The 50,137-nt window shown below is 70.2% G+C and carries 39 protein-coding genes; 19 read left to right on the top strand and 20 right to left on the bottom strand.

From position 1 onward, the window contains the following. Positions 1–95 precede the first annotated feature (95 nt). Positions 96–992: a LysR family transcriptional regulator gene (locus ACGFU6_RS37465; RefSeq protein ID WP_393617032.1), complete on the bottom strand. Its 897-nt coding sequence runs from the start codon at positions 990–992 to the stop codon at positions 96–98. 131 nt (positions 993–1,123) lie between these two features. On the opposite strand from ACGFU6_RS37465, the gene ACGFU6_RS37460 reads away from it, so the two are divergent. Next, a complete protein-coding gene (locus tag ACGFU6_RS37460; RefSeq protein ID WP_393617031.1) occupies positions 1,124–1,333 on the top strand; it encodes an SRPBCC domain-containing protein in 210 nt (69 codons plus the stop codon). A 306-nt stretch (positions 1,334–1,639) separates the two neighbouring features. On the opposite strand, the gene ACGFU6_RS37455 is transcribed toward ACGFU6_RS37460, so the two are convergent. From ACGFU6_RS37455 to ACGFU6_RS37440, 4 genes are all read right to left on the bottom strand, one after another. After that, on the bottom strand, positions 1,640–2,530 hold the full coding sequence (locus tag ACGFU6_RS37455) for an LLM class F420-dependent oxidoreductase (protein WP_393617030.1): 891 nt from the start codon (positions 2,528–2,530) through the stop codon (positions 1,640–1,642). A 48-nt stretch (positions 2,531–2,578) separates the two neighbouring features. Then, positions 2,579–5,254, bottom strand: coding sequence for a discoidin domain-containing protein (locus ACGFU6_RS37450; protein ID WP_393617029.1), 2,676 nt, complete (start codon positions 5,252–5,254; stop codon positions 2,579–2,581). Between the two features lie 134 nt (positions 5,255–5,388). Next, positions 5,389–6,489, bottom strand: coding sequence for a pyridoxal-phosphate dependent enzyme (locus ACGFU6_RS37445; protein ID WP_393617028.1), 1,101 nt, complete (start codon positions 6,487–6,489; stop codon positions 5,389–5,391). A gap of 75 nt (positions 6,490–6,564) precedes the next feature. Next, complete coding sequence (locus ACGFU6_RS37440; protein WP_393617027.1) at positions 6,565–7,971, bottom strand: glycoside hydrolase family 18 protein; 1,407 nt, start codon at positions 7,969–7,971, stop codon at positions 6,565–6,567. Positions 7,972–8,265: 294 nt separating this feature from the next. Between ACGFU6_RS37440 and ACGFU6_RS37435 the strand changes: the two genes are divergently transcribed. From ACGFU6_RS37435 to ACGFU6_RS37410, 6 genes are all read left to right on the top strand, one after another. Next, positions 8,266–9,018 carry a GntR family transcriptional regulator gene (locus ACGFU6_RS37435; RefSeq protein WP_393617026.1) on the top strand — a complete coding sequence of 251 codons (753 nt, stop codon included), beginning with the start codon at positions 8,266–8,268 and terminating at the stop codon, positions 9,016–9,018. A 193-nt stretch (positions 9,019–9,211) separates the two neighbouring features. Then, positions 9,212–11,050, top strand: a complete 1,839-nt coding sequence (locus ACGFU6_RS37430) for a purine-cytosine permease family protein (protein ID WP_393617025.1) — start codon at positions 9,212–9,214, stop codon at positions 11,048–11,050. Between the two features lie 236 nt (positions 11,051–11,286). Next, positions 11,287–11,469, top strand: coding sequence for an SPOR domain-containing protein (locus ACGFU6_RS37425; protein ID WP_123523798.1), 183 nt, complete (start codon positions 11,287–11,289; stop codon positions 11,467–11,469). Between the two features lie 77 nt (positions 11,470–11,546). Further along, a complete protein-coding gene (locus ACGFU6_RS37420) occupies positions 11,547–11,951 on the top strand; it encodes a (deoxy)nucleoside triphosphate pyrophosphohydrolase (RefSeq protein WP_393617024.1) in 405 nt (134 codons plus the stop codon). Positions 11,952–12,142: 191 nt separating this feature from the next. Continuing rightward, a complete protein-coding gene (locus ACGFU6_RS37415; protein ID WP_393617023.1) occupies positions 12,143–12,571 on the top strand; it encodes an ATP-binding protein in 429 nt (142 codons plus the stop codon). A 192-nt stretch (positions 12,572–12,763) separates the two neighbouring features. Then, positions 12,764–15,364, top strand: coding sequence for a SpoIIE family protein phosphatase (locus tag ACGFU6_RS37410; RefSeq protein WP_393617036.1), 2,601 nt, complete (start codon positions 12,764–12,766; stop codon positions 15,362–15,364). Between the two features lie 18 nt (positions 15,365–15,382). Here the strand turns inward: ACGFU6_RS37410 and ACGFU6_RS37405 are convergent, their stop codons facing one another. Both ACGFU6_RS37405 and ACGFU6_RS37400 read right to left on the bottom strand, forming a co-directional pair. Continuing rightward, positions 15,383–16,096: a PspA/IM30 family protein gene (locus ACGFU6_RS37405; RefSeq protein WP_393617022.1), complete on the bottom strand. Its 714-nt coding sequence runs from the start codon at positions 16,094–16,096 to the stop codon at positions 15,383–15,385. Between the two features lie 114 nt (positions 16,097–16,210). Then, positions 16,211–18,328 carry a TPM domain-containing protein gene (locus ACGFU6_RS37400; RefSeq protein WP_393617035.1) on the bottom strand — a complete coding sequence of 706 codons (2,118 nt, stop codon included), beginning with the start codon at positions 18,326–18,328 and terminating at the stop codon, positions 16,211–16,213. Between the two features lie 233 nt (positions 18,329–18,561). Between ACGFU6_RS37400 and ACGFU6_RS37395 the strand changes: the two genes are divergently transcribed. Further along, on the top strand, positions 18,562–19,617 hold the full coding sequence (locus ACGFU6_RS37395; RefSeq protein ID WP_393617021.1) for a hypothetical protein: 1,056 nt from the start codon (positions 18,562–18,564) through the stop codon (positions 19,615–19,617). A 14-nt stretch (positions 19,618–19,631) separates the two neighbouring features. On the opposite strand, the gene ACGFU6_RS37390 is transcribed toward ACGFU6_RS37395, so the two are convergent. The 5 genes from ACGFU6_RS37390 to ACGFU6_RS37370 form a co-directional block, all read right to left on the bottom strand. Continuing rightward, complete coding sequence (locus tag ACGFU6_RS37390; protein ID WP_393617020.1) at positions 19,632–21,140, bottom strand: glucoamylase family protein; 1,509 nt, start codon at positions 21,138–21,140, stop codon at positions 19,632–19,634. Between the two features lie 250 nt (positions 21,141–21,390). After that, entirely contained in the window at positions 21,391–22,593 is a 1,203-nt protein-coding gene (locus ACGFU6_RS37385; RefSeq protein ID WP_393617019.1) for a glycoside hydrolase family 1 protein, read from the bottom strand. A gap of 113 nt (positions 22,594–22,706) precedes the next feature. Beyond that, entirely contained in the window at positions 22,707–23,630 is a 924-nt protein-coding gene (locus tag ACGFU6_RS37380) for a carbohydrate ABC transporter permease (protein WP_393617018.1), read from the bottom strand. After that, on the bottom strand, positions 23,627–24,619 hold the full coding sequence (locus ACGFU6_RS37375) for a carbohydrate ABC transporter permease (protein WP_393617017.1): 993 nt from the start codon (positions 24,617–24,619) through the stop codon (positions 23,627–23,629). The genes ACGFU6_RS37380 and ACGFU6_RS37375 overlap by 4 nt, the downstream gene beginning before the upstream one ends. Positions 24,620–24,624: 5 nt before the next feature. Further along, a complete protein-coding gene (locus ACGFU6_RS37370; protein ID WP_393617016.1) occupies positions 24,625–25,875 on the bottom strand; it encodes a sugar ABC transporter substrate-binding protein in 1,251 nt (416 codons plus the stop codon). Between the two features lie 302 nt (positions 25,876–26,177). On the opposite strand from ACGFU6_RS37370, the gene ACGFU6_RS37365 reads away from it, so the two are divergent. Next, complete coding sequence (locus ACGFU6_RS37365) at positions 26,178–27,158, top strand: acetylxylan esterase (RefSeq protein ID WP_393617015.1); 981 nt, start codon at positions 26,178–26,180, stop codon at positions 27,156–27,158. 154 nt (positions 27,159–27,312) lie between these two features. Here the strand turns inward: ACGFU6_RS37365 and ACGFU6_RS37360 are convergent, their stop codons facing one another. Continuing rightward, positions 27,313–28,368, bottom strand: a complete 1,056-nt coding sequence (locus tag ACGFU6_RS37360; protein WP_393617014.1) for a LacI family DNA-binding transcriptional regulator — start codon at positions 28,366–28,368, stop codon at positions 27,313–27,315. A 158-nt stretch (positions 28,369–28,526) separates the two neighbouring features. Here ACGFU6_RS37360 and ACGFU6_RS37355 point away from each other — a divergent pair, with 158 nt between their 5' ends. From ACGFU6_RS37355 to ACGFU6_RS37345, 3 genes are read left to right on the top strand one after another with little or no spacing between them, the layout of a single operon-like run. Continuing rightward, on the top strand, positions 28,527–28,982 hold the full coding sequence (locus ACGFU6_RS37355) for a MarR family winged helix-turn-helix transcriptional regulator (protein WP_393617013.1): 456 nt from the start codon (positions 28,527–28,529) through the stop codon (positions 28,980–28,982). A 26-nt stretch (positions 28,983–29,008) separates the two neighbouring features. Then, positions 29,009–30,436 (top strand): MFS transporter, encoded by a 1,428-nt coding sequence (locus ACGFU6_RS37350; protein ID WP_393617034.1) that lies wholly within the window; start codon positions 29,009–29,011, stop codon positions 30,434–30,436. A gap of 35 nt (positions 30,437–30,471) precedes the next feature. After that, complete coding sequence (locus ACGFU6_RS37345; RefSeq protein ID WP_393617012.1) at positions 30,472–31,023, top strand: isochorismatase family protein; 552 nt, start codon at positions 30,472–30,474, stop codon at positions 31,021–31,023. Positions 31,024–31,128: 105 nt separating this feature from the next. Here the strand turns inward: ACGFU6_RS37345 and ACGFU6_RS37340 are convergent, their stop codons facing one another. From ACGFU6_RS37340 to ACGFU6_RS37325, 4 genes are read right to left on the bottom strand one after another with little or no spacing between them, the layout of a single operon-like run. After that, positions 31,129–31,899 (bottom strand): succinate dehydrogenase/fumarate reductase iron-sulfur subunit, encoded by a 771-nt coding sequence (locus ACGFU6_RS37340; protein ID WP_393617011.1) that lies wholly within the window; start codon positions 31,897–31,899, stop codon positions 31,129–31,131. Further along, entirely contained in the window at positions 31,896–33,809 is a 1,914-nt protein-coding gene (locus ACGFU6_RS37335) for a fumarate reductase/succinate dehydrogenase flavoprotein subunit (RefSeq protein ID WP_393617010.1), read from the bottom strand. Before ACGFU6_RS37335 ends, ACGFU6_RS37340 begins: the two co-directional genes overlap by 4 nt. After that, on the bottom strand, positions 33,810–34,658 hold the full coding sequence (locus ACGFU6_RS37330; protein WP_393617009.1) for a hypothetical protein: 849 nt from the start codon (positions 34,656–34,658) through the stop codon (positions 33,810–33,812). Between the two features lie 60 nt (positions 34,659–34,718). Then, the gene (locus ACGFU6_RS37325; protein WP_123461427.1) at positions 34,719–34,967 is read right to left on the bottom strand and encodes a hypothetical protein; all 249 of its coding nucleotides are present in this window, start codon (positions 34,965–34,967) and stop codon (positions 34,719–34,721) included. Positions 34,968–35,294: 327 nt separating this feature from the next. On the opposite strand from ACGFU6_RS37325, the gene ACGFU6_RS37320 reads away from it, so the two are divergent. The 7 genes from ACGFU6_RS37320 (at position 35,295) to ACGFU6_RS37290 (ending at position 46,528) form a co-directional block, all read left to right on the top strand. After that, complete coding sequence (locus ACGFU6_RS37320) at positions 35,295–37,673, top strand: ABC transporter family substrate-binding protein (protein ID WP_393617008.1); 2,379 nt, start codon at positions 35,295–35,297, stop codon at positions 37,671–37,673. A gap of 481 nt (positions 37,674–38,154) precedes the next feature. Next, entirely contained in the window at positions 38,155–40,026 is a 1,872-nt protein-coding gene (gene typA / locus ACGFU6_RS37315) for a translational GTPase TypA (protein ID WP_393617007.1), read from the top strand. 605 nt (positions 40,027–40,631) lie between these two features. Continuing rightward, the gene (locus tag ACGFU6_RS37310) at positions 40,632–42,272 is read left to right on the top strand and encodes an ABC transporter substrate-binding protein (protein ID WP_393617006.1); all 1,641 of its coding nucleotides are present in this window, start codon (positions 40,632–40,634) and stop codon (positions 42,270–42,272) included. Positions 42,273–42,441: 169 nt separating this feature from the next. Continuing rightward, entirely contained in the window at positions 42,442–43,374 is a 933-nt protein-coding gene (locus ACGFU6_RS37305; RefSeq protein ID WP_393617033.1) for an ABC transporter permease, read from the top strand. Beyond that, a complete protein-coding gene (locus ACGFU6_RS37300; protein WP_393617005.1) occupies positions 43,367–44,317 on the top strand; it encodes an ABC transporter permease in 951 nt (316 codons plus the stop codon). The genes ACGFU6_RS37305 and ACGFU6_RS37300 overlap by 8 nt, the downstream gene beginning before the upstream one ends. Before the next feature lie 11 nt (positions 44,318–44,328). Continuing rightward, positions 44,329–45,387 (top strand): ABC transporter ATP-binding protein, encoded by a 1,059-nt coding sequence (locus ACGFU6_RS37295; RefSeq protein ID WP_393617004.1) that lies wholly within the window; start codon positions 44,329–44,331, stop codon positions 45,385–45,387. Next, positions 45,380–46,528, top strand: a complete 1,149-nt coding sequence (locus tag ACGFU6_RS37290; protein ID WP_393617003.1) for an ABC transporter ATP-binding protein — start codon at positions 45,380–45,382, stop codon at positions 46,526–46,528. The genes ACGFU6_RS37295 and ACGFU6_RS37290 overlap by 8 nt, the downstream gene beginning before the upstream one ends. Before the next feature lie 209 nt (positions 46,529–46,737). On the opposite strand, the gene ACGFU6_RS37285 is transcribed toward ACGFU6_RS37290, so the two are convergent. Genes ACGFU6_RS37285 through ACGFU6_RS37275 form a run of 3 tightly spaced genes read right to left on the bottom strand, consistent with a single transcriptional unit; the run spans position 46,738 to position 49,906 of the window. Further along, positions 46,738–47,862, bottom strand: coding sequence for an ABC transporter ATP-binding protein (locus ACGFU6_RS37285; protein ID WP_393617002.1), 1,125 nt, complete (start codon positions 47,860–47,862; stop codon positions 46,738–46,740). Positions 47,863–47,888: 26 nt separating this feature from the next. Then, the gene (locus ACGFU6_RS37280; protein ID WP_393617001.1) at positions 47,889–48,914 is read right to left on the bottom strand and encodes an ABC transporter ATP-binding protein; all 1,026 of its coding nucleotides are present in this window, start codon (positions 48,912–48,914) and stop codon (positions 47,889–47,891) included. An 11-nt stretch (positions 48,915–48,925) separates the two neighbouring features. Continuing rightward, positions 48,926–49,906 (bottom strand): ABC transporter permease, encoded by a 981-nt coding sequence (locus ACGFU6_RS37275; RefSeq protein ID WP_393617000.1) that lies wholly within the window; start codon positions 49,904–49,906, stop codon positions 48,926–48,928. Between the last annotated feature and the right edge of the window lie 231 nt (positions 49,907–50,137).

The raw sequence follows: 50,137 nt of genomic DNA, 5'->3' as shown, positions 1-50,137 counted from the left end.
GCACCGAACTCCATGACGCCTTCGTCTCAATCGCCTGCAGCCTCATCTGCTACCGCCGCCTCAAGAAGACCCGACCATGATCGTGTTACGAGCTCTCAGGGTGCCGGTGAAAGGGCGGTCGAATCGGACCAGGTCTCCTGACGCAGGAGGTCGAGCAGAGCCGTCTCGGCCGGGCCCGCGCCTTGCCTGACCACGGCGATGACCGGCTGGGACACGGCCGGGAACACCGGGCGGACGAGGTGTTCGTGGCCGTGGGGCACCGCGGAGGCGGGGACGAGCGTCGGACCCAGTCCCTGGGCGGCCCAGCGCACGGCCGTCGCCGTCTGCGACACACGGGCGGCCGTGACCGGGGGCAGGCCGTTCTCCCGCAGCACGTTCTGCAGCACGGCGTCGAGCGCGCTGTCGCGGTCGAACCGGACCCACGGCTCGCCCTCCAGCTCGCGCAGCTCGACCCGGTCCGCGGCGAGCTGCCGGTGCCCGGCGCCCAGCACCACGACGAACTCCTCCGCCCCGAGCAGGTGGGCGTCGGCGGGGCTCCGTTCGCACTCCGCCATCAGGGCCAGGTCCAGGACGCCCCGACGGCACAGCTGCTCCAGCTCGGCGGAGCTCGGCTCCTCGAAGACGGTGATCTCCAGTCGGGGGAAGCGGCGGCGCAGCGTGCCCAGCGCGCCGGGCAGCTGCCGCGTGCCGAAGCCCAGTTGCGCGGCGACCGTCAGCTCGCCGGCCAGCTCGTCGGCTCCGGCCCGCGCCGTCGCCCTCGCCCGCCGAGACGCGCTCACCGCGACCTCGGCCTCCCGCAGGAACGCGCGGCCGACCACGGTGGGCACGAGGCCGGTGGGCGTACGCGCGAACAGCTGCACGCCGAGTTCCCGCTCCAGGCCGCGGATCTGCTGGGACACCGACGGCTGGGCGACGCGCAGCAGCTCCGCCGCCGCCGTCACCGAGCCCTCCTCGGCAACGGCCAGGGCGTACTCGAACTGGCGAAGGCTCATCGGCTGCCGTTCCTCCCCGAGGCGGACCGGGGTCCGCCCCGTCGCTTTCGCTGTCGTCGTTGTCATCGTAGGCGAGCGCTTTCGGCGCCGGCCGGAACGGTGCTGGGCCGTCATCTGAGGGACGGGCCGTCATGAACAATTCCGCTGACGCCACGCTGAGCACGGGCGGCGACGGCCGGCCCGTGCTGCGCTTCGAACGCGTAGTGGCCAAGCCCCCCGAAGCGGTCTGGCGCGCGATCACCGACCGCGCGGAGCTCAGGGCCTGGTTTCCGTGCGAGGTCGTCACCGAGTCCCGGGCGCCCGGTGCCAGAATCAGCTTCCCGTTCCCGGGACCGACATGACCCTCACCGGCGTCGTCCTGGAAGCGGATGAGCCCCGCACTCTCGCCTACACCTGGGGAGAGGAGACCCTCCGCTTCCAACTCACGCCGGAGCCGGGCGGCCGCACCCGCCTGGTGTTCACCGACGAAACACCCCCGGGCATCGCCGCCCGCAACGCCGCCGGCCGGCAGATCTGCCTGGGCCACCTCGCCGGCGAACACATCGCGGCCGACGCCCGGAAGGGGCACTTCGACCGCTACGCCACCGCGTTCGCACCAGCACTCGGCCCGCAAGAGGGCCCTCGGGCGCGACGGTACCCGGGGGCGGCTACAGCTCCTCGCCGAAGGCCTCGGCGAGCTGCCGCCACTGAGCGCGCGGCAGACCGCCGCCGCCCTCGCCGGCCGTGAGCACCTGGAGGGCGACGTGGTCGGCGCCGGCGTCGAGGTACTGCTGTGTCCGCGCCTTCACCTGCTCGACGTCACCCAGGGCGAAGAGGGAGTCGAGCAGCCGGACGCTGCCACCGTCCGCGAAGTCGCTCTCCGCGAACCCCAGGCGCAGCAGGTTGTCGGTGTAGTTGGGGAGCTGGAGATACATGCCCAGCATGTTCCGGGCGGTGGTGCGGGCCCGGTCGAGGTCGGTGTCGAGCACGACGGACAGCTCCGGGGCGAGCAACGCGTCCGGGCCGAGCGCCTCGCGCGCCTCCGCCGTGTGCTCGGTGGTGACGAGGTAGGGGTGCGCGCCCAGCGCCCGGCCCGCCGCGAGCTTCAGCATCTTCGGGCCGAGCGCAGCCAGGAGGCGATGGCGGGAGTCCACGGGCGGGACGGCGGAGTCCAGCGCGTCGAGGTAGGCGACCATCGCGCTGTACGGCTTCGCGTACTGCGGCACCATCGGGCCGTGGCTGACGCCCAGGCCGAGGACGAACCGCCCGCGCGCGTCCGCGTCGATCGCCGCGATCCGGGCTGCCACGTCCTGCGCCTTGTGGTCCCAGATGCTCAGGATGCCGGTGGCCACGGTGGCATTGCGGGTGGCGGCGACGACCGCCGCGGCGTCGTCGGGCGAAGGGCTGCCGCCGATCCAGAGCGTCCCGTACCCGAGCTCATCGAGCTCGGCGACGGCCTCCGCGATCGCCCGCTTTCCCGCGTCGTCCACCCGCGACCCGTGCAGGGCGCCGCTCCAGATGCCGATCCGTCCGAATGCCTCGCGCGTCTCAGAAGTCATGCTGTGGCCAACATCGGCCCGCGCCCGCTATTCCCGGCGGGCCGGGATTCACCCATGTGCACGGCTGCCCGCACCTGTGCGACCGGCCGCCCGGTCGGCCTTCGGGGCGGTTGCCCAGGGCTGGGTGACCCTCAGCTCCCGTACGCCCGTGGGCTCGTCCGCATCCGCCGAGCGGACCGTGACCCGCACCTCGCGGGCGAGCGCCCCCGCCCGGTACGGCTCCCAGTGCTGTCCGTCCGCCGAGGTCTCCAGCCGGTGCGAGGCGGGGCGCACGTCCGTCCACTCGGCCGAGATGCCCGTCACCGCGCCGGTCCGGCCGAGGTCGACGGTCAGCGTGCCCGTCGCCCCGTCCGGGGACCAGGCCGTCGCGGTGCTGCCGTCCACCGCCGCCGCCGCGTACAGGCCGGGGGTCTCGGAGGTGGCCGTCGCCGGGCGGCAACGGGACGCGTCGCTGGTCGGGATGAGGTCGGGGCGGCGGGTGGGGAGCGTGAGCGTGGTGGACAGCGTGCGGGGCCCGGACGGGGTGTGGACGGTGAACGGGGCGCCCGAGGCCAGCCGGACCTCCGTGGTCCGGGGGCCGATCGCGATGTCGTACGTACGCCCCCGGTACCGCAGGCCCGTCAGCGTCACGCCCTCGTGCAGTTGCGGCGGCAGCATCGGGTCCAGCCGCACCCCGTCCTCGCGCAGCCGCAACCCCGTCAGCCCGTGCGTGAACACCTGGAGGAAGCCGCCCTTGCCGGTGAGGAAGTCCTCGGCGGGAAAGCCGGACAACGGGTCCTGCGCGCCCGACTTCGCGCCCCGCGCCTCGCTGAAGAGGGCGTACGGACCGCGCGTGAACGGGCGCACGGCACGCTGAAGGTAGGTGTACGTCGCACAGCCCGGCTCCCCGATCGCCGCCGCGTCGATCGCATGGACCGAATCCGTCATCGCCGGGCCGTCCGGATCGGTGCGGGCCGCGTAGTAGTCGAGCGTGGCGGCCGCCGCACCTGGCTCCATCGGCCACTCCAGCGGATAGATGAGCAGCACGGTGTCGGCCTGTTTGATCGTCGAGCCGTCGTAACCCGCGTACTGGAGGAACAGCTTGCGCTCCGGGTCGTACGGGATGCGCAGTCCGTCCGCGACCCTGTTCCACTCGGCCGGAGCGGGGTGGCCGAGGAGCTCGGCCGCGCGGGTGGCGTTGCGCAGGGCGGTGGCGGCCACGGCGTTGGTGAACACCCCGTCCGTGACGCCGTTGCTGTACTCGTCCGGGCCCGCCACCTCCTTCACGGAAGTGCTGCCGTCGGCGTTCGCGGTGGCGCGCGAGGCCCAGAAGTCGGCGATGCCCCGGAGCAGTTGCCAGCCGTGGCCGGCCAGCCAGTCGCGGTCGCCGGTGGCCAGGTAGTACTGCCAGACGGCCAGTGAGACATCGCCCTGGAGGTGGTTCTGCGTGACGCAGTGCGGTGGGTTCCAGCTCTGGCACTCGGACCGGAGCCGGCCCCTGCTCGCGCTCGTCCAGGGGTAGAACAGCCCCTTGAACCCCAGCTTCCCGGCGTTGGTACGGGCCTCGCCGCGCGTCCGGTAGCGGTACTCGACCACCGAACGGGCCAGCTCGGGACGGGTGGCGAGCAGCGCGGGGTACATCCAGGTCTCGGCGTCCCAGAACACCATGCCCGCGTAGTTGTCGCTGGTCAGCCCGGCCGGGGCGATGCTGTCGCGGGAACCGGTGCGGGTGGCGGCGAGAAGCCCGTACTGCGCGGAGCGCAGCCACTTCTGGAGGTCGGGACTGCCCGGCACGGACACGTCCGCCGACCGGTCCCGGCGCCAGACGGCGGCGTTCTCCGCGAGGACCGCGGACCAGCCGAGCCGAGCCGCACGCCGGGACGCCTCACGGGCGGTGGTGCGCGGCGAGGGTGAGGTCAGTGCGGTGTCGACCCCGACGTACTTCTCGAACGTGTAAGTGCGCCCGGCGCTCACCCGGGAGGGAGCCGCGTCGACAGGGCCCCGGCGCATCGTCTGCACGATCGCTCCGGGCGTTCCGGTGCCCCGCGTGCGGAACGTTCCGTCCTCCTCGAGTGCGATCCGGCGTGCGCCGCGCGGGTCGAGCCGGCCGGTGACCGTCGCCGTGCCGCTCCAGTGCGGGGTCATGCGCAGCCGGACCGCGCCGGTGTGCACGAAGGCGCGGTCGGCCAGCACCTCGTACGCCAGGTCGGTCGCGCGGCCGTCGGAGGCCGTCCAGCGCAGCGACGTACGCACCAGCCCGCAGCGCATGAACACCGTCTGGCGGTACCGGGAGATCCGGCCCGCCGGGGTGGCGGAGCCGTACGTCTCGTCGCCCACGCGCACGTCGAGGCCGGTCCAGCTCGGCAGCGCGGCGGCCACCTCACGGCCGGCGGCCAGATCCTGGTCGCGGCCGAACAGCCCGGAGACGAACGCCCCGTCGTAGCGCGGGGTGAACAGCGGCCAGCCGGTCTTCTCGCCCGGCTCCGCGTATCCGGCGCCGGCGGCGGGCACCCGGTGGCCCAGGTATCCGTTGCCCACGTAGGGGTCGTAGCCCTTGGCCTCGCCGAACGTGGTGGACGTCGGCGCCCAGGCGGGATCGGTGTCGCGACCGCAGGCCACGCCGGGCGCCGGGGCGACGGCCGGGGCGGGCGCGGGCCGGTCCGAGGCGTGGGCGCCGGGCGGCAGGGGCGCGATCAGGGCGCAGGCGACCAGCGACGTGAGGAGGGAGATACGCGAGAGGCTCACGGTACGAACGTAGGGAAACGGGCACGGCGCGGCGGCGCACGGCGCGCGGGTGAACGGCTGACGCGGACAGCGGGGGCGCGCAGGCGGAGGCCGCTGCGGCAACCGGCCGCGTTTCCCGTCCCGGCGCCCTCGTGTCAGGCCGCGAGCCCCGTCTTGAGGCCCGCGCCGCACAGCGGTACGACGACGCTGCGGTCCGTCCAGCCGCCGACCGCGGCCCAGCACGCGACCCCTGTCGTCTCCACGTAGAAGCCGCGGGCGGCCAGATCCAGCTGGGCGGCCCGGATCTGATCCTCGGTAACGGTCAGGAAGGTGCCGCCCGATTCGCGCACCGCCGCAAGGATCGCCCGTGCGCGCGGCGGCCGGGAGATGGCGATCCCTTCGGCGAGGGTGGGCGAGAGGGCGCCGGCCCGGCTGTCGAGGAGGTCGTCCGCGCCCGCGTGGAAGGCATCGGCCAGTGGGGAGACGGCCTCGGCCTGTACGGCGATCAGGGCCGGACGGGTGTCGATCAGCCCCTGGTCGCGGAGTTCCGCGACGGCCAGGGCCGCGCCGAGGAGCAGGGTGCCGTTGCCGACCGGTACGGCGATCGCGTCGGGGAGCCTGCCGCCGAGGTCCTCCCACAGCTCGTACACGTAGGTCTTCGTGCCGTGCAGGAAGTACGGGTTGAAGACGTGCGAGGCGTAGAAGGTGCCGGGTGCGTCGGCGGCGGCCCGGGCGGCCAGAGCGGTCGCCTCACGGTCCCCGGCGACGATTTCCAGCCGGGCTCCATGGGCCCGGATCTGTTCGGTCTTCTTCGGGGACGTGCCTTCGGGGACGTACACGGTGCAGGGGAGTGCCGCGCGGGCGCAGTAGGCCGCGACGGCCGTGCCCGCGTTGCCGCTGCTGTCCGCCACGACGCGCTCGGGCGAGAGCCGGCGGGCCAGTTCGGCGAGCATCACGGCGCCGCGGTCCTTGAAGGAGAGCGTCGGCATGAGGAAGTCGAGCTTGGCCGAGACGGTGCCGGTGAGCGGCACGAGCGGGGTGCGCCCCTCGCCGAGGGTGGTCGTGGGGGACGAGAGCGGCAGCACCTCCTCGTAACGCCACAGGGAGTTGACGCGTCCGGGCAGGGCGTCGGGACGCAGGGGGCCCGCGCTCTCGAAGTCGAGGTCCCAGGGGCCTCGGCAGACCGGACAGCACCAGGTCAGCGAAGTCGTCTCGGCGAGGGTCCCGTCCTGCGGGCAGCGGTATGCGGTGGCCATGCCGGCCAGCATGCCAGGAGGCGGAAGGAGCCCGGGGCGGCTGCGCCTTCGCAGTCGCCCCGGGCCCGGGAGCCGTTACCGACGGGAGAGCCCGCGGTCGACCGCGGCCATCAGCTCGCCGTCGTCGGTGTCCCCGTCCAGCGACCAGAACATCGCGCCGCCGAGCCGGTGGTCGCGGATGTAGGTGGTCTTGGTGCGCAGGACCTGCGGATCGTCGTACGTCCACAGGGTGGTGCCGTCGAACAGCCAGGCGCTGCCGTCCCGGACGTTGCGATGGACCTTGTACGTACCGGATTCGGCCAGCTTCTTGAGGGCCTTGTAGTCCTCGTAACCTGCCGCCCAGGTCGCGGGGGCGGGCGCCGCGGCCGGCTGCCCCAGACCGTCGCCGCCACCGGTCACCCCGGTCCAGCCCTGGCCGTAGAACGGCATTCCCAGCACCAGCTTGCGGGCCGGGGCGCCACGTTTCAGCCAGTCGCGCACCGTCCGGTCGCCGCTGAAGTCGTCCTTCGCGTACAGGGCGGACTGCTGGGCGGTGGTCGTCTCGCCCGAGACGTGGAAGTCGTAACCCTGGAGGTTCACGAAGTCGAAGTCCCGCATGATGCGCGGGACGTCGAAGCCAGCGTCGATCTTCTGCGGGGAGGCGGGGACGAACGCCGAGAGGTCGTAGTGCTTGGGCTTCGAGCCGTGGTTCCTGCCCTGCTGCCCCTTGTGGGACCAGGCGCTGCTCTTCGCGTAGGCGTCGAGCTGGGTGCGGAACTCGTGCACCAGGGCGGTGAAGTTCCGCTTGTCCTCCGGGCGGTACACCGTGTCGGTGTCACCGGCGGATCCCGGCCACTCCCAGTCGATGTCGATGCCGTCGAAGAGACCGGCCGCGGCGCCCTGGCCGCCCCGCGCCCCGTCCACCGGCAGGTTGCCCTTGATGTACAGGTCGATGCAGGAGGAGACGAGGGCCTTGCGGGAGGCCGCGGTGCGGGCCGCGTCCGAGAAGTGGGTGGACCAGCTCCAACCGCCCAGCGAGATCATCACCTTGAGGCCGGGGTGTGCGGCCTTGAGCTCGCGCAGCTGGTTGAAGTTGCCCGCGAGGGCCTGGGTGTCGGTGTCGGCCACGCCGTCCACCGAGCCCGCGGCGTCCAGCGGGCGGACATAGTCCGCCCAGGCGTCGGCCTCGCCGGGCACATTGCCGGTGAAGCACTTGCCGTCGGCGCTGACGTTGCCGAAGGAGTAGTTGACGTGGGTGAGCTTGGCCGCCGTGCCGCTCGTCTCCAGGTCCTTGACCTGGAAGTCGCGTCCGTAGACGCCCCACTGGGTGAAGTAGCCGACCCGCTTGTAGGCGGGAGCGGCGTCGTGGTGACTGCTTCCCCCGTGGCCGTTGCCCTGGTCCCTGCCGTGTCCGGCGGAGGCGTTGGCGGCGGGGGTGACGGCGGCTGCCAGCGAGAAGGCGCAGGCGGCAATGGCCAGTTTGGACAGGGTTCTTCGACGCATGAGGCCCGTTCCTGTGCGTGTGCTGAGAGGTGCGTGAGCCGTGCTGTGGAGAGGAAGTTATTGGTCTGGACCAAATGGGGTCAAGGGGTCCGGCGAATCCGGCCACGAGTCGCACCCCCGGAAAAGGCGGACGGGCCGCGGCGGGCGAGCGAAGTGCTCGCGGCGGCCCGGGGTGCGGGTATGCGCACGCCGACTGCGAATCATCACTTCGAGTGAATCTCTGGCCTGTGCTTGCGGTCCGGAACCGACGGTTGCCACGCTGTTGCAGTCTGTCAACCTCTTGGGGAGTGGCCTGTGACTTTCGGTGAGCAGCCCGCCTATCTGCGCGTTGCGAGCGATCTGAGAGAGAAGATCGTCAACGGCGCGCTGCCGCCGCATACGCGCCTGCCGTCGCAGGCGCGTATCCGCGAGGAGTACGGGGTCTCGGACACCGTCGCGCTGGAGGCGCGCAAGGTGCTGATGGCCGAGGGGCTGGTCGAGGGCCGCTCCGGCTCCGGCACGTATGTGCGCGAGCGCCCGGTGCCGCGCCGGATCGCCCGTTCCGGCTTCCGGTCGGAGACCGGTGCCAGCCCGTTCCGGCAGGAGCAGACGGCCGAGGGCGCGCGGGGCACCTGGGAGTCCCGGAGTGAGCAGGAGGGGGCGAGTCCGGAGATCGCCGAACGGCTCGGGATCGAGCCCGGCGACCGGGTGATGCGTACGCGCTACGTGTTCCGGGAGGCCGGTGAGGCGATGATGCTCTCGACCTCCTGGGAGAACCTCGCGGTCACAGGGCGCACGCCGGTGATGCTGCCGGAGGAGGGCCCGCTGGGCGGCTGCGGGGTGGTTGAGCGGATGGCCGCCATCGACGTGGTGGTGGACAACGTGGCCGAGCAGGTCGGCGCGCGCCCGGGGCTGGCGGAGGAGCTCCTGGCGCTCGGCGGGGTGCCGGGACATGTCGTGATGGTGATCGAGCGTACGTACTACGCGTCGGGCCGGCCGGTCGAGACCGCCGACGTGGTGGTGCCCGCCGATCGCTATCGGATCGCCTACCACCTGCCGGTCAGATGACCGGCCCCCGCGAGAGCCTTGGCTGTTGGGTGACCGATAGCCGGTGGAGCCCGTCCGGAGCCCGTGACGACAAGTTAACGTCCGCCCGGGTCACGTAACGGCTGGGCAATCGTCGACTGTGATGGCTTGTCATGTCCTGCTCCTAACTTCCCGTTCGAACCCGCACACCGGACTGACGAACGGGAAGTCACCGATGACGGACACAGCCATACCCCAGACGGCCGGGGCTCCTGGGGCGGATGCCGCCCCAGGAGCCCCGGGGAGCGCGGCCGGTGCCCCGGAGGGCGGGACCGAGGCCCCGGGGAGCGGAGCCGGTGCCCCGCCGCCCAGGCGCAGTTACGCCAAGCTCGCCGCCGACGAGAGCCGCGAGGACTACTCCCTCCGCTACGCACCGCACTCGTTTCGGCGCTGGTCGCCCGGCGTGGTCGCGGGTACCGCGCTCGGCGGGATCGCCTATCTGGCCGACTTCGCCATCGGTGCCTCGATCGTCTTCACCTACGGATTCACCAGCGGGTTCGCCTCGATCATGGCGGCGGCGACGATCATCTTCCTCACCGGCATCCCCATCGCCCGGGCCTGCGCGAAGTACGGCCTGGACATGGATCTGGTCACCCGGGGCGCCGGATTCGGCTACTTCGGGTCGACGCTGACCTCGCTGATCTACGCGTCGTTCACCTTCATCTTCTTCGCCCTCGAAGGCTCGATCATGGCGCAGGCCATGCACCAGGCCATCGGCCTGCCGGTCCAGGCGGGCTATCTGATCACCACCCTGATCGTCATCCCGATCGTCTTCCGGGGCATGGGGGCCCTGGCCAAGGTCCAGGCCTGGACCCAGCCGGTCTGGATCATCGGCCTGGTGCTGCCGTTCGTCGTCCTCGCCTTCGAAGCCCCCGACGCCTGGGGCGCGTTCAGCTCCTTCGGCGGCACGGAGGGGGCGGGACCGGGCTTCTCGTGGGTCGGGTTCGGGCTCGGCACCGGCGTGGCGCTCTCGCTCATCGCCCAGATCGGTGAGCAGGCCGACTACCTGCGCTTCATGCCGGCGAAGACGGAGGCCAACAGGCGTCGCTGGAACTTCGCGGTCCTCGCCGCCGGTCCCGGCTGGGTGATCATCGGCGCGGCCAAGCAGCTCGGCGGCGCGCTGCTTGCCTTTGTCGCACTCGAAGCGGTCGGCAGGACACACGCGCTGGAGCCGATCGCACCGCAGATCGAGGCCCTGAAGCCGTGGCTCGGGTCGTTCGCCCTGCCCGCCGCCGCGCTCTTCGTGATCGTGTCGCAGATCAAGATCAACGTGACCAACGCCTACAGCGGCTCGCTGTCCTGGTCGAACTTCTTCTCCCGGATCACCCACCGTCACCCCGGCCGGGTCTGGTACATCTTCCTCAATCTCGTCATCGCGCTGACGCTGATGGAGATGAACATGTTCGCCGCCCTCAACAAGTTGCTGGGCTTCTACTCGAACGTCGGCATCGCCTGGATCGCCGCGGTCGCCGCCGACCTGGTCATCAACAAGCGGATCGGGCTGAGCCCTCCGTACATCGAGTTCAAACGGGCCTACCTGTACGCGGTGAACCCGGCGGGGTTCGGCGCGATGGTGATTGCCTCGATCGTCTCGATCCTCGCCTTCTTCGGATTGTTCGGCACGTACGCGGAGGCCTTCTCCACCTTCATCGCGGCCGGCCTCTCGCTGACCCTCTGCCCGTTGATCGCCTGGGCGACCAAGGGCAAGTACTACCTGGCCAGGCCCAATCCGGTGAACGGTCCGGGCGTCGAGGTCGCGGACATCACCGCCACCCACACCTGCTCGGTCTGCGAAACCGCTTACGAGCTCCCGGACATCGCGGACTGCCCCGTGCAGTCCGGCCCGATCTGCTCGCTCTGCTGCTCGTTGGACGCGGAGTGCGGTGACGTCTGCCGCAAGGAACCGGCCAACGGCCCGGTCCTCATGCCGATGCCGGTGGTGATGCCGGTATCGGCGGCGATGCCCGTATCGGCGCCGGTGCCGGTGTTGCGCCAGGGGGCGGGCGAGGCGTAAGCGCTCCGGTCCGGCACACGGTGAGCCGGTCCGAACGGCCCAGGGGGCGCATCCAGCTGGATGCGCCCCCTGGATTTGGTCCACACCTGGCCGGATCGGTATCTCTTTGTGCAATTACGTATTCGTTGCGTGAAGGTCAGGCGTACGCTCGGGCATATGCGTACTGCGGTTTCCTGGGGATCCTTAGAAACATGCACGCCGTTCATGGGAGGGGCGCAATGCTCGGGAGGGCCACGATGAGCGACAGCGGTGCCGTGCTCCCTTGGCTGGTGATACGGCAGGACGACAACGGCAACCGCTACCGCGTGGGCAGGTACGCCACGCAGGACGAGGCGCAGCGGACCGCCGACAAGCTCGATGTCCGCGGCCACAAGCAGCTCTACTGGGTGGAGCGGGTGGGGCAGGCCGCGCGGCCGTAGCGCCTGCCGTGCGCCGGGCCGCCGGCATCTGTGCGTTCCTTCGGGAGGTGGCCCGGCCGGGTATTACGCTCCGGGACATGAGTGATCGCGTGGTGGTGGCCGGAGCCGTGTTCGACCGGGGGCGGCTGCTCGCCGCGCGCCGTAGCGCCCCGCCCGAGCTGGCCGGCCGGTGGGAACTGCCCGGCGGCAAGGTGGAGCCGGGCGAGAGCGGCGAGCAGGCGCTCGTGCGCGAACTCCGCGAGGAGCTCGGCATCGAGACGGAACCGCTGGAGCGCGTCCCCGGCCAGTGGCCGCTGAAGCCCGGCTATGTACTCCGGGTGTGGACGGCCCGTCTGGTGTCCGGCGTGCCCGCGCCGCTCCAGGACCACGACGAGCTTCGCTGGCTCGGCCCCGATGAGAGCGACTCGGTCGACTGGCTGGAACAGGACCGCCCCGCGGTCGCGGAAGTCATACGGCGACTGGCCGGCGGCGCACACCCCTGAGCGGAGTGTCTGCTCGGCAGCGCGCACCCCAGGGGCCGTGCGCCCTTTCCTTGCACGTACACCCGTTCGTGCGCACGGCCTTACACCCGTACGCCCCACGTGTCGGCGCCGACCGGTATTCCGTGTCGAATATCGGGTATGTCCTGTTTAGCCCCCGCAAACAGGACGTTCTCCATTGCTGGTCTTGGGAAGTGATCGGCGTGATCGATACCGAAGGCGACTGCGCCGAGTGGAGCTTTCCGGCTGTTCCCGGCGCCGTGCGCACGGCCCGGCACGCCGTCCATGAGGCGCTGCGCGGCTGGGGACTCGACGCGGCCGTCGGTGATGTGGCTGTACTCCTGGTCAGCGAGCTGGTCACCAACTCCATGCGCTATGCGTCGGGCCCCATCGATGTGCGAGTGGTGCGCCCCCATCCCGACGCCGACTGCCTCTCGGCGCATTCCGGTCTGCTGGTGGAAGTCTCCGATCCGCTTCCGGATCCGCCCACCGAACGTACGGCGGGACCTGACGACGAGGGCGGCAGAGGACTGCAGCTTGTGGCCTGTTCCGCCAGGCGATGGGGGATCAGGTGCGGAAAGAGTGGCAAGACGGTGTGGTTCGAGCTGGCCCTGCCTGGTTAGGAGTGGGGTGGGAGAACGGCGATCACCAGAGGTCGTGCAGAACCTGGCTGAAAGGGACTGAGACCGTGCTGTGATCGTGAACGCCGTGTCGGTGAGGGCCGTAGTGCTGAATACTGCGGGCAGGACCGGTCCGGTGTGTGAGCTGGAGGGGACGGTCGCGTGAGCGAAATACCTGGGACAGCGGGCGACGTCGTGTGGCAGAGCAGCCCGCCTGGCTCGATCTATGACTACATCAGGGCCGCCTCCTTCTCGATCGGCCCCGACGGTCTGATCGAGCAGTGGAGCCGCCGGGCCGCCGGCCTCTTCGGCGTTGCCGCGGACGAGGCGCTGGGCAAGGACCCGGTCGAGGCCTTCATGCCCGGTGAGCTGCGCCGTGACGGCCATCGCCGGATCGGTGAAGTGCTCGACGGCAAGGAGTGGACGGGTCTCGTCCCCTTCCGTATGCCGGGCGAGAGCGCGCTGAACGGGCTCGCTGAGATCTATGTGATGCCGAGCGAGACGTCGACGGGTGAACGGGCCGCGGTCTGCATCGTCGTGGACGTCCGCGCGCTGCGCGGCATCGAAACCGACCTCGCGGCCTCGCAGGCGATTTTCGGCCAATCTCCCTTCGGCTTCGTGCTGTTCGGTACGGACTTCACGGTGGTGCGGGCCAACCAGCGCTTCGCCACCGTCTTCGGTGGCCGGGCCGACGACCACCGCGGCCGGACCGTCCACGACTATCTCGCCGGCACGGAGGCCGACCGGCTGGCCGCCACTCTCAGCCGCGTACTGAAGACCGGTGAATCCGTCACCGACCTCCAGCTCGTCGGCACCGCCCCGGGCGAACCGGAGCGCCGTCACTGGTCGATGAACCTCTACCGGGTGCACAGCGGATCGGGCCGGCCCATCGGCATCGCCGGACTCGCCACCGACGTCACCCGGCGCCACATCGCCGCCCGCGACGCCGCCAGCGCCAGGCGCAACCTCGCTCTGCTCAACGAGGCCAGCGCCCGCATCGGCAACTCCCTCGACCTGGAGACCACCGCACGCGAACTCCTCGACGTCGCCGTACCCGGCTTCTGCGACCTCGCGTCCGTCGACCTCTACCAGGCACTCCTCACCGGCGAGGAGGCGCCGCCCGGCAGCTGGAGCTCGCTGCGCCAGGAATCGGTCGGCGGCTCCGCCGAACTGCGTCGCGTCGCCTTCGCCAGCGCCGTCTCGGACGCCATGCCCGACGTGCTGCCCGACGCCGCCTCCGGCCACGGTCAGGGTCACGGGCCCGACGGCGATGCCTCCCGGGTCCAGCCGGCAGCCGGACCGCCCGCGCTCGGAGCGGTGCACCGCTACCCGTTCAACTCGCCGTGCGCCATAGCCCTGCGCACCGGCCATGTCGAGGACGTGCCCGGCGACGACCGCGGATTCGTCCAGTCCACCTTCGCCGTGCCGATGGTCGCCCACGACACCGTGGTCGGCCTCGTGCAGTTCTCCCGCACGAAGGGCAGCGAGCCCTTCGGGGAACGGGACCGGGCGCTGGCCACCGAACTCGCCGCCCGTGCCGCCGTCTGTATCGACAACGCCCGCCTCTACCGCCGCGAGCACGAGCGTGCCCTGATACTCCAGCGCAGCCTGCTGCCACCCGGGGACCCCGAGGCCGCCGGCCTAGACATCGCCTGCCGCTATCTGCCCGGCAACACGGCGACCGAGGTGGGCGGGGACTGGTTCGACGTGATCGAACTCCCCGGGCACCGCACCGCCCTCGTCGTCGGCGACGTGATGGGGCGCGGACTGCGCGCCGCGGTGGCCATGGGGGAGCTGCGCACCGCCGTACGGACCCTGGCCCTCCTGGACCTGGAACCCGCCGAGGTGCTCTCCGCCCTCGACGAAGTCGCCCGTGGTCTCGGCACCCCCGGTGGCAGCACCTCATCCGACGGGCTCGGCGGCGCCCAGTGGCCTTCGCGCGCCGCCCATAAATCCCGCGAGGCGGACCTGTCCGAGGTCTACCTGGCGACCTGTATCTACGCTGTCTACGACCCGGTCACCCGACGGTGCACCTTCGCCAATGCCGGACATCTGCCACCCGTCGTGGTCGAGCCGGGTGAACCGGCGCTGCTGCTCGACGTCCCGCCGGGCATGCCGCTCGGCGTCGGCGGCGAACCCTTCGAGGAAGTCGAGGTCGAACTCAAGGAGGGCGCCCTCCTCGCCCTCTACACCGATGGCCTCGTCGAGTCCCGCGACCACCCGCTGGACGAGGGCCTGGAGGCCCTGCGCGGTGCGCTCGTGGAACCCGCGCCGCTTCTCGAGGACGTCTGCGACCGCGTACTGAGCACCCTCGACACCCGCCACGGCGAGGACGACATCGCCCTGCTGATGGCCCGGATACAGGGGCTGCCGACCGAAGCCGTCGGAGACTGGCGGCTGCCCCGCGAACCCCGCTCGGTCGGCCGCGCCCGCGAGCTCGCCCGTGGCCAGTTGCTCGCCTGGGACCTCGACGACCTGGTGGACACCACCGAACTGCTCGTCAGTGAACTCGTCACCAACGCCCTGCGGTACGGCGAGGGCGAGATCAGGCTCAGGCTGCTGCGCGACCGCACCCTCGTGTGCGAGGTATGGGACGCGGGTCTCGTCCAGCCGAGGCGACGGCGGGCACGCGACACGGACGAGGGCGGCCGAGGTCTGCAACTGGTCGGCCTGCTGAGCGCCGCCTGGGGTTCGAGGCGTACACCGCGTGGCAAGACGGTCTGGTTCGAACTGCCGCTGCCCGACGGCCGGCCCGCCGCCGAGCGCACGGTGGAGGAGCTTCTGAGCATGTTCTGATCACGGCCCGGGACGGACTCACGAGCTGGTCTTCAGGGCCGCGAGACGAGCCTCGACCTCCGCGCTCGCCCCGAGCGTGTCCAACTGCTCGAACTGGGCGTCCAGCGAGGAGGCGGCAAGCTCCTGCTTGCCCACCGCCCTGGCCTCCTCACGCCGCACCTTGTCCTCGAACCGGCTGATCTCACTGGTCGGGTCGAGGACGTTGATGTTCTTGACGGAGTCCATCATCCGGTTCTGCGCCTGTGCGGACTTGGCCCGAGCGACCAGCTCGTCCCGCTTGGCCTTCAGCTCCGACAGCTTGGCCTTCATCTGGTCCAGCCCGGACTTGAGCTTGTCCACCACCTCCGTCTGCGAGGCGATGGTGGGCTCCGCCGTCTTCGCCTCCTTCTCCGACTGGAGCTGCCGGCCGAGCGCGACCTTGGCCAGGTTGTCGAACTTGTCGGCATCGGCCGCCGATCCGCCCCCGCGCAGCTCATCCGCCTTGCGGCTGGCGGCGAGCGCCTTCTCGCCCCACTCCTTGGCCGCCTCGATGTCCTCCCGGTGGTCCTGCTCCATCAGCCGCAGGTTGCCGATCGTGGCGGCCACGGCCTGTTCGGCCTCCGAGATATTGGACGTGTAGTCGCGGATCAGCTGGTCCAGCATCTTCTGCGGATCCTCGGCCTGGTCGAGGAGTGCGTTGATGTTGGCCTTCGCCAGCTGGGTGACGCGTCCGAGGATGGTCTGCTTGGTCATGGCACCTCTCCTGTATGTCCTGTGCTGTACGTCCAGTGCTGTCGCGCCCGGCGTTGCTCTGCCGGTAGTGCTGCGTGTCGGCGGCGCTGCGCGCGCCGCCTGTGCTGAGCGCGGTCAGAAGCGGCCGCCTCCGCCACGCCGGCCGCGCGTGCCCCCGCCGCCGAAGCTGCCCGGCCCACCGCCCCCGCCGAAGCCCCCGCCGCCGAGCCCGCCGCCCCCGAATCCGCCTCCCCGGCCGCCCCCGCCCAGAAGCCCGCCGAGGATGATCCCGCCGAGGACGGCACCGCCCATGCCCCCGCTGCCCCCTCCTTGTGCACCGCCCGGACCGCTTCGGTTCCCGTATGCCCGTACGTCCTGTTCCGCCATGCTCTGGGCCTGCCCTGCCAGCGAGTCCGCCCGGTGCGCCTCGGCCAGTGCCCCCTGCGCGTCCTCCGCCCCGGCCAGCTCGCCGGCCCGCTCCAGCCTTCGCTGCGCCTCCGCCAGGCGGGTCCTGGCCTGGCTGCCGACCGCTCCCCGATTGGTGCTGATGTAGTCGGCGGCGCCGCCGATCGCGGATCGTGCGGTGAGCATCGTCTGGTCGAGGAGCGAGCGGGCCCGCCGGCTGTCCTGCTCCTGCTCGCGCGCCCCGGCCAGCGCCTCGTCCAGTGCCGCGTCCGCCTCCTCCACCCGGCGCAGCGCGTCGATCGGGTCGTACGGACCGGCCCCCAGCTCTTCCCGCACATCGCGGACCACGGCTGTCGCACGGGCGATCCGGCCCCGGAGGTCAGCCGTGGACACCCCCTCCGCGGTGCCTTCCAGCAGCCCGCCCGCATCGGCCAGGTCCGTCTCCGTCTCGGTGAGCGCGGCCGGCAGCTTGTCCGCGGCCTCCTCCACCTCCCGTGCGCGCCGGTCGACGGCGTCGACGAGGGTGGCCGCCTGGCCGACCGCGCCCTCGGCGGCCCGTACGTATACGGCGGCGGCCGCGTTGTCGCCGCCGTCCACCGCCTGCCGGGCCTGGTTGAGCGACGACGTCGTGAAGACGAGCCGGTCCTTGGCCTGTTCGACAGCGCCGGCGACGGGAGCCGAGGCGGACTCCGCGTAGCGGCCGCGCATGGAGGTGACGGTCGTCTCGGCCGTGGAGACCCGGCCCGCCAGCGAACGGAACGCGGTCTCGGCCGCGGCGAGCGCCTGCGGGGCGTTGCGTTCGAGCGCGCGGAGCCGGTCGAAGTCCTCGGAGACCGCGTCCAGGCGCCTGTTGGCGTCCTCGCAGCGGCTGATGATCTCGTCCAGCATCCGCCGTCGGGTGGCATCGTCCTCGGGAATGGCGTCGTCGAGCTGCTGGCGCAACCGGAAGGCGGCCGTGAGTTCACCCCTGGCGTAGGCGACGGCCTCGGTGAACGGGGCCGCGGCCTCCTCGCCGAACTGGGCCGTGGCGAATCCGAGTTCTTCGTCGCTCGTGCGGACCGCGTCGTCCGTCCCGACCAGCGTCTCCTTGGCTCCGGCGTCGAGTTCCGGCAGCGGAACGGGAGGTTCCGGCGGTGTGCTCCGGTCGGTGCCTCCCGGTCCCCAGCCGGTCGCACCGGGTGTCGTACGGGTGGCCGTGCGCCTCTTCCTGCGGGTGTAGGCGTAGGCGGCGGCCGCCGCGACCGCGATGACGACGACGATCGGCAGGATCAGGTCCCCGGCACTCGTCCCGCCGGAATCGCCTGTTCCCGGGTCGTCGGCGCCCGGAGTGATCGCCGGCGTCGGTACGGCCGCGCCGGCCAGGACGGCGGAGTATCCGTTGGCGGCGCCGATCGCGGCGCCCGCCCAGTCGTTCTCCCTGAGCGCCGGCTCGATGGCGGTGCTCGCCACGTCCTGGAGCTGGGCGTCGGTGAAGCGGGAGTCCTGGTCGACCGAGTAGGCGTACTGCCGGTCGTGGGTGGCGACGGCGAGCAGGACGTCGTCGCGGCCGAGCCCGTTGCGGTCGGCCGTCTCGTCGGCCCAGCTCTGCGGGGACCTTCCGGAGAAGTCACGGACGTAGACCACGAAGAGCTGGACGCGGCGTTTGTCGTACAGCTGGTCGAGTGCCGGGACGACCTGGTCCTTCCGGCTTCCCAGTGCGCCGACCCTGTCGGTGATCTGCCCGTCCCGGGACAGCGCGACGGGGTCGTCCGCACGGGCGGCGACCGAGGCGGGAAGGGCCAGCCAGCACACCGTCATCAGGAGCGCGAGCAGGGCCCGGCCCGGTATGAGGGTCCGGGTTCGGCTCACAGGCGGCGTCACGTTTGTGAGGCTATGTCCACCCTCCGTGCCCCGCGACCCGACGGAGCACCCGGCCGGCCCGTCCCGGAAGGCCCGGGAACGGTCCACGCGGCAGGCGCGTCCTGCTCTCAGTACGACCGGATCACGCGGACCATCCGTCCGTGCGACTGGATCGCACGGATCACACAGGACATACGGGACACGCGGACCACAGGGGACGCGCCGACACAGGGGGCACGCGTATGCGTGGGCGGACGGGACGAGCGGTCGCGGCGGTACGGAAGCGGGCCGCCCGCTTCCGGTGGACCTGGCCGCGACGGATCGCGCTGGGCCTGGTCCTGGTGATCGTGGTGCCGGTCCTCACCGCCGGGAGCGCGCTGCGGCTGAACTTCACCGGCGACCCCGGGGACGGCACCCTCACCCGGGGCCGCGACGCCATCTGGCTGGGCCACGCCTGGGTGGACGGGCGCAAGAAGGACGCCGACCTCGCCGCGTTCGCCGCCCGGATCAAGGGGACGGGCATCAAGGACCTGTACGTCCACGCCGGACCGCTGGAACACGACGGCACGCTGCCCGCCGCCCGGTACCCGCGCGCCCGATGGCTCATCGAGGCGGTCCACCGCACCCTGCCCGGCCTCCGGGTCCAGGCCTGGCTCGGCGACCGGCTCGCGTCCGAGGGCCCGGACGGGCTGCGGCTGGAGCGGGCCGCCTCGCGCGACGCGGTGACCGCCTCCGCGCGGCAGATCCTGGACGCCGGGTTCGACGGGGTGCACTTCGACCTGGAACCGCTGCACTCCGGCGACGCGCACTACCTCTCCCTGCTCGACGGCCTGCACGCGCTCACCCGGGCGCGCGGGGTGCCGCTGTCCGTCGCCGCCCACCAGATCGCCCCGCTGCCCGCCGCGCAGACCGTCCTGGGCGGGCTCACCGGCCGGGGCAAGTGGTGGTCGCAGAAGTACTTCGGGCAGGTGGCCCGCAGGGTCGACCAGATCGCCGTCATGTCGTACGACACCTGGATGCCGCTGGAGGGACTGTTCGGCGGATACGTCGCCGAGCAGACCTCGCTGGCCCTCGAAGTGACCCCGCGCTCCACCGACCTGCTGATGGGGCTGCCGTTCTTCCACGAGAACGACCTCGGCCACCACGGATCGGCCGAGACGGTAGCGGCCGCGGTCCGCGGCACCAGGCTGGGCCTGGCGCGCACGGACCGGGGCCGGGAACGCTTCGGGGTCGCGCTCTACGTGGACTTCGCCGCGCGGGACGCCGACTGGGCGGCGTACCGCGCGGGCTGGCACTGAGCCGCCGGCCGGGCTCAGATGCTGAAGCGCTCCTTGGCGAGCAGAGGCCGTACCCGGGAACGGAACCCACCGGTCCGGAACGGCTGCTGCAGCAGTCCGGGCCGGATCGCCTGGGCCAGTGCCGCGGCGATCATGCCCTGGTCGAGGGCGAGCTGGTAGTCGCTGACCCGTCCGGTGGAGACGTTGACGGAGTCCCGGAACCCCAAGCCGTCGTGATAGGCACCGAAATCACGGTCCAGGGCCCGCAGGTTCGCCACCGCCTCGGCCGGCGCGTGGGGCAGGGCGAGGAACGAGGCGTGCGGCGTGACGACACCGTTGGTGAACGCCGACGCGGGCGGCAGCGGGGCGCCGTCCGCGGTGTACGTGCGGTCCGTGTTGGAGGCGTAGCCGTCGAGTTGCATGCCGAGCGCGTCGACCCCGTACTCCTGGTACCCGCCCTCGGGAATGCTGGCGGGGGAGAAGCCCCAGTATCCGTACCCGGCCTCTGACATGCCGTGCTCGATCTGGCTCCGCACATACCGCTGGTGGGTGCGCCCCCACGATTTCGGCGACCATTCCTGCTCGGGCACGAACAGCGGCACCATCAGCGCCTCGAACATCGACCCGCCCCAGGTGGGGACGAGCTTGCGGCTGCCGTGCGTGTAGTGGCCCTGCCAGACGCGGATACCGTCCATCGCCACGTAACTGCCCTGCGGCTGCTGCTCCTGCTCGTTCCCGGGGAGCATGGTGCGCAGCAGGTGCCAGTAGTGGTCGGCTGGCAGGGTTCCGTCGGCAATGCCCAGATAACTCGCCATCCTCGGCTCGGTGTTGAGCGCGCCGTAGTGATGGCCGGTGGGCTCCTCGGTGTCGGTCCAGAAGCCGCCGCGCAGCTGGCCGGGTCCGGCGACCGGGTCGGCCGGATCGAAGGGCGTGTAGTAGTAGGACCAGTCGGCGTCCGCGAGGATGCGGCCGATGCGGGGGCGCAGTGCGGGAGCGGCCTCCGCGGCGATCCGCAGACCGGTGATCAGCCAGGCGTTGTCGACCGAGGAGAGGAACGGGCGGACGGGGTCGCCGGTGCCGGGCCATTCGGTCAGTACCGAACCGTCGTGCGCGTCGTACCAGTTGAGCCAGAAGCCGTGATGGCGCTCCAGCTTCTCCACGGACCGGACCGTGCGCTCCAGCCTGTTCCGCATCGTGGCGTCACTGATCACCCCGAGCCCGCCGGCGGCGACCGTCGACCACAGACCGCAGCCGATATTGGTGGGCGAGGTCTGACGCGACCGGACGGGGCCGCCCGGACCACTCACGTCGATCTTGTCGACGGCGAGACCCAGGCCGGTCGTCATGGCCTCGATCGAGTGATACGTATCGCGGAACCAGCGCAGCAGCAGCGGTGTATCGACGGCATGGACAAGATGAGCGGCGTCCGCCGAAGGCGCGGACCGGGCGGTGGGAACGGCATGCGCCGGGGATACGGACGCGGCCCCGAGGGACAGAGCGGCAGCCCCGGTCCCGGTGGTGGTGAGAAACGTGCGACGGTCCATGAAGGTCCAGCTCCCGTTGGCAGAAGGGGGATGGGGGCGTTTCGTGGCGTGCTCGACGCGGCGGATGAGAGCCGCCCGGGGGTGGTGCTGCGCCTGTGGCGCTGTAGTTCGGGTGCGGCTGCCGGCGTGGCCCTCGGGCCTCTCGTTTGGATCATGCCGGGCATACCGGTGCGGGGTCCGGCGTCCGTCAGGTGCCGCCGGACCCCGCACGGTGGGGAGCCGTCAGGGGCTCCCGGTCAGAGGTCCGGCGTCAGTCGGCGATGCGCGGGAGCGTGCGGGTGCGGCCCATCTCGCCCAGCCAGGCGGCGGACGGCTTCGGCAGCCGCTCGAAGGTCTCCGGGTTCCAGCCGATGAGGCCGAAGGTCGGTGCGTAGGAGCCCCACTCGTAGTTGTCCAGGGCGCTCCACGCGAGGTAGCCCTCGACGCGCAGGCCGTCCTGGATGGCGGACGCGACCTCGTTCAGGGCGCCGGTGTAGTAGTCGATCCGGCGGCTGTCCTTGTCGGTCGCGATGCCGTTCTCGGTCACGATCAGCGGCATGTCGCTGCCGACGACCTCGGCGGTGTGGCGCAGCGCGTGGCCGACGGCGCGGGGGTAGTACTCCCACTGCGTGAGGGTGCGCTCCACGTCGTCGGCGGTGGGGATCGGTCCGTCGGTGCCGATCCTGGTCCGGGTGTAGGACTGCACGCCGATCCAGTCGTCGCCGCGGGCGGCCTCGATGAAGATGTCCTCACGGGGGTGGCGGTAGGCCGCGGTGACCTCTTCCGCGCCGGGAAGGGCCTGGTAGACCTGGTTGGCGATGGTCCAGCCGACCTGGATGCCGGCGTTGATCGCCTTGACCTCCTTGACGGCCGCGTGGTGGGCGGCGATGACGGCCTGGGTGGTCTCGTCGTCGGGGGTCGGCAGACCGGCGGGCGGGAAGCCGATGTCGCCGCGCTTGGCCTGGCCCGCCATCACGGCGATCATGTTCGGCTCGTTGATGGTGCAGACGTGGCTGACGCCCTCACTGATCACGGGTGCGCAGGCCGCGACGTAGCGGGCGAACAGCTCCGTCGCGCCCTCGGCGGTGAAGCCGCCACGCGCCTCGAACCACTGCGGCACGGTGAAGTGGTGCAGGGTGACCATGGGGCGGAGTCCGCGCTCGATGGCGCCTTCGACCATCCGGCGGTAGTGGGCGATCTCGGCCCGGGAGAACTGCCCTTCGGCGGGCTCGATACGCGCCCACTCGATGGAGAACCGGTAGTCGGTGAAGCCCAGTCCGGCCAGCACGTCCATGTCCTCGTGCCAGCGGTGGTAGCTGTCGCAGGCGTCCAGGCTGGGTTCCTGGATGTGGGTGCCCGCGGTGTGCTCCTTGACCCACCAGTCGCTGTTGGTGTTGTTGCCCTCGATCTGGTGGGCGGCCGTGGAGGCACCCCACAGGAAGTTTTCGGGGAACGGGACCTGGGTGTGAGTCATCGCGAAATGTCTTTCTGGTGCGGGGAAGGGGCGGCCGGCGGGTGTGCGGGTGCGGGCCGCTTACGTATGGGAGGGGCGGCCGGGGGCGGGCCCGGCCCGCTCCCGGGGGCGGACTACTTCATGCCCGCGGTGGCGATGCCCTGCGTGAAGTGCCGCTGGAGCGCGATGAACACGACCAGGACCGGCAGCACGATCAGGAAGGAGCCGGCCATCAGCATGCCGTTGGATCCACCCGCCTTGTTCGGGTCGGTGGCGAAGGTGGCCAGGGCGACCGGAAGGGTGTACTTGTCGGGATCGTTCGTCGCGATGAGCGGCCAGACGAAGTTGTTCCACGAGCCGAGGAACGTGAAGATCGACAGCGTCGCCAGCGCGGGCTTCACCAGCGGCATCACGATGCGCCAGAAGATGTACCACTCGCCGGCACCGTCCATCCGGGCCGCTTCCAGCAGCTCGTCCGGGATCGACTGCATGAACTGCCGCATCAGGAAGACGCCGAAGGCCCCGGCTGCGAACGGCAGGACCAGCCCGGCGTACGAGTCGATCAGCTGCAGCTTGCTCATCAGGACGAAGAGCGGCAGCAGCATCAGGTTCCCGGGCACCATGAGGGCGCCGAGGACCACACCGAAGATCTTGTTGCGGCCGGCGAACTTCAGCTTGGCCAGGGCGTACCCGAGCATCGAGCAGAAGACCAGGTTCGAGACGGTGACCAGCACCGCCACGATCACCGAGTTCATGAAGTACAGCGGCAGATCCAGCTTGTCGAGCAGCTCCCGGAAGTTTTCCAGGGTCCACTCGGTCGGGATCCAGACCGGCGGGCTCGCGGTCAGTTCGCTCGTCGTCTTGAACGAGGAGACAGCCATCCACAGGAACGGCGCCGACATGATCAGCAGACCGAGCGAGAGCAGGACGTAGACGAGGATCCGCTTCCATGACCTCGGCTCCCTGCCGCTGTCCTTCCGCCCCGTCTTCCGTTCGCTCTTCCCGGGCTTCTTCGACGGCGCCGTCGAGACGGCGCCCGGTGCATTGGTGGCGCTCATTTCGTGTTGTCCTTCAGCAGTCGGAGCTGCAGCACCGTGATGCCCATGATCACTACGAAGAGGACATACGCCATGGCGCTCGCATAGCCCATGTGGAAGAAGTTGAAGCCCTCGCGGTACATGTTCAGCGAGACGGTGAGCGTCGAGTCCGACGGCCCGCCCTGCGTCATCACGAAGGGTTCCTCGAAGACGTTGAGGTAGCCGATCGTGGTGATCACGGTGGCGTAGAGCATCGTGGGCCGCAGAAGCGGGATGGTGATGCCCCTGAACTCCTGCCAGATGCCGGCACCGTCCAGCCGCGCCGCTTCCCGGACCTCGGTGGGAATGGCCTGCAGGCCTGCGATGAAGAGCACCATGACCGTGCCGACGTTGCGCCAGACCGCCATCGCGATCATCGACGGCATGGCGAGCTTCTCGGAGCCGAGGAAGTCCGGAGCGGTGAGGCCCACTTCGGAGAAGAGGCCCGCGACGAGACCGTCGCTCGGATCGAGCACGAAGCGCCAGACGACGGCGACCGCGACGATGGTGGTGACGACCGGGGCGTAGAAGCCGACGCGGAAGAACGTCCTGGCCCGGTCGATGCCGTTGTTGAGCAGTACGGCGACGATCAGTCCGAGGAAGATCGTCAGCGGGACGCCGATGACCACGAAGTACGCCGTGTTGAACAGCGACTTGAGGAACTTCTCGTCACTGAACAGCTTGGTGTAGTTCTCGAATCCGATGAAGTTCGCGTCGAGAGGGTGCGTCACGTTGCGCAGCCCGAAGTCCGTGAAGCTCATCACCAGGGTGGCGATGATCGGGACGGCCATGAAGACGAGGAAGAGAACGAGGAAGGGAGTGGAGAACAGCCAGCCGGCCATGTTCTGCATTCCCAGCGAGGGCTTCCCGCGCCTGGGTGAACCCTTGGGCCCGGCGGCCGGGGACTTCGCGGTCCCCGGTCCGGCCTGCACCTTGGCCGACTCTGCGGCCTTTCCGGTCGTGGTGCTCATGGCTCCTACTTCACGAGGCCTTCGATCTGGGACTGCGCCGTCTTCAGCGCGTCCTCGGCGGACGCCTTGCCCTGGGTCACCTTCGCGATGGCCTGGTCGACCTTGTCGGTGACCTCGGTCCAGTTGGAGAGCGACGGGGAGGACTTGGCGGTGTCCATCTGCTTCTTGAAGATCTGCAGATCGGCGTCGTTGGCGAGGTCACCGGAGGTCCAGGCGGCGGTGTTGGCCGGCAGGTCCTTGGTGCGCTTGTACCAGTCGGCCTGGCCCTTGGTGTCCGTCAGGTACTTGATGAAGCGGGTGGCGGCGGCCTTGTGCTCGCTGTCCTTGGAGATGACCAGGGAGGAACCGCCGGCCATCGAGACGGAGGACTTGTCGGCGGGCACGTCGGCCACCGCCCACTTGCCCTTGAGCTGCGGCTGGCCCTCGTTCAGCAGGGTGACGTGCCAGGGGCCGCCGAAGAACATCGGGACACGGCCGTTGCCGAAGTCCTTCACCACGTCGTAGCCGGGCTGCACGGACTTGTTGGAGAGCCCCTTGGAGAAGTAAGAGCCGTACTCCTTGAGCGCCTTGACGGCCTCGGGGCTGTCGATGACGACATCGCCCTTGTCGTTGACTATCTCGCCGCCGGCCGAGTACAGGAATGAGTAGAAGTTCTGCACCGTGTCCAGTCCGCTGGGCTGGATGGACAGGCCCCACTTGGTGCCCGCCTTCTTCTGGTAGGCGGTGGCGAGGTCCTGCATCTCCTTCCAGTCGGTCGGAGCCTTGGTGATGCCCGCCTTCTCGGCCAGGTCGGTGCGGTAGTAGAGGACGCGGGTGTCGACGTACCACGGCACGCCGTACGCCTGGCCGTCCACCTCGCCCTGCTTCCAGCCGGCCGGGAAGAAGTCCTTCTCCTGGAAGGTCTTGGCGTCGACCGGCTCCAGGACACCGAGCTCGGAGAACTCGCCCATGTAGCTGCCGCCCATCTGCGCCACGTCCGGCATGCTGCCGGCGGCGGCCGCGGAGACCAGCTTCTGGTGGGCGACGTCCCAGCCGACCGGGGTCACCTTGACGGTGACGTTCGGATTGGCCTTCTCGTAGACCTTGGCCACATCCGCGAGCTTCTCGCCCTCGGCCCCCATGGCCCAGACAGTGAGCGTCTGCTTCTTGTCCGCGGCGACATCGTCGCCACCGGAGCTGCCGCACGCGGTCAGACCGAGAGCGAGTACGACGGCGATACCGATACCGGTGGAGGCGGTTCTGGCGGTGCGGGGCATGGAGGGCTCCTCCTTGAGCAATCCGAATGTATGCGCTGCCTGTAAGCGCATACATCACTCTGCGGCAGAGATTCAGGAATCCGCAAGAGGGTGCTGGGTCACACTCGTGCAACGTATGGGACATCTGAATGTTCAACTTGGAACGGTAAGTGTGCTGTTTGCGAAAAAGGCAACGATGTGACCGATTCCGCATGGTTGGGGTGGGTGGTCGTTGACGGCCGGGGCGAGGCGGTCGCCATGGCGCGGGCGTGTGGCCGCCGGTGGCCCGAAGGGCATGGGAGGGGGGCGATATTGTCGTGGTCATGTCTCCATTCGTGCATGAATTCCCTTTTGACCCCTCGTACGGGCACACGCTCGACGACCTGCTGACCGTCCCCGCGCCCCCCGCGCCGCACGACTTCGCGGATTTCTGGCGAGCGCGGTACGAGGCGGCTCGCAAGGTCGCCACCGCGCCGGAGATCGGGCCACTGGAGAGCGAGCGCGACGGTGTCCGGATCCACGGAGTGACGTTCACCTCGATGGGCGGGGTGCGGCTGGGGGGCTGGCTGGTACTGCCCGCGCAGGGGCCGGTGCGCCACGGGTTCGTCATCGGCCACGGCTACGGCGGCCGGCAGGAGCCGGGGCCCGATGTGCCGCTGCCGCTGCCCGGGGCGGCCGCGATCCTGCCCTGCGTACGGGGGATGGGGTCGCTCGGTCTCGTGGCGGGCATCCCGGACGTCTCCGGCGCGCATGTGCTGCACGGCATCGAGTCCCGCGACACGTATGTGATCGGCGACTGCGTGGCGGACCTGTGGTGTGCGGCGTCGGCGCTGTACGAGCTGGTCCCCGAGCTCGCGGGCGCCGGCCCGCTCGGCTACCTGGGGGAGAGCTTCGGCGGGGGGCTCGGCGCCCTGGCCCTGCCCTGGGACGACCGCTTCGGGGCCGCGCAGCTGACGGTGCCGACCTTCGGGAACCACCCGCTGCGGCTCACGCTGCCGTGCGTGGGGAGCGGGGAGTCGGTGCGGGAGTACCACCGAGGGCATCCCGAGGTCACCGAGGTGCTGGGGTACTTCGACGCCGCGACGGCTGCGGGGTTCCTGGAGCGGCCGACGCTGGTGGCCGCGGCGCTGTTCGACCCGTCCGTGCCGCCGCCGGGCCAGTTCGCGGTGTACAACGCGCTGGCGGGGGAGCGGGAGCTGCTGGTGCTGAGCGCGGGGCACTTCGAGCACGCGGGCCTGGCGGACGAGGCCGCCGGGCTCGGGGCGGCCCGCACGCGGTTCTTCGGGGAGCGGCTCAGGCGGTGACGGGCGGCGCGCGCGGCGCGTGGGCCGGTGACGGCGGGGCCGGCGGCGAGTGCGGGTGCGCGTGAGGCGTGAGGCGTGGGCGGCGGTGCGCGCGAGGCGTGGGGCGGCGGTAGGCGTGCGCGGTCCGGCAGCGTCCCCGCGCGCACCCGGCCGGTCAGCCGCAGCCGCAGCTCCTGCGGCGGATCGGGGAGACCGGGAGGGTGAGCGAGACCGGTTCGCGGTTCGCGTTGTTCAGCCGCTGCACCAGCAGTTCGACCGCCTGCTCGCCGAGCTGCCGGATCGGCTGGCGCACCGTCGTCAGCGGTGGCTGGACGATCCGGCTGAGCGGGATGCCGTCGAAGCCGGTCACCGCCATGTCCTCGGGCACCCGCACGCCGCGTCTGGCCAGTGCGCGCAGGGCGCCCACCGCCATCTGGTCGTTGGCGAAGAGCATCGCCTGCGGCCGGGGCCCGTCCGCGTCCAGCAGCCGTTCGGCGGCCCACTCGCCCTCGGCCTGCTTCATCATCGTCGTCCGCACGCTCGGCGCGCCCGGCACCGGGATTCCGGCGTCCCGGCACGCCTCCTGGAATCCGCGGAACCGCGCCTCGGCGTCGGGTGAGTCGGTGTCGCCGGCGATGAAGGCGAGCCGGCGCAGTCCGTGGTCCTCGATCAGGTGGCGGGTCAGTTCTCGTTCGCCGTCGGCGTTGGCGACGACGATGTGGTCGAGGTGGTCGATCTCGCGGGGGCCGGCGAGCATCACGACCGGCAGCCGGCGCGATATCACCTCGAGGTCCTTGGTCGGCACCGTCTGCGCCAGTACCGCGAAGCCGTCGACCCGTCCCGCGACCTTCGCGACCAGGCTCTCCGGACCGCCCTCCAGCGAGGCGGCGATCAGCAGGGCGTACCCGTGCCGCCGCGCGGCCCGCTCCATGCCGCGGATGATCTGGTCCGAGTAGAGCATCACCGCGTCGTCGGCATCGCTGTCCGCCTCGGCGTCGGCCTCGGCGTCCGGGTCGGCGTAGTCGGGAAAGCAGAGCCCGAGCACCCCGGTGGTGCGGCTGGCCAGGCCCCGGGCGTTCCCGCTCGGTACGTAGCCGAGCTCGCGCGCCGCCTCCAGGACCCGCTCACGGGTCTGGGCGCGCACCGAGTCCGGGGTGCGGTAGACCCGCGAAACCGTGGCAATGGAGACGCCCGACCGCTCGGCGACGTCGTACACCGTTGGGGCGCTCACTCGACCGTCCGTCCGCTTCTTCTTCCGTGCCGACACGTATCGACATACGCCTTTTGAAAGCGCATTCACCCTAGATCGCGGGCCGGAAGGGAGCAAGGCCATCCAGCAATCGACAGGCTACCTTGCAAGATGGCCTGTACATCTTTACGGTGGAGGGCATGACGCAGACGCCCGCCGACACCCCTGTCGACCCCACGGCCGAGCAGGTCGGAAACGACCTCGCGGCCGTCGTCGGCAGGCTGCTGCGGCGACTTCGCTCCTCGTCCTCGGAGAGCCTGCTCACGCCGACCCAGCGCTCGGTGCTGGCCCGGCTGGAGGACGGGGGCCCGGCCACCACGGCCGCGCTGGCCCGCGCCGAGTTCGTACGCCCGCAGTCCATGCGGCTGACGCTGGGCGCGCTGGAGGAGCAGGGGCTCGTCGAGCGGGCGCCCGATCCGGACGACGGACGCAAATCGGTCATGTCGATCACCGGCGCCGGACGTACGACGCTCGCGGAGGTCCGGGTCGCCAAGCGCAACTGGCTGGCCGAGGCCATCGCCGCCGAACTCGACGGGGCCGAGCGCCGGACCCTGGCCGAGGCGACGGTCCTCCTCGACCGCCTGGTCGGTTCGTGACCGGCCGCGACGCCGCCCCCGCAGCGATACCCCGGGCGTCCCGGGCACCGGCACCAACACCCGGGCCGCCGCCGGGGCCCGCACCGGACCGGGGCGCCGCGCCCGGATTCAGTGGCCGGCTCACCGCCCCGCTGCTGATCGGCTCGCTGCTCAACCCGCTCAACACCACCATGATCTCGACCGCCCTGGTGGCGATCGGGCACCACTTCGACATCGGCGCCGCCGACACCGCCTGGCTGATCTCGGTCCTGTATCTGGCGAGCGCCGTCGCCCAGCCGGTCCTCGGCAGACTCGCCGACGTGCTCGGCCCCCGGCGCGTCTTCCTCGTCGGGCTGGTCGTCGTCATCGCGTCCGGCCTGGTGGGGGCGGTGGCGCCGAGCTTCGGCTGGCTGATCGTGTCCCGGCTGCTGCTCGGCATCGGTACGTCGGCCGCCTACCCGGCCGCCATGGCGGTGCTGCGCGACGAGTCCGCCCGGATCGGCCGGGCCACGCCGCGCTCCGTCCTGGCCCGGCTCTCCTTCGCGGCGCTCGGCAGCGCGGCGGTCGGCCCCACCCTCGGCGGACTGCTGGTCATGGTCGTCGGCTGGCGCGGCATCTTCGCCGTCAACGTGCCCGTCGCGCTCATCGCCTTCGGTGCCGCCCTGCTCTGGATCCCGGCCGACCCGCCGCGCAGGCGGGCCGCCGACGGCAGTACGCCCCGGCTCGACCTGGACCCGCTCGGCATCGGCCTCTTCACCACCGCCCTGACCGTGCTCGTCTTCTTCCTGCTCGACCTCGCCCACCCGATGTGGTGGCTCCTCGCACCCTTCGCGGTGCTCAGCGCCGCACTGGTGCGGTGGCAGCTGCGGCGCCCCAACCCCTTCATCGACCTGCGGATGCTGGCGGGAAACGCCGCCCTCTCACGGACGTACCTGCGGCACGGAGTCAGCTATCTGCTGATCTACTGCGTGATGTACGGATACACCCAGTGGCTGGAGGAGGCCCGTGGCTATTCGTCCGGGCACACCGGTCTGCTGATGCTGCCGATGTCCGTCGCCGCTCTCGTCTGCTCACTGCTCGGCGCCCGCACGAAGGGCATCCGAGGGCCGCTCACCCTGGCCTGTGTACTGCTCACCGTCGGGGCGGGCGTGCTGCTGTTCCTCTCCGGGGACACCCCGCTCGCCGTCCTGCTGATCGCCGGGGCCTGCTTCGGCATCCCGCAGGGGCTGATCGGTACGAGCAACCAGGCGGCCGTCCAGGCCTACGCCCCGGCCGAGTCCATCGGCTCGGCCGCCGGCCTCCAGCGCACCGCCCAGTACATCGGGGCCATCACCGCGTCCAGCCTCATCGCCCTGGCCTACGGGCAGTCCACCGGTGACCGGGGCCTGCACCTGATGGCCGGCGTCGCCGCCGTGCTGGGCGTCCTCCTCATCGTCCTCACCGTGACCGACCGCGCCCTGCGCGGCCGTACCTGAATACCGTTCCGCACCACTCAGCAAGGAGCACCACCATGAGCGCCACCACCCTCGACCCGAAGACCGCGCTGGTCGTCGTCGACCTCCAGAAGGGCATCACGGGTCTGCCCACCGCCCACCCCAGCGCCGAGGTCGTCGCGAATGCCGCGTCCCTCGCCGACGCGTTCCGGGCCAAGGGCCTCCCGGTCGTCCTGGTCCGCGTCACCGGCGGCGCCCCCGGCCGCACGGAGGGCCCCGCCCGCTCCGGGCAGCCCGCCGCCGACTGGGCCGACATCGCGCCCGAGCTCGGCCCGGAGGAGGGCGACATCGTCGTCACCAAGCTGACCTGGGGCGCCTTCTACGGCACCGACCTCGACCTCCAGCTGCGCCGCCGCGGCGTGACCCAGGTCGTGGTGGCCGGGATCGCGACCAGCATCGGCGTCGAGTCCACCGCCCGCTCGGCGTACGAGCACGGCTACCACGTCACCGTCGCCACGGACGCGGTGACCGACATGAGCGCCGAGGCCCACGACAACAGCGTGGAGCGGATCTTCCCGCGCCTCGGCGAGACCGACACCACCGACGCCATCATCAAGCTGCTGGGCTGAAGGCTGCCGGGCTCGGAGCTGCCGGGCTCGCAGCGGCCCGGCCGAAGACCGCCGGGCCGACGGCGGCCGGGCCGGAGGCTTCCGGCCCGGCCGCGCGTGCGCGCCTCACGCCTCCCGGCGCCGGATCTTGTTGCCCAGCCACACCAGCGGGTCGTACTTGCGGTCCACGGCCCGCTCCTTCAGCGGGATCAGCGCGTTGTCGGTGATCTTGATGTGTTCGGGGCACACCTCCGTACAGCACTTCGTGATGTTGCAGTAGCCGAGCCCGTGCTCCTCCTGGGCCGTCGCCTTCCGGTCGAGACCGGACTCGGCGGCGGCGTCCAGCGGGTGCATGTCCAGCTCCGCGACCCGCATCAGGAAGCGCGGTCCGGCGAAGGCCGCCTTGTTCTCCTCGTGGTCGCGCACCACGTGACAGGTGTCCTGGCACAGGAAGCACTCGATGCACTTGCGGAACTCCTGCGAGCGCTCCACATCGATCTGCTGCATGCGGTAGTCGCCCGCCTTCACCCCCTCCGGAGGCACGAAGGCGGGCACTTCGCGTGCCTTGGCGTAGTTGAAGGACACGTCTGTCACCAGATCCCGCACCACCGGGAAGGCGCGCAGCGGGGTGACCGTGACCGTCTCCTCGGGGGTGAACACCGACATGCGTGTCATGCACATCAGGCGCGGCCGTCCGTTGATCTCCGCGCTGCACGAACCGCACTTGCCGGCCTTGCAGTTCCACCGCACCGCCAGATCACCGGCCTGGGTGGCCTGGATGCGGTGGATGATGTCGAGGACCACCTCGCCGTCGTTGACCTCGACCGTGAAGTCCTCCAGACCGCCGCCGTCGGTGTCCCCGCGCCACACCTTGAACCGTGCGTCGTAGCCGCTCACTCGGACAGCTCCTCTTCGGCGAGGTACTTGACCAGCTCCTCCTTCTCGAAGAGGGCGAGCAGGTCCGGACGGATGGGTTCGGTGACCTTGCGTACGAGATCGATCCGGCCCGCCGGCGGCGTGGCGGAGGCGTCGGCCGGCCGGCACAGCAGGTTGACCGGGCGCCAGGAGCGTTCCATCGCCGGGCAGTCCTCGCGGGTGTGGCCGCCTCGGCTCTCGGTGCGCTCCAGGGCCGCCCGTGCGATGCACTCGCTGACCAGCAGCATGTTCCGCAGGTCCAGGGAGAGGTGCCAGCCGGGGTTGAACTGCCGGTGCCCCTCGACCCCGGCCCGCCGGGCCCGTTCCCGCAGCCCGGCCAGCTTCTCCAGGGCCTGCTCCATCTCGGGGGCCCGGCGGATGATGCCGACCAGGTCGTTCATCGTCTGCTGGAGTTCCTGGTGCAGGGTGTACGGGTTCTCCGTCGGTGCGCCCCCGGCGAGGTCCTCCGCGCTGAACGGGCGCAGGGCCTCCGCGGCCGCCGCGTCGATCTGGGCCTCGTCCACCACCGGCAGGGCCTCGGTGGACTCGGCGTACCCGGCGGCGTGGAGTCCGGCCCGGCGGCCGAAGACCAGCAGGTCGGAGAGGGAGTTCCCGCCGAGCCGGTTGGAGCCGTGCATGCCGCCGGCGACCTCGCCGGCCGCGTACAGACCGGGCACGTCCAGGGCGGCGGCGGTGTCGGAGTCGACGGCTATGCCGCCCATCACGTAGTGGCAGGTCGGGCCGACCTCCATCGCCTCGGCCGTGATGTCGACGTCCGCCAGCTCCTTGAACTGGTGGTACATCGAGGGCAGCCGGCGCCGGATCCGCTCCGCGGACATCCGGGTCGACACGTCCAGGAACACCCCGCCGTGCGGCGATCCGCGGCCCGCCTTCACCTCGGAGTTGATGGCGCGGGCGACCTCGTCACGCGGCAGCAGCTCGGGCGGGCGGCGGTTGTTGTCCGGGTCCTCGTACCAGCGGTCGCCCTCCTCCTCCGACTGCGCGTACTTCTCCTTGAACACGTCGGGGACGTACTCGAACATGAAGCGCTTGCCCTCGGAGTTCCGCAGCACCCCGCCGTCGCCGCGCACCGACTCGGTGACGAGGATGCCCTTGACCGAGGGCGGCCAGACCATCCCGGTCGGGTGGAACTGGACGAACTCCATGTTGAGCAGGGGCGCGCCCGCCAGCAGGGCCAGCGCGTGACCGTCGCCGGTGTACTCCCAGGAGTTCGACGTGACCTTGAAGGACTTGCCGATGCCGCCGGTGGCCAGGACGACCGAGGGCGCCTCCAGGACGAAGAACCTGCCGCTCTCGCGCTCGTAGCAGAAGGTCCCGCAGACGCGCTCCCCGTCCTTCAGGACGCGGGTCACCGTGCACTCCTGGAACACCTTCAGCCGGGCCTCGTAGTCACCGAACTCGCGCTTGTCCTCCTGCTGGAGCGAGACGATCTTCTGCTGGAGGGTGCGGATCAGTTCGAGGCCGGTACGGTCCCCGACGTGCGCCAGGCGCGGGTACTCGTGGCCGCCGAAGTTGCGCTGGGAGATCTTCCCCTCGGGCGTGCGGTCGAAGAGCGCGCCCCAGGTCTCCAGCTCCCAGACCCGGTCGGGCGCCTCCTTGGCGTGCAGCTCGGCCATCCGCCACTGGTTGAGGAACTTCCCGCCGCGCATGGTGTCGCGGAAGTGCACCTGCCAGTTGTCCCCGGAGTTCACATTGCCCATGGAGGCGGCGATCCCGCCCTCCGCCATGACCGTGTGCGCTTTGCCGAAGAGCGATTTGCAGATCACCGCCGTACGGGCGCCGCGCTCCCGCGCCTCGATCGCGGCGCGCAGCCCGGCACCTCCGGCACCGACCACGACGACGTCCCACTGCTGCCGTTCGAGCTCAGTCATTCAGAAAAACCTCGGATCGTCGAAGGCGCCGGAGGCGACCAGGTACACGTAGAAGTCGCACGCCGCCACGCTGATCAGCGAGGCCCAGGCGAGCAGCATGTGGTGGGCGTTCAGCCGCCCCACCCAGCCCCACAGCCGGTAGCGCACCGGGTGCTTGGAGAAGTGCCGCAGCCGGCCGCCGATGATGTGCCGGCAGGAGTGGCAGGACAGGGTGTACGCCCAGATCAGGGCGATGTTGGCAACGAAGATCAGCGAGCCGAGACCCATGTGGCCCCAGGCGTAGTGCTCGTCGCGGAAGGAGAGCACGGTGTCGTACGTCAGGATTCCGGCGACCGGCAGTGCGGCGTAGAAGAAGTACCGGTGGATGTTCTGCATGATCAGCGGGAACCGGGTCTCGCCGCTGTACGCCGTGTGCGGCTCCGCGACCGCGCAGGCCGGGGGCGAGGCCCAGAAGCCCCGGTAGTAGGCCTTGCGGTAGTAGTAGCAGGTCAGCCGGAAGCCGAGCGGGAAGATCAGGATCAGCAGGGCGGGGGACAGGCCCCACCAGCTGCCGAAGAGGTCCCAGTTCGGGCCGTGCCGCATCGGGGCGCAGCTGTCCGCCAGGCAGGGAGAGTAGAACGGCGAGACATAGGGGGCGGCGTAGTAGTCGGCGTTCGAGAACGCCCGCCAGGTCGAGTAGACGATGAAGGCGAGGAGCCCGCCCGCGGTGACGGCGGGCGCCAGCCACCAGCGGTCGGTCCGCAGGTGGCGGGCGGCGATGGCGGCCCGTGAGGCGTGGTGCACTCCCGCCGTCCGGGTCGCCGCTCCGCCCTGCGGGGGTGGCTTCGTGCCCGGAGCGCCGCCTGGCACCCTGCCGGGATCTTTTCCTGAATCCGTGCCTGTTTCCGTGCCGGTGGCCAAGGAACTCTCCTAGGGGGCGTGCCTGCCGCGGACGCCCAGACCCTCGTCGTCCGAGTCCGTCCACAGAGTGGTGTCGTACGGCGCCTCGGTGATCGTGATGACGCCGTCGACCGGGTCGGCGTGGCCGTCCGGGGCGAGCGGATCCGGCGCGGAGTCCGCCTCGCGCAGCTGCGCGAGGCTCCGCTCCAGCCGCCCGACGGTGCGGACCAGGTCATCGAGACAGTGCTGAACTGCCGTCAACTCGTCCTGTAGTGACATGACTTGATCTCACTTCCGCAGTTGCGGGTGGCCATGCTCATGCGCATGCGAGTGTCGCGCGTCACATCCTCTTTGGGAAGGGAGCGGGCCGCCCCGGCTTGCCCGTCGATGCCCGGAGGTCGCTGGAACGGCGGATTCCGGCCAGTGTCCGGTTCCGCCGCACGGGTGAGCTTCGGCGTGGCCCCGCCGTGTCTGCGGCGCCCCTCGCGCGTGGGCGCTTTCAGTGGATGGGCGGAACCAGTGTGATCAACTGCAAATGCCACCAAACCCGCATCATCCGGTCCATTCGGTTACGGGTGGTCCGGGCCGTCTCCGGAGGTATCAGCCATGTCCCACGTCGGCGTCCCGCGCGGGGCAGCCCGAAAGCGCCGCTCGCTCGCGCTCCTCACCACCGGGGTGCTCACCATCCCCGTGCTGGCCGGCTGCAGCTCCGGCAAGGAGGAGCCCACCACCTCCGTCGTCCCGCAGGACGTCGCGCCCGCGGCCCGCACCCAGGTCGCGGACGGTGGCACGGTCAACTGGGCGATCGACGCGATGCCCGCCACCCTCAACGCCTTCCAGGCGGACGCCGACAGCGCCACGACCCGGATCACCGGCGCCCTCCTGCCGACCCTCTTCCCGCTGGACGCCAAGGGCCGGCCGCAGCTCAACCCGGACTACCTGGAATCCGCGAAGGTGGTCGCACACGAGCCCCGGCAGGTGGTGCTCTACCGGCTCAACCAGCAGGCCGTCTGGAGCGACGGCCGGGAGATCGGGGCGCCGGACTTCGTCGCGCAGTGGCGGGCCCTGAGCGGTAAGGACTCCGCGTTCTGGACCGCCCGCAACGCCGGCTACGAGCGCATCGAGAAGATCGAGCGCGGCGCCGACGACCTGGAGGTCAAGGTCACCTTCGCCAAGCCGTACGCGGACTGGCGCTCCCTCTTCTCGCCGCTGTACCCGAAGCAGGTGACGGGCTCCCCGGACGCCTTCAACGACGGAGCGCGGTCCACGGTCAAGGCGACCGCGGGACCGTTCCGGCTGCGTGACGTGGACAAGGAGTCGGGCTCCGTCACGCTGGCCCGGAACCCGCGCTGGTGGGGCAGCCCCGCCAAGCTCGACTCCCTGGTCTTCAAGGCGGTCAAGCCGCAGGACCGGGCCGAGGCCCTGACCGAGGGCAAGGTCGACGTCGCGGACATCGACGCGGCGGCGGCCCACCGCATCGCCCAGGCCGCCCGGGACGCCGGCAACAGCGGGCCGCCCGCCCACGGCCCCGGCGCCGGGACCACCCCGGCCGAGGCCCTGCGGTCCTGGGCCCTGGCACACGGCTCCGACGAGGACGCGGCCGCCGAGGCACAGGCGGCCAGGGACGAGCGGACCCGGGCGGTCAAGGCGTACGCCGCCGAGCAGAACGACCTGCGCGGCTACGTGGTCCGCAAGTCCCTGGAGCCCGCCTATACCCAGCTCGCCCTGAACGGCGAGACCGGACCGCTCGCCGACGACCGGGTACGCCGGGCGGTGGCCCGCGCCCTGGACCGCCAGGAGCTCGTCGACACCGTGCTCAAACCGCTCGGCCTGCCCGCGGCCCCGCTCGGCAGCCACCTCGCCCTGGCCGGACAGCCCGGGTACAAGGACAGCAGCGGCGCGCTCGGAGGCCAGGACACCAAGGAGGCCCAGGCGCTGCTGGCCGACGCGGGCTGGACGCGGGAGGGCGCCCTCGAGAAGACGGACGGCACCAAGGCGGGCAGCGAGGGCGAGAAACAGACGGCCGAGGAGAAGAAGGCGGCAGAGGACAAGAAGGCCGCGGACGAGAAGAAGGCGGCGGAGAAGAAGGCGGCCGACGCGAAGAAGGACGACGGCAAGGCCGACGACGCCGCCGGCCGCGAGCCGTCCAAGGACGACGGCCTCTACATCGTCGGCGACGACAGCAAGCCCGGTGAGGCCGAGGGCGCGGTCACCCACGTCATCGCCCCGGCCCCCGCCGCCGCCGTGCAGAGCGTCGCACTGCTGCGCCAGGCCGGACACCTGGGGGAGACCGGCACCTCCGAGGACGCCCCGGCCAGGATCACCGCCCAGGACCGGCAGCCCGGTGGGGCCGCCGGAGCCTACGCACCGGTCGGCACCGCGGCACCCGCCCAGGCGCCCGACGCCGCCCGGGGCCCGCTCGGCAAGAACGGCAAGCCGCTGTCCCTGAGGTTCGTCCTGCCCTCGGGACCGGGCTCCGAGTCGCTGCGCGGCGTCGGGGACAGGATCGCGGCGATGCTCGACACGATCGGGATCCGCACCGAGATCACCAAGGTCTCCGACGACAGCTACTTCCGGGACCACGTCGCCTCCGGTGACTACGACCTGGCGCTCTACTCCTGGCCCGCGACCGCCTATCCGGCCACCGACGACCGCCCGATCTTCGCCAAGCCGGTGCCGGCCACCGACGGCTCGCTGCTCGTCGAGCAGAACTACACCCGCGTCGGCTCGGACCACATCGACCAGCTCTTCGACCAGGCGGCCGGGGAGCTCGACGAGAGCGCGGCCGCGAAGCTGATGAAGCAGGCCGACGCCCGGATCTGGGCCGCCGCAGGATCGATTCCGCTCTACCAGCGCCCGCAGCTCGTCGCGACCGAGAAGAAGCTGCTCAACGTCGGCGCCTTCGGCTTCGGAGTGCCCCACTACCAGGACATCGGCTTCAAGAAGCCGCAGGCGGCCGGCGCCCCCGCCGATCCCAGGAAATAGCAGGTCAGCGCGGGGCCGAAAGCTCAGAACTGGCTCAATTCCCTTGCCCGCCGGCCCGCCGGCGGGCAAGGCTGTGTGCACCCGCTGACCCGGGTAGCCGCTCCGCCCTCCGGTCCTCGGGGCCCCAACCCCGACGGCCGCGGCGCACAGGCAGCACTCCGAGCTCCCCCTCGGAACGGCGGCTTCGGAGCCCCACCTCCGAGGCCGCCGAATGCCGCGTCCGCCCGGAAGACCGTGCTCACGACCACCGGTGAAAACCGCCGGAACACCTGATCACGGGGGCGGAAACACGAAGCGGACGCGGGCTCTCCAGCGCGGTGCGCGCCCGTCCTGTGGCCGGTAAGACTTGCCCGGGAAGCCGCAGGCGCGACCGGCCCGTACCATGGGACTAGCCGTGGCGCGTCCGCCCGGCTGGGCGTACGAGGACTCAAGACCGACTAAGACGCCTGAATCCCCGATCCGAGAGAAGCGCAAGCCACCCATGCCCACGCGCCACGACATCCGTAACGTAGCCATCGTCGCCCACGTCGACCACGGCAAGACCACGCTGGTCGACGGCATGCTCCGGCAGGCCGGCGCCTTCGCGGCGCACGCCGCCGAGAACCTCGACGAACGCATGATGGACTCGAACGACCTGGAGCGTGAGAAGGGCATCACGATCCTGGCCAAGAACACGGCCGTGAAGTACCACCCCAAGGATGGCGGCGACGTCATCACCATCAACATCATCGACACCCCCGGCCACGCCGACTTCGGTGGTGAGGTCGAGCGCGGCCTGTCGATGGTGGACGCGGTCGTCCTGCTGGTCGACGCGTCCGAGGGTCCGCTCCCGCAGACCCGCTTCGTGCTCCGCAAGGCCCTGACGGCCAAGCTGCCGGTCATCCTCTGCATCAACAAGACGGACCGCCCGGACTCCCGGATCGCGGAGGTCATCGACGAGACGTACGACCTCTTCCTGGACCTGGACGCCGACGAGGACCAGATCGAGTTCCCGATCGTCTACGCCTGTGCCCGTGACGGCGTCGCCTCGCTGACCAAGCCGGAGGACGGCACCGTCCCGCCGGACAGCGACAGCCTGGAGCCGTTCTTCAGCACGATCCTCTCCGCGGTCCCGGCCCCGGAGTACGACGAGGACGCGCCCCTCCAGGCCCACGTCACCAACCTGGACGCGGACAACTTCCTCGGCCGTATCGCGCTCTGCCGTGTCGAGCAGGGCGAGCTGCGCAAGGGCCAGACGGTCACCTGGATCAAGCGCGACGGCACGCAGTCCAACGTCCGCATCACCGAGCTGATGATGACAGAGGCGCTCACCCGCAAGCCCGCCGAGAAGGCCGGTCCGGGCGACATCTGCGCGATCGCCGGTATCCCGGACATCATGATCGGCGAGACCCTGGCCGACACCGAGAACCCGATCGCGCTGCCGCTGATCACGGTCGACGAGCCGGCCATCTCGATGACCATCGGCGCCAACACCTCGCCGCTGGTCGGCAAGGGCGGCAAGGGCCACAAGGTCACCGCCCGCCAGATCAAGGACCGTCTGGACCGCGAGCTGGTCGGTAACGTCTCGCTCCGCGTGCTGGACACCGAGCGTCCCGACGCCTGGGAAGTCCAGGGCCGTGGTGAGCTCGCCCTCGCCATCCTGATCGAGACCATGCGCCGGGAGGGCTTCGAGCTCACCGTCGGCAAGCCGCAGGTGGTCACCAAGCAGGTCGACGGCAAGACGCACGAGCCCATCGAGCGCATGACGATCGACTCGCCCGAGGAGCACCTCGGCGCCATCACGCAGCTCATGGCGACCCGCAAGGGCCGCATGGAGACGATGACGAACCACGGTTCGGGCTGGGTCCGCATGGAGTGGATCGTCCCGTCCCGCGGCCTCATCGGCTTCCGTACGGAGTTCCTCACCCAGACCCGCGGCACCGGCATCGCGCACTCCCTCTTCGAGGGCCACGAGCCGTGGTTCGGCGATCTGCGCACCCGTCACAACGGTTCGCTCGTCGCGGACCGCGCGGGCGTCGTGACGCCGTTCGCGATGGTCAACCTCCAGGAGCGCGGTGTCATCTTCACCGAGGCCACCACGGAGGTCTACGAGGGCATGATCATCGGTGAGAACTCGCGCGCCGACGACATGGACGTGAACATCACCAAGGAGAAGAAGCTCACCAACATGCGTGCGGCTTCCGCGGACACCACGGAGAACGTGGTGCCCGCCCGCAAGCTGTCGCTCGAGCAGTCGCTGGAGTTCTGCCGCGACGACGAGTGCATCGAGGTGACCCCGGAGACCGTGCGTATCCGCAAGGTCGTCCTGGACCAGAAGGAGCGCGGCCGCTCGGCCTCGCGCGCCAAGCGCTGATCCGCCGCCCGTCCGGCGATCCGCCGGACACGGCCGCAGGACACGGCTGAAGGGGCCCGGCACCGCTCACCACGCGGTGCCGGGCCCCTTTGCCGTGACCGCTGTGCCGTGCCGCGAGAGGCCCGAACAAGCCATGTGCGCCCGCGTATTGGTTAGGCTTGGGCCGTCCGCAACCGGTGGCCCGCAGTCCGCTTACGGCGGCGGGCCGGCCGCGCCGGCACTCCGTGATTCGCCGGGTGCCGGACGGGGTGCCGGGCCCCGACAGGTCAACCCGATTTTGTGGACCATGCGTCCGGATATCGGGCGTCGCTCTCCGGAACATGTGTTAACAGTCCGTTTCGGGTGTGTCTGTCTGGGGTCATTTTGTCCGTATTTTGATCCGAGCGGCCAGGGGATGTTGTCAAACCGAGACCCTTTAAGTGTGGTTTACAGCCCAGTCGTACTTAATAGTTGGCTCCATTGAGCTCGGGTCAATGGGTCACGCACTGTGGGGAGTGCCGACTCACGAGCACACTCAGGGCACTGAAACGATCACCGTCAGGGGTGTCGGTGTATCAATCCAGTGCCCTTCTTGTAGTCAAAAGTGGACTCATGAGGAGGAACCCATGCGTGGTGCCAAGAGCGCCAAGTGGGTCGCGGGAGCGGCCATCATCGCCCTGGCTGCGACCGCTTGTGGCGGCGGTAACGACGACGCCGACAAGGGCAAGGGTGGCGACAAGGGCGCCGTCAACGCCGATGGCATCTTCTCCGTCGAGGTCGGTGAGCCGCAGAACCCGCTGCAGCCGGCCAACACGATGGAGTCGAACGGCAGCATCGTCACCGACTCGATCTTCTCGCAGCTGGTCGACTACGACCCGGCCGGCAAGCTTGAGATGATCAACGCCGAGTCTGTCGACACCAAGGACAGCAAGCTCTGGACGGTCAAGCTCAAGAAGGACTGGAAGTTCCACGACGGGACCCCGGTCACGGCGGAGTCGTACATCAAGGCCTGGAACTGGGCCGCCAACATCAATAACAACCAGACCAACGCGTCCTGGTTCGGCGACATCAAGGGCTTCTCCGACGTCCACCCCGAGGACGCCAAGGCCAAGCCGAAGTCGGACGTGATGTCCGGTCTGAAGAAGGTGGACGACTACACGTTCACCATCGAGCTGAACTCGGCGCTGCCGTACTTCTCGTACAAGCTCGGCTACACCGTCTTCTCCCCGCTCCCCGAGTCCTTCTACGCGGACCCGAAGGCCGCCGGCGAGAAGCCGGTCGGCAACGGCGCGTACAAGTTCGTCAGCTGGGACCACAAGAAGCAGATCAAGGTCGTCCGCAACGACGACTACAAGGGTGCTGACAAGGCGAAGAACGGTGGCGTGGTCTTCAAGAACTACACCACCCTCGAGACCGCCTACGAGGACCTGAAGTCGGGCAACGTCGACGTTCTGCGTCAGATCGGCCCGAAGGACCTCCCGGTCTACCGGGCGGACCTCGGTGACCGCGCGGTGGACAAGCCGTACTCGGCCATCCAGACGATCGCCGTCGCGTTCTACACCAAGCAGTTCAAGGACATCGACCCGAAGGTCCTCCAGGGCCTGTCGATGGGCATCGACCGCGACACGATCACCAAGACCGTGCTCCAGGGCACGCGTGAGCCGGCCACGGGCTGGGTCGCTCAGGGTGTTCTCGGCTTCCAGAAGGACGCCGCGGGCGACGTCACCAAGTACGACCCGGCGAAGGCCAAGAAGCTCATCAAGGACGGCGGCGGCGTCCCGGGCAACAAGATCTCGATCCAGTTCAACGCCGACGGCGGCCACAAGGAATGGGTCGAGGCGGTCTGCAACAGCATCAAGCAGTCCACCGGTGTCAACTGCACCACCGACTCGAAGGCCGACTTCCAGGCCGACACGAACGCGCGTGACGACAAGCAGGTCAAGTCCCTGTACCGCTCCGGCTGGGTGCTCGACTACCCGGTGAACGCGAACTTCATCTCGGACCTGTTCCGTACCGGCGCAGCCGGTAACCAGGGTGACTTCTCGGACAAGGGCCTTGACGCGGAGATCAAGAAGGCCGACTCCGCCGCTTCCCTCGACGACTCGGTCGCGGCCTACCAGAAGATCGAGAAGGAGCTGGTGAACTTCATGCCCTCCATCCCGCTCTGGTACTACAAGGTCAACGCCGGTTACTCGGAGAAGGTCCAGAACGTCGATTACGCGCAGGACGGCGACCCGATCCTGACCCAGATCGAAGTCAAGAAGTAACCACACCGACGTAGTCCGCGCGCACGCGCGGGACCGGCACTGAAGGACCGGTCCGCGCCTGCCCGCACGCAGTGGCCGGGGGGCCCTTCCGCGCGACCGACGACCCCACAGGGGAAGTCGGGGCGGGGGAGGGCCCGTCGGCTGCCGCCGCCTATTACATGGAGGCATGATGGGGCGCTATGTCGCACGACGACTGCTCCAGATGATCCCGGTCTTCCTCGGGACAACGCTGCTGATCTTCCTGATGGTCTACACGCTGCCCGGCGACCCCGTGCGCGGGCTCTTCGGGGACAAGGGAGTCGATCCGGCCACACTGGCGAGAATTCGCCATGAAAAGGGCCTTGATCTGCCGATTCTGCAGCAGTACTGGAATTACATGACAGGCATCGTCCTGCATTTCGATTTCGGCGATCAGGTAGCCAGCGGGCGTCCCGTCACGGACGTCCTCGGCGACGCGTTCCCCGTCACCCTCCGGCTGGCCGGCATGGCGTTCGCCATCGAGATCGTCGTGGGCATCAGCCTAGGGACGATCGCCGGCCTGCGCGCCGGCCGGCTCACCGACAACGTGATCCTGGTCTTCACCCTGCTGATCATCTCGATCCCGGTGTTCGTCCTCGGTTTCATCATCAAGACGGTGTTCGCCTTCCAGCTGGGCTGGATAGACCCGAACGTGTCCGGTGACGCCAAATGGAGCGAACTACTGGCGCCTGCCATCGTGCTGGGGTCACTCTCACTCGCCTACGTCGCGCGGCTCACGCGTACGACGATGGCCGAGAACCTGCGCTCGGACTACATGCGCACCGCCATCGCCAAGGGACTTCCCAAGCGGCGCATCGTCGGTGTGCACCTGATGCGCAACTCGCTGATTCCCGTGATCACCTTCCTCGGCACCGACCTGGGCGCCCTGATGGGCGGCGCGGTCGTCACCGAGGGCCTGTTCAACGTGAAGGGCATCGGCGGCACGATCTACGAGTCGATCGTCAAGCGCGAAGGCACGACGCTCGTCGGCCTCGTCACCATCCTGGTGCTCGTCTATCTCTGCATGAGCCTCATCGTCGACCTGCTGTACGCGGTCCTGGACCCGAGGATCCGTTATGCCTGACGTGACCAAGACCGCTCCCGCGCCCGAGGACGCCAAGGCGCCCATCGCGGACCCGTCGGCGGTAGTGAAGGCCGAGAAGGCCCGCAGCCTGTGGGGCGACGCCTGGCGGGACCTGCGCTCCAACTGGTACTTCATCATCTCCTCCGTACTCATCGTGATCCTGCTGGTGATGGCCGTATTCCCCAGCCTGTTCACGAGTGCCTCGCCGTCCTCCGCGGACCTGGTCCACCACTACCTGGGCAAGCCGGAACTGAGCAAGATCGGTTCGCCCGGCTGGCTCGGTTACGACGGCCAGGGCCACAGCGTCTACGCCCGTGTCATCTACGGCACCCGCGCCTCGATAACCGTCGGCGTCTGCGTCACCGTCGCCGTGACGATCGTCGGCGGACTGGTCGGCATGCTCGCCGGTTACTTCGGCGGCTGGGTGGACGCGCTGCTCTCCGGCTTCTTCACCAACGTCTTCCTCGGAATCCCGTTCCTGCTCGGCGCCATGGTCGTCCTGCAGGCCTTCTCCGAGCGCAGCGTCATGGTCGTGATCTTCGCGCTGGCCTTCCTCGGCTGGACCCAGATCGCGCGTGTCATGCGTGGTGCGGTGATCGTCATCAAGCAGTCGGACTACGTGCAGGCCGCCAGGGCGCTCGGCGCGGGTACCGGCCGGATTCTCTTCCGGCACATCCTGCCCAACGCCATGGCCCCCGTGATCGTGGTCGCCACCATCTCGCTCGGCGTCTACATCTCGGCCGAGGCGACGCTGTCCTACCTCGGTCTCGGTCTCGCCGACCCGACCATCTCCTGGGGCATCGACATCTCCGGTGGAGCGAGCCAGATCCGCACCGCGCAGCACATCCTGCTGTACCCGTCGATCATGCTCAGCATCACCGTTCTGGCGTTCATCATGCTCGGCGAAGCCGTCCGTAACGCCCTCGATCCCAAGTCGCGATAAGGAGGGTGAACGTGACCACCATCGACAAGACCGCCGAAGTCCCGTCCCCGCGCTCGGGTGACGACCACGTCGGCCCGCTGCTCGACGTCCGTGACCTCCACGTGGAGTTCCACACCCGGGACGGCGTGGCCAAGGCCGTCAACGGTGTCAACTACAGCGTGAACGCCGGTGAGACGCTCGCCGTTCTCGGTGAGTCGGGCTCCGGCAAGTCCGTGACGGCCCAGGCCATCATGGGCATCCTCGACATGCCGCCGGGGAAGATCCCGCAGGGCGAGATCCTCTTCCGCGGCCAGGACATGCTGAAGATGTCCTACGAGGAGCGCCGCAAGATCCGCGGCCAGAAGATCGCGATGATCTTCCAGGACGCGCTCTCCTCGCTGAACCCGGTCCTCTCCGTCGGCTACCAGCTCGGCGAGATGTTCCGGGTCCACCAGGGACTGTCCAAGAAGGAAGCCAAGGCCAAGGCCATCGAGCTGATGGACCAGGTCAAGATCCCGGCCGCGGCGGCCCGGGTCTCGGACTATCCGCACCAGTTCTCCGGCGGCATGCGCCAGCGCATCATGATCGCCATGGCGCTGGCCCTGGAACCGGACCTGATCATCGCGGACGAGCCGACCACCGCGCTCGACGTGACGGTGCAGGCCCAGGTCATGGACCTGCTCGCGGAGCTCCAGCGCGAGTACAACATGGGCCTGATCCTGATCACCCACGACCTCGGCGTCGTCGCCGACGTCGCGGACAAGATCGCCGTGATGTACGCGGGCCGGATCGTCGAGACCGCCCCGGTCCACGAGATCTACAAGCGGCCGGCGCACCCCTACACCAAGGGGCTGCTCGAATCGATCCCGCGCCTTGACCAGAAGGGCCAGGAGCTCTTCGCGATCAAGGGCCTGCCGCCCAACCTGCTCCACGTGCCGTCGGGCTGTGCCTTCAACCCGCGTTGCACCATGGCGCAGGACATCTGCCGTACGGACATCCCGGCCCTGCGCCCGGTGACCGAGCAGGACGGCGCCGAGCTGGTCGGACGCGGCAGCGCCTGCCACTTCTGGAAGGAGACGATCCATGGCTGACATCAACAAGGAGCCCGTGGACGCCACCCCCAACGTCTCCGACGTCGAGACGGCCGACGCGGCCACCGAGGCTCAGGCCGTAGCCGCCATCGACGCACCCGTGTCGCAGGGCGAGCCGATCCTCCAGGTCCGCAACCTGGTCAAGCACTTCCCGCTGACCCAGGGCATCCTGTTCAAGAAGCAGGTCGGGGCCGTCAAGGCCGTGGACGGGATCTCGTTCGATCTCTACGCGGGCGAGACGCTCGGCATCGTGGGCGAGTCCGGCTGTGGCAAGTCCACCGTCGCCAAGCTCCTGATGACGCTGGAGCAGGCCACCGCGGGCGAGGTCTTCTACAAGGGCCAGGACATCACCAAGCTGTCCGGCCGTGCGCTGAAGGCCGTGCGCCGCAACATCCAGATGGTGTTCCAGGACCCGTACACCTCGCTGAACCCCCGTATGACGGTGGGCGACATCATCGGGGAGCCGTACGAGATCCACCCCGAGGTGGCTCCCAAGGGCGACCGCCGGCGCAAGGTCCAGGAGCTCCTGGACGTCGTCGGTCTCAACCCGGAGTACATCAACCGCTATCCGCACCAGTTCTCCGGCGGCCAGCGCCAGCGCATCGGCATCGCCCGCGGCCTCGCGCTCAACCCGGAGATCATCATCTGCGACGAGCCGGTCTCCGCGCTCGACGTGTCGGTGCAGGCGCAGGTCATCAACCTGATGGCGAAGCTCCAGGACGAGTTCAACCTGTCCTACCTCTTCATCGCGCACGACCTGTCGATCGTCCGGCACATCTCCGACCGGGTCGGCGTCATGTACCTCGGCAAGATGGCCGAGATCGGTACGGACACGCAGATCTACGACCACCCGACGCACCCCTACACCCAGGCGCTGCTGTCGGCGGTTCCGGTCCCGGACCCGGAGGCCCGTGAGGGCCGCGAGCGGATCATCCTCTCCGGGGACGTCCCCTCCCCGGCCAACCCGCCGTCGGGCTGCCGCTTCCGCACCCGCTGCTGGAAGGCCGAGGCCAAGTGCGCCGAGGAGATGCCGCTGCTGGCCATCCCCGAGCGCTTCAAGACCTCCACGACGCCGGCCGCGCACGAGTCGGCCTGCCACTTCGCGGAGGAGAAGGACGTGGTCGGCGCGGCGGCCTCGTAACCGTCCGCCCACCGCACCCAGGGCAGCAGAAGGCGCCCGGAACCGATCGGTTCCGGGCGCCTTTCCCGTATTCCCGGAAACCGGGCGCGCAGGTGGCTCGGGTCAATGGGCCGACGTGCTCGGTTCCCTGGGCCGGTGGAGCCCCGTGGCCGGACGGACCGGTCGGGTACGTCGTCCACGGGGCTCCACCGGGGCCACGGCGAGGGGTGTCAGCCGAGGGCCTTGGGGTCTTCGCCGGTCCTGTCGCCGAGGGTCTTGCCGGGGACCTTGCCGAGGGTCTTGTCCAGGCGCGGCGCCTCGGGCTCCGTACGGGCCTTCGGGACGGCGGAGACCGTACCCGGCTCCTCGGGGTAGTGGCAGGCCGTCAGATGGCCTGCCCGGCTGCCCTCGATCCGGACCAGCGGCGGCGTCTCGCTCGCGCACTTGTCCGTCGCCTTCCAGCAGCGGGTGCGGAAGCGGCAGCCCGACGGCGGGTTGACCGGCGACGGCACGTCGCCCGTCAGCCGGATGCGGTCGCGGGCCGGCACGTCGTCGGCGGTGGCCTCGGGGACGGCGGAGAGCAGCGCCCGGGTGTACGGGTGCCGCGGGTTGCCGTACAGGTCGTCGCGGTCGGCGATCTCCACGATCCGGCCCAGGTACATGACGGCGACGCGCTGCGAGAAGTGGCGCACGATCGCCAGGTCGTGGGCGATGAAGAGGAACGCGATGCCCAGTTCCTTCTGCAGCTTCTGCAGCAGGTTCACCACCTGGGCCTGGATCGAGACGTCCAGCGCCGAGACCGGCTCGTCGGCCACGATGAGCTTCGGCTCCAGGGCGAGTGCGCGGGCCACCCCGATGCGCTGGCGCTGGCCGCCGGAGAACTCGTGCGGGAAGCGGTTGTAGTGCTCCGGGTTGAGCCCGACGGTCTCCAGGAGCTCCCGGACGCGCATCTCCCGGCCGCCGGCCGGGGCGATGCCGTTGATCTCCATCGGCGCGGCGATGATCTTGCCCACGGTCTGGCGCGGGTTCAGTGAGGCGTAGGGGTCCTGGAAGATCATCTGGATCTCGGAGCGGACCGGCGCCAGTTCCTTGCGGGAGGCGTGGCTGATGTCCTGCCCCCGGTAGGAGATCCGGCCGGCGGTCGGCTCCAGGAGCCGGGTGATCAGCCGGCCCGTCGTCGACTTGCCGCAGCCGGACTCACCGACCAGGCCGAGACTCTCGCCCTCGGCGACCGTGAAGTCGAGCCCGTCCACGGCCTGGACCGCGCCGATCGTCCGCCGGATCGGGAAGCCGCCCTTGATCGGGAAATGCTTGGTCAGTCCGGAGACGTCAAGGAGGGGATCGGTGCTGCTCATAGTAGGGAAGTCCCGTCTCTTGTACGTCAGTTGGTTCGCGCGCCGGCGAAGTCGGCAAAGAACTCGGTGCGCTGCTCCGCGCTCAGGTGGCAGGCGGCCCCGCGCCCGCCCGACAGGTCGAGCAGCGGCAGCTCAGTCGCGCACCGGTTGCCGCCGACCTGCTCGGTGAACGAGCACCGGGGGTGGAAGCAGCAGCCAGTCGGCGGGTTGAGCAGGCTGGGCGGCGATCCGGGAATCGGCGACAGCGGTACGTCCACCGGCCCTTCGAGGGTCGGCATGGACCCCAGCAGGCCCCAGGTGTACGGGTGCTGGGGTGAGCGCAGCACCTCCTTCTTGGTGCCGCGCTCCACGCACCGGCCGCCGTACATCACCAGCACGTCGTCCGCGATGTCGGCGATGACACCGAGGTCGTGGGTGATGAAGATGATCGAGGTGCCGGTCTCCTGCTGGAGGTCCTTGAGCAGGTCCATGATCTGGGCCTGCACGGTGACGTCCAGCGCCGTCGTCGGCTCGTCCGCCACCAGCAGGGCGGGGTTGCAGACCAGCGCCATGGCGATCATCGCGCGCTGGCGCATGCCGCCGGAGAACTGGTGCGGGTAGTCGTCGACCCGGAGATCGGGCTGCGGGATGCCCACCTTGGTGAGCATCTCCACGGCCCGTGCCCGCGCCTCGCGTTTGGACGCGCCGGTGTGCTTGCGGAACGTCTCACCGATCTGCTTGCCGATGGTGTGGTACGGCGAGAGCGAGGCCAGCGCGTCCTGGAAGATCATGGCCATCTTGTTGCCGCGGAGGCGCTCCAGCTCCCGTTCCGAGGCGGTGAGGAGGTCCTGCCCGTCGAGCAGGATCTCGCCGTCGATCTCGGTGTGGTCGGGGTGGTGCAGGCCGAGGATGGTCAGGTTGGTCACGGACTTGCCGGAGCCGGACTCGCCGACGATGCCGAGCGTCTTGCCCCGCTCGACGTCGAAGGACAGCCCGTCGACGGCCTTGACCGTGCCGTCTTCGGTGGAGAAGTGCACGCGCAGATCGCGTACGGAGAGGAAGGGGGTGCTCACTGGATCTCTCCCTAGGCGAGGCGGACGCGTGGGTCGATGAGGGCGTACACGGCATCGACGACGATGTTGAAGACGACGATGGCCCCGGCCGCGACCAGCACGACGCCGAGCAGCAGGGGCAGGTCGTTGTCGCTCACGGCTTTGACGGAGAGAGCCCCGATGCCGTGCAGTCCGAAGGTCTTCTCGGTGATGATCGCGCCGCCGAACAGTACCCCGAGGTCGAGGCCGAAGATGGTGACGATCGGTCCCATGGCCCCGCGCCAGGCGAATCTGAAGAACACCGTCCGCCGGGAGAGGCCCTTGGCCCGAGCGGTGCGGACGTAGTCCTCGCTGAGAGTCTCGACGAGCTGGGAGCGTGCCATGCGGGTGTAGTTGGCGGTGAAGATCAGTGCCAGCACCAGCCAGGGCAGCAGGAGCCCGGAGAACCAGGCGGCCGGGTCCTCGGTGAAGGGGACGTCCTTGGGACGGCTCAGGATGTGCCACTGGTCGGCGAGGTAGTACATGGCCACGACGCCGACGATGTAGATCTGCATGGAGGAGCCGATCAGGGACGCCGAGGACGCCACCTTGTCCAGCGCCTTCCCCTGCTTGACCGCGGCCAGCATGCCGGTGCCGACGCCGAAGACCACGAAGACGACCGCGCTTCCGAGGGAGAGGGAGAGCGTCGTCGGGAAGCGGTCCAGGATGGTGCCGAGGACCGGCTCACGGTTGTGGAAGGAGTAGCCCAGGCACGGCGCGGGGCAGTGCCCGAAGGACGTGTAGTCCCGGCCGACGAACACGGCCTGGAGCCAGTGCCAGTACTGCACGGGCAGCGGGTCGGAGATGCCGAGGTTGCGTTTGACCAGCGCCAGTGTCTCCGGCGTGCACACCTTGCCGCAGGCCACACGAGCTGGGTCGCGGGGCGCGACGTAGAAGAGGACGAAGGTGATGGCACTGATGATCAGCAGGATGACCAGTGCGCCGATTGCCCGGCGGATGAGGAAACGGAACATGGCGATGGATTTCCCTGGCAGACGCCGACGAGGGGGAGGGGGCGGGGGGGGGGGGGGGGGGGGGGGGCCGCCCCCCCGGGGGGGGGGGGGGGGGGGGGGGGGGGGGGGGGGGGCGGGGGGGGGCGGGGGGGGGGGGGGGGCCCGGGGGCGGGGCCGGGGGACGGGGTCCGGGACGTCGCCGGGAGTCTCGTCGTCGCCGGCCGCCGCGTAGTGCTCCGGGTCCGCGCCCAG

This window comes from Streptomyces sp. NPDC048462 (assembly GCF_043200175.1).
Classification (GTDB): domain Bacteria; phylum Actinomycetota; class Actinomycetes; order Streptomycetales; family Streptomycetaceae; genus Streptomyces.
Note: the sequence above shows the minus strand (reverse complement) of the source record. Positions and strands in the feature narration are given on the sequence as shown.

Bases quoted from the DNA above. Each gene is read 5' to 3' on its own strand.
- ACGFU6_RS37370 (WP_393617016.1), bottom strand. From the start codon at position 25,875: ATGCCCCGCACCGCCAGAACCGCCTCCACCGGTATCGGTATCGCCGTC.
- ACGFU6_RS37420 (WP_393617024.1), top strand. From the start codon at position 11,547: ATGAGTGATCGCGTGGTGGTGGCCGGAGCCGTGTTCGACCGGGGGCGG.
- ACGFU6_RS37425 (WP_123523798.1), top strand. From the start codon at position 11,287: ATGAGCGACAGCGGTGCCGTGCTCCCTTGGCTGGTGATACGGCAGGAC.
- ACGFU6_RS37385 (WP_393617019.1), bottom strand. From the start codon at position 22,593: ATGACTCACACCCAGGTCCCGTTCCCCGAAAACTTCCTGTGGGGTGCC.
- ACGFU6_RS37345 (WP_393617012.1), top strand. From the start codon at position 30,472: ATGAGCGCCACCACCCTCGACCCGAAGACCGCGCTGGTCGTCGTCGAC.
- ACGFU6_RS37310 (WP_393617006.1), top strand. From the start codon at position 40,632: ATGCGTGGTGCCAAGAGCGCCAAGTGGGTCGCGGGAGCGGCCATCATC.
- ACGFU6_RS37445 (WP_393617028.1), bottom strand. From the start codon at position 6,489: ATGGCCACCGCATACCGCTGCCCGCAGGACGGGACCCTCGCCGAGACG.
- ACGFU6_RS37365 (WP_393617015.1), top strand. From the start codon at position 26,178: ATGTCTCCATTCGTGCATGAATTCCCTTTTGACCCCTCGTACGGGCAC.
- ACGFU6_RS37440 (WP_393617027.1), bottom strand. From the start codon at position 7,971: ATGCGTCGAAGAACCCTGTCCAAACTGGCCATTGCCGCCTGCGCCTTC.
- ACGFU6_RS37405 (WP_393617022.1), bottom strand. From the start codon at position 16,096: ATGACCAAGCAGACCATCCTCGGACGCGTCACCCAGCTGGCGAAGGCC.
- ACGFU6_RS37455 (WP_393617030.1), bottom strand. From the start codon at position 2,530: ATGACTTCTGAGACGCGCGAGGCATTCGGACGGATCGGCATCTGGAGC.
- ACGFU6_RS37355 (WP_393617013.1), top strand. From the start codon at position 28,527: ATGACGCAGACGCCCGCCGACACCCCTGTCGACCCCACGGCCGAGCAG.
- ACGFU6_RS37320 (WP_393617008.1), top strand. From the start codon at position 35,295: ATGTCCCACGTCGGCGTCCCGCGCGGGGCAGCCCGAAAGCGCCGCTCG.
- ACGFU6_RS37395 (WP_393617021.1), top strand. From the start codon at position 18,562: ATGCGTGGGCGGACGGGACGAGCGGTCGCGGCGGTACGGAAGCGGGCC.
- ACGFU6_RS37390 (WP_393617020.1), bottom strand. From the start codon at position 21,140: ATGGACCGTCGCACGTTTCTCACCACCACCGGGACCGGGGCTGCCGCT.
- ACGFU6_RS37460 (WP_393617031.1), top strand. From the start codon at position 1,124: ATGAACAATTCCGCTGACGCCACGCTGAGCACGGGCGGCGACGGCCGG.
- ACGFU6_RS37305 (WP_393617033.1), top strand. From the start codon at position 42,442: ATGGGGCGCTATGTCGCACGACGACTGCTCCAGATGATCCCGGTCTTC.
- ACGFU6_RS37285 (WP_393617002.1), bottom strand. From the start codon at position 47,862: ATGAGCAGCACCGATCCCCTCCTTGACGTCTCCGGACTGACCAAGCAT.
- ACGFU6_RS37375 (WP_393617017.1), bottom strand. From the start codon at position 24,619: ATGAGCACCACGACCGGAAAGGCCGCAGAGTCGGCCAAGGTGCAGGCC.
- ACGFU6_RS37335 (WP_393617010.1), bottom strand. From the start codon at position 33,809: ATGACTGAGCTCGAACGGCAGCAGTGGGACGTCGTCGTGGTCGGTGCC.
- typA (WP_393617007.1), top strand. From the start codon at position 38,155: ATGCCCACGCGCCACGACATCCGTAACGTAGCCATCGTCGCCCACGTC.
- ACGFU6_RS37465 (WP_393617032.1), bottom strand. From the start codon at position 992: ATGAGCCTTCGCCAGTTCGAGTACGCCCTGGCCGTTGCCGAGGAGGGC.
- ACGFU6_RS37380 (WP_393617018.1), bottom strand. From the start codon at position 23,630: ATGAGCGCCACCAATGCACCGGGCGCCGTCTCGACGGCGCCGTCGAAG.
- ACGFU6_RS37430 (WP_393617025.1), top strand. From the start codon at position 9,212: ATGACGGACACAGCCATACCCCAGACGGCCGGGGCTCCTGGGGCGGAT.
- ACGFU6_RS37325 (WP_123461427.1), bottom strand. From the start codon at position 34,967: ATGTCACTACAGGACGAGTTGACGGCAGTTCAGCACTGTCTCGATGAC.
- ACGFU6_RS37290 (WP_393617003.1), top strand. From the start codon at position 45,380: ATGGCTGACATCAACAAGGAGCCCGTGGACGCCACCCCCAACGTCTCC.
- ACGFU6_RS37300 (WP_393617005.1), top strand. From the start codon at position 43,367: ATGCCTGACGTGACCAAGACCGCTCCCGCGCCCGAGGACGCCAAGGCG.
- ACGFU6_RS37275 (WP_393617000.1), bottom strand. From the start codon at position 49,906: ATGTTCCGTTTCCTCATCCGCCGGGCAATCGGCGCACTGGTCATCCTG.